Raw genomic sequence first — 57671 nt, 5'->3', positions numbered from 1 at the left:
ATGAAAAAAACCATCGTAAAATAAAAGGGCGGTCCGGACCGCCCTTTTTTATTTTGTGTCCAAATTTTATTATTTAAACATGATTCCCAGGCCGACGGTTGCCACCTGATAATCTCCCACCAGGGCTACCTCGGCATTGATAAATGTCAGAGGAAGGGCCTGAAGGGTTAAACCTGCATTCATCCGGAATGTATTTTCCCCTTCCAAATCAAAGGAAAGTTCCTGGTCTTCATCAATACCCGGAACGGTCCCCGCAGGAATGGTATAGGTTAAATTGATGGTTGTTTGATCATATCCGGCACCAATGTACGGCGTAATTTTGATAAAGGGAATGGGAAGCCGTTTTCCCAGCTCGGCATGGTAATTGATATTTGTAGCTTCCAGAATATCTCCGACTTTTAATACCTGATAAAAAGCGCCGACGGAAACATCCAGAACGGGGACAGGCAGGTTTTTCCGCAGGCCGGCTCCGTACATGGAGAACATGCCGAGTTCCTCACTGATTTCAAATTCAGGAACGTAGCGTGCCTGTACTTCTATCTCAAAAGGAATGCGGACATTTGCCTGGAGTCCGGCAGTGGGGACGAATTCCAGTCCGAGCCCGCCGGGAAATTGAAAGTCTGGAGCTATGGTACTCAAATTGCCGTTGAGGAAATTCATAATGGATGGCTGCAGATAGGTATCCACATCCGTTCCGGACATGCCCTGATCTTCCACAAGGCGGGTCCTGAGGGCCATGTAAACTTCATTGGGTGTCCGGGTGGAAAGCAACACACCTTCTTCCTGGTCACTGGCGATGGTGGGTGTTTCTGTTACCCCACCGTTGTCGTAAATATCGTTAAATGTCAGCGTGATATCTTCCGGTTGGAGATCTGCCGGAATCATTGATAGTCCGGGCATGGTGCTTAGGGGAAAAGTGATAGTGTTTTCCATCATGGAATATTCAAACATCATAGCTGCTTCGGGCACAGCCACCATGTTCACGACCAGTCCCACATCCAAACCGATGGGCAGGGGCAGCGTTCCGGTTTTTGTGGATGCTTTCCGGTACAAACCGCTGTTCATGCCCGCGCCGAATCCCGTTACCAAGGGCTGTACATATCCCTTTGCATTATCTCCCAGCATTTTTTGAAGACTTTCTTCAAGACTTTGCGCCTTCAAAGGTATGACAGGCATAATCAAAGCCAGGATAAGCATCAATCCGATCACAGTTTTTAAACGCATTGTTCACTCCTTATGTTGTTATTATCTTTTCATTTTTACTTAATGTAAGAGAAATAGGGCTTCATAATCAAAATTTTTTTTATTTTCACCTTTATATCGTGCATCAGGACACATACTGTTCAATCAATTTCACCAGATGAAGAAGTTTTGATTGCTCGGGAAGAGGGAGGTTTCCGTTTGCCTTACAGATTTTTTCGGCTTTTTCTATGTAATTCATGATATTGCACAGGTTAGGTGTTTCAGGATCCATAACCTGAAACATCTCTTTCAAAGATTTCAGGGATTCGGCATCTGCGGCACCTTTGGGGTCGTATGTGAAATATTGCCGGGGGGCAATGGATAAATCCCGCAAAAGATGTGAAAAATAAAGGACAAGCCGGTTGATTTTGGGGTAATCGAGTTTTTCGGCAGAATCAAAGAGGGTATGGTAAAAATGGTTCCGACCGGAAGTGGTAAAGATAAAAGGACGTTCACGCTTTTTAAAGGCAATATAGTTCCCGGAGGGGGGAATGGCATGAATGCCCATGCGTCGGGGATAAATTCCCTTGACGGAAGTCTCAAGTTGATTGATTACCGGACCGACACCACATTTTTCAGCTCCGATGAGGAAAAAAGAATCCATGATCTTCTCATGTGTCCCTGTGCCCAGACCGTGTCCCATAAGATCCAGAAAAATGGCTAAATCAATGGCATTCAATACCTCGGGATTTGCTTCGCAAAAGCGTTCCACACCCATGTGTGGAGAGTTGAAAAAGGGGGGTTCTTCCGCGTCAAAACAGGCCACCAGGATACTCCGTCTGTCAGCCTGAGGCGGATCGGCGTGAAAATGACCCGCCGCCCTGAGAATGATACCCACAGCTGCCGCATTGTCATCAGCCCCGGGGTAATAGCCCAGCTCATCTTCGTCAGTCCCCAGATGATCGTAATGGGCTTCGATCATGATATACCGGTTTTTCAATTGTCCCTTTCCGGGGATATAACCTAAAATGTTTGCCCCTTCAATATTGCCCGGCAGGTGAGGGAGAGGCTGAAGATACTCTTCACCATAAAAAGGGAGAATGCCCAGATCCTGCATCTGTTGGATGATGTACTGCTGCGCCCTTTTCCACCCGTCGGTTCCGGTCCGGCGTCCGGCGCAGTATCGGGAAGCAAGGTAATGAATAATCTGAAGGGTGGAATCAGCCATGGATGAATTTTCACGGAATCCTGCGGAATAGCAAGAAAATAATGTTCAACATTTTAAATCTGTCAAAAACCCGTTACATTTCAGACAAACGATGACAATGGAACTGAACATCCTGGGAACAGCTTCCCAACTGCCCACGGCAGAGCGAAACCACGGCGGATATTTGTTGCGCTGGCAGGGACAGAATATCCTCCTGGATCCGGGAGAGGGGATTCAGCGTCAGTGTGTGAAAGGCGGGCTCTCAGTGCCGGCTATTCGGACAATATGTATTTCCCATTTCCATGGGGATCACTGCCTGGGACTCCCGGGAATCATACAGCGGATCTCTCTGGCAAAGGTGACTGAACCGGTGACCATCATCTATCCCAGGACAGGAGAGGACTTTTTAAAGAGACTTCTCACCTGCTCGGATTTTCATCAGACCCTGACCCTTCATCTTCTTCCAATATTCCGGGAAGGTGTCGTTTTTCATGCAGGTAAGCTGCGGATTGAAGCCATAGAACTCAAACACCGGATTCCAACCTACGGGTTTCGGATTGTTCAGCCTGGCGGATTCAGGTTTGACAAAGAAAAACTGAATGCCACAGGCATTGAGGGGAAATCCGTTGGGATTTTGCAGGAAAAAGGTGAACTTCAAACAGACAGGGGAATAATCACCCGGGAAAGTGTTTCAAAACGTGTTCCGGACCGGGTTTTTGCTTATGTGGCGGATACGGCGCCGGGAAATCATTTGAAACCCCTCATGGATCATGCGGATCTGCTGCTGTGTGAAACAACCTTTATGGAAAATGAACGGGATTTTGCCGAAGCCTACGATCATTTAACCACAAGCACTGCAGCAAAGGCAGCCCTTGAAAACAAGGTTGATTTTCTTATCGCGACCCATTTTTCGGAACGCTACCGGGAAACCGGCGTTATTGAAGAAGAACTTCGGGAGGTCTTTCCCCGAAGCTATGCCGCCGAGGATCTGACCCGTTTCAGTCTGGTGCTGAAGACAAAGAAACTGTATGTAAAAAACATAAGGAAAAAGAATGGACAAGCGACCTGAACGTCCCACCTGGGATGAATACTTTCTGGAAATCGCCCGGGTGGTGGCCCGGCGCTCATCGTGTCTGCGCAGGCAGGTGGGAGCCGTCATCGTCCGAAATAAAGATATTATTTCCACCGGTTACAACGGGGCTCCCAGCTTCCAGAAAAACAGTCTGGAATATGGATTTTGTTACCGCGATAAACACCATATCAAATCCGGAACTCACCTGGAACTGTGCCGTGCCGTGGGTTCTCATGCCGAGTCCAATGCTATTGTACTGGCTGCCCGGAACGGACATTCCACAGCAGACAGCACAATATATGTTTATGGTCATGAGTTTATATGCAATATGTGCAAAGCCATGATTGCCAATGCATTCATTCACCGGGTCGTTTTGCAGAAGCCCGATGGGAATGTTGTGGAATTTATTCCCGAACGGGACTGGACCGTCCATCCCGTGGATATGGCCGAAACACCGGAGAAGGTGGCAGAACGATGAAACGGTTTATCTTTTCTCTCACGATCATGCTCCTAAGTTTTATAGTTTGTTTGACGGCAGCCGACGCCCGCTCCTATCTGATTCGCTATAATGATCAGATGAATAAAATTTCCACATTGGAAGCAGACCTTCTGGTCAGTTCGCGGATGCCGGGATTCACCCTGGCTGATCAAAGGGGAAAACTCCGGTACCTGTCCCCCGATGAGGTGGATATCAGCGGCGGTTTAAAAGATGTGATTCCCCCTGAAGCCATTCTGATCAATCTGCACCATGTTCTTATGGATTCTTCCGTTACCGTCCTGCCTGATGTTGAAACGGTTGCCGGCGGGGTGATCCTCAGGATGCATGTTCAGGATCCAGCCGCAGGCCGTTTAGACTGGACGGTTACTATGGATACCATCCGCTGGTATATCCGGGAAATATTTGTCCGGGATCCCAAAGGAAATACCGTGAATATCCTTTTCCGCCAAAGACCGGTCCTGGAAGATCTTTACCTGCCCCAATCCATCGAGGTCCTGATGACGGCTGCAGAAGAAAAGAGACGGGTTCCCAATCCCCGGAGGCAACGTATCGCCCGGCCGGGAGATGAACAGTCCGGAACCATGACAATCCGCCTGAATAAGTATCGTATCAATGATCCGGAGGTCTATGAATTTTTTCATCAGTCCATGAATTAGGCCTGACCTTAATGACTGAATTTTGTATATTTTAAAACTGATGAAAAAACCACCTAAATATTTTGAAACATGGTTGGCCAGAGGGATATCCTTTATCTTCAATCCTCTGTGGTTCAGCATTTTATTTATTGTCTACCTGGTAACGTATAAGGGCTATAACCGGGCCGATACCATGGGAATTATCATTGCCGGTTCCCTGTCTGCATTTATTCTGCCCGTCCTGATTATCGGTTTTATGGTCAAAAAAGGGATGACATCCCACATGGATATCCCCGAACGATCCCAGCGGATTGTTCCGTTTATGATTTTTTCCCTCATTTATCTGGTCACGTTCTTCATTTCTGTCTGGACCGGGCTTCCGGGTGTTTTCAATGCCGTATTGTTTGCCATTTTTATCAATACGATTATTTACGGTATTATCACCCTGTGGTGGAAAATCAGTATTCACTGTGCAGGCATTGCCGGTTACCTGTCTGCAACAACCCTGATTTTCGGTCCCCGGCATGTAATTCTCTGGCTGATCGTTCCCGCATTGTGCTGGTCCCGAATCCGTGTGAAAGCCCATACACCCATGCAAACCCTTGCGGGAGCCGTTCTGGGCGGTGTGCTTACATGGCTTGAAATCTGGCTGGCGGACTATTGGTTTAATATTTTATAATTCATGAGGTGCCTATGAGACGTGTTTTATCACTCATACTTGGAGGAGGACGGGGGACACGGCTGGCTCCCCTCACCAGTGTGCGTTCCAAGCCGGCAGTCCCCATCGGGGGGAAATACCGGTTGATTGACATACCTATCAGCAATTGCCTGAATTCCAATATCCGAAGAATTTACGTCTTGACACAGTTCAACAGCGAATCTCTCCACCGGCATATTAACAGCACCTACAAGTTTGATCCCTTTTCACAAGGGTTTCTGGAGGTTCTGGCGGCATCACAAACCTTTGAAAATGCCCACTGGTATCAAGGGACGGCAGACGCCGTCCGGCACAATATGCACCATTTTGAAAAATGGGAATTCACTGAATACCTGATTCTGGCCGGCGATCATCTGTACCGGATGAATTATGACAAGTTTGTCTACCATCACCGGTCCAGCGCTGCCGATATCACTATCTCCGTCAAAGCCGTTTCACGGGAAGAAGCCAAGGATTTCGGTGTGCTGAAGGTGGATTCAAACGGAAGAATTGTCAGATTTGCCGAAAAACCCAAAGAAGATAAAATCCTGGATGAGATGACCAGCGATACGGGGAATCCGGACAAACCCTACTGGGGATCTATGGGAATCTATGTGTTCAGCAAGAAAATTCTCCGAAAAGCCCTGAGTGATATTCAGAAAGATGATTTCGGCGGTGATATCATCCCCGGAGCCATTGAAAGCGGGTATCATGTCCAGGCCTTTTTTTTTAATGGATACTGGGAGGATATCGGGACCATCCGCTCCTTTTATGACGCCAACATTGCCATGACTTCCCAAACACCTCCCTTCTGTTTTCGGGATCCTTTGATGCCTATCTATACCCATGCCCGCATGCTTCCCGGAAGCCATATCGGGGACTCTTGCATCGTGTCATCCACCGTGGGGGAAGGATCCATGATCCGGGCTACTTCCATCCGTAAATCAGTGATTGGAATCCGGAGCATCATTAATTACGGAACGACGATCGAATCCTCCTATATTATGGGTAATGATTATTTTGAAGAAGACCGTGAAACAAGCATTCCCCTGGGAATCGGCCGCAATTGTGTGATAAAAAATGCCATTATCGATAAAAATGTCCATATCGGAAATGATGTACAAATCCTGAATAAAAATGGGATTGACTACAAGGAAGAAAGTCAGTATTGGATCCGGGATGGCATTGTCGTGGTGAAAAAAGGTGCAGTTCTTGAAGACGGAACCATTATCTGACAGAGATTAGAGGATAAGTATGACAGAGACCCGCAAAGATCCATTGGTAAAACTGGACAAGCGATTTACGCTGAAGGACGATTTTCCCATTCCCACTTATGAAGAGTGGCTGGCGATTGTGGAGCCTTTTCTTAAGGGGGTACCCTTCGAGAAGAAACTGTGCACTCCCACCTATGAAGGCATAACGCTGGAACCCCTGTACATCCGGGCGGATCGGGATGCTATACTCTCCGATATGTATCCCGGAGTGGACCACGGCTTGCGCGGAAACACGCCAGCCGCTTATGTGGGTAAACCCTGGATTGTAAATCAGGAGCTTCCCTTTGTCCTGGCGGAAGAATTCAATAAAGCCCTGCTGAATGATTTGAAGAAAGGTCAAACGGGTGTGACTCTGAAACTGGATACGGCTTCTCTTTTGGGACAGGATGCCGATTACGCAAAGACGGAACATGTCGGGGATGGCGGCCTCTCCATCTCCGGGTTGCGAAGCCTTGAACGGGCTTTAAACGGCGTGGAACTCCCGGCCGTTGATCTGATACTTGACGGTGGTTTTTCTGCTCTCCCTTTTCTGGCGGTTTTTAAAGCCTATCTGGATAAAAAAGGTGTTGATCCCGAATCCCTCAGCGGGGCCGTGGATCAGGATCCCTTTGCATTTCTGGCCAAAAAGGGTTTTCTTCCCGTGGATCTTAAAACCGTTTTTGATGAAATAGCCGAAACAGTAACATGGCTTGACGGCACAATGCCGGGTATGAAAGGATTGGGTATTTCCACTTTGCCGTATCATGAGGCCGGAGCCGGCGCCGTGCAGGAACTGGCCTGGATGCTTTCCTCCCTGGTGGAATGGATGAACCGGTTGGGTGAACGGAATATAAACCCGGAATGTATTGTCCGCCATCTGCGGGTTACATTGGGCGTTGGGCCTTTCTTTTTTATGGAAATTGCCAAATTCAGGGCTGCACGCTTGTTGGTCCGAAGGGTGCTGAAAGAGTATGGGTTGAATGAAGCCGCACATCAAATTACCTGGCATGCCCGGCCATCCAAAACCAATCAGACGCTGTATGATCCCTATGTAAACATCCTCCGGACCACCACGGAGGCTTTTTCCGCCATCCTGGGGGGCGTGGACAGTCTTCATACCAATGCTTTTGACGAAATGGCCGTGAATGAACCTTTGGCCTTTGCCCGCCGTGTTGCACGGAATATTCAGATTATTCTCAGGGAAGAGTGTCATCTGGACCGGCTTATCGACCCGGCCGGCGGATCTTATTTTGTAGAGACTCTGACATGGCAGGTGGCTAAAGAAGCCTGGACATGTTTTCAGAAAACAGAAGAACAGGGCGGCTTGCTGAAAGCCCTGGACTCCGGATGGATTCATGATGAAATTTTATCAGTAAGACAAGCCCGGGAAAAAGATTATCGAAAGCGGAAAAAGGTGTTGGTGGGAATCAATATGTATGCCGACATCAAACAAAAAAAGCTGGATTCTGTACCCGTTGATCAAAAAGCGCTTCAGAAAAAGCGGGCAGAGTATTTGAAAGCCTTTCGTGTATCCCTGGACCAAAAGGAAAATCAGGCTGTGATGAAACACCTTGAAAATCTGTCCCTGGGAAAACAAAAGATGGAAACGGCAGTGCAGGCTGTTTCAGCCGGAGCTACCCTGGGTGAAATCTCACGGAGTCTCCGCCTGTCGGCAGGGCAGGGGCTCACTATATCACCTCTTCTGCCTTACAGAGCCGCCGAGATTTTTGAGCGCTTCCGGGATATGGGCTGGCAGGCGGAGAAGACGCAAAAAGGCAGACCAAAGATTATTCTAGTTAATATGGGACCGCCCAAACAGCACAAGATCCGCTCCGATTTCAGTCGGGGGTTTCTGGAACCCGGCGGGTTTGAGGTCCTGGATACACCGGCTCAACCCTCACCGGCAGAAGCGGCCCTTGCCGCAAACGAAAGCAAGGCCTTTGCCGCCGTGCTGTGTTCCACAGATGAAACCTATCCGGACATTGTTCCGGCCTTTATAAATAAGCTTAGAGATCTTCAATCCGCCATGAAAGTGATCGTTGCCGGCAGACCCCGGGAGAGTATGGAAATGCTGAAAAAAGCAGGCGTTTACCGCTTCCTGTATCTGGGGGCCGATGCCGTGGAATTTTATGAAGATCTTTGGAAATTGGCGGGAGGTGAACATCATGCGTAAACCGGATTTTACAAAAATTCCCTTTGATGTTGACACTCCCCGGATGACCCGTGAAGAATGGGAAAAAGCCTTTGAAAAAGAGACGGGTATGACAGTCCGTGAGGCCGTATGGGAAACCATGGAAAAAATTCCCGTCAAACCCCTTTACGACGGGAAGGATACGGAAGCCTGTGAACATCTGGATTACCTTTCAGGGATTCCTCCCTTTTTAAGGGGCCCCTATTCCACCATGTATGTGGGACGTCCCTGGACTGTCCGGCAGTATGCCGGCTTTTCCACGGCGGAAGAGAGCAATGCCTTTTATCGCCGGAATCTGGCGGCGGGGCAAAAGGGACTTTCCGTGGCCTTTGATCTGGCAACCCACCGGGGATATGATTCGGATCATCCCCGAGTGGTGGGGGATGTGGGAAAGGCAGGCGTGGCCATCGATTCGGTGGAGGATATGAAAATCCTTTTTGACGGAATTCCCCTGGATAAAATGTCCGTCTCCATGACCATGAACGGGGCGGTTCTGCCGGTCATGGCCTTTTACATTGTTGCGGCGGAAGAACAGGGTGTCACACCGGAAGAGTTGAGCGGAACCATCCAGAATGATATCCTCAAAGAGTATATGGTCCGCAATACCTATATCTATCCGCCTGAAGTTTCCATGCGGATCATTGCCGATATTTTCAAATACACGTCGGAAAAGATGCCCAAATTCAACAGCATCAGTGTTTCGGGCTATCACATGCAGGAAGCAGGAGCCACAGCGGATCTTGAAATGGCCTATACGCTGGCTGACGGTTTGGAATATGTTCGGACCGGGATTCGTGCGGGACTGGATATCGATGCATTTGCCCCCCGGATTTCTTTTTTCTGGGCGGAAGGCATGAATTATTTCATGGAAATTGCCAAACTCCGGGCAGCCCGGTTGATCTGGGCCAAACTTATCAAACAGTTCAACCCCAAAAATCCCAAATCCATGTCCCTGCGGACCCATTCCCAGACCTCCGGCTGGAGTTTGACAGAACAGGATCCCTACAACAATGTAGCCCGAACCTGCATCGAGGCCATGGCTGCGGCTTTGGGGCACACCCAGTCCCTGCATACCAATGCCCTGGATGAAGCTATTGCCCTGCCGACGGATTTCTCCGCCCGGATTGCCCGGAACACTCAGCTTTATTTGCAGGATGAAACCTGGATTACAAAGGTAATCGATCCCTGGGCCGGTTCCTATTTTGTGGAGTCTCTGACCCATGAACTCCTGCAGAAAGGTTGGGATCATATTCTGGAAGTGGAAGAATATGGCGGCATGACCAGAGCCATTGAGGCCGGAATTCCCAAGATGCGCATTGAAGAAGCGGCCGCCCGGCGCCAGGCCCGGATTGATTCAGGACGGGAAACCATTGTGGGGTTGAATAAATATCCTCCTGAAGAAAAGGATCCCATTGAGATTCTCGAGGTGGATAATACGGCAGTCCGTCTCTCCCAAATCCGCAGACTCCGGGATATTCGGTCCAAACGGGATGATAAGGCTGTGGGAAAAGCCCTGAAAGCCATTACCGCCTGTACGGAATCCGGCGAAGGCAACCTGCTGGATTTGTGTGTTGATGCGGCAAAAGCCAGGGCAACATTGGGGGAAATTTCATCAGCAATTGAAAAAGTATGTGGAAGGTATCAGGCTGTGACCAGGACAATTTCAGGTGTGTATAGCAGTGAATATGCCGGAGACGAGGAGAATCTGGTTCAAAAGGTCCGTGGCATGACTGACGATTTTGAAAAACAGGAAGGACGCCGACCCCGGATTTTAATAGCAAAGATGGGGCAGGATGGTCATGACAGGGGGGCTAAAGTTGTGGCGACTGCCTATGCCGATATGGGGTTTGATGTGGATATGGGACCCCTTTTTCAAACACCGGAGGAAACAGCACGTCAGGCGGTGGAAAATGATGTCCACGTAGTGGGCATGAGTTCACTGGCGGCGGGACACAAAACACTGCTTCCTCAGCTTGTTGACGCCTTAAAAAAACTGGGACGCGAAGATATTATCGTCATTGTCGGCGGGGTGATTCCGTCCCAGGATTACGATTTTCTCTATCAGCACGGAGCTTCGGCCATTTTTGGTCCCGGAACCCGCATTCCGGAAGCGGGCTTTAGGCTCATGGAAGAAATAAATGAACGATTTGGACACGAATGAGAGCAAAAGATAAAAATCGGAACCGGGACAAAAATCAGGACGAGCGGCCCGAGAACGAGAGGAGTTACCGGCCGGATTGGGCACCGCCGGAAGATCATGAAGCTTTTGCCGTGAAGGTGGTCCGGAGCGGGTATTCTGCCGGAATCAGAAAAGAAACTGTCAAAGGCCCCCGGCGGAAAAACCTTTCAGTGGATGATTATGTCAAGGGTGTTTTAAAAGGGGACAGACCTTTGCTGGCCCGGACCATTACCCTGATTGAAAGCCAGGCCCCCCGGCATCGGGACATGGCTGCCCGTGTCCTTCACCAATTACTGCCTTATGCCGGAAAGTCCCTTCGTATAGGTGTTTCCGGTGTTCCCGGCGCCGGTAAAAGTACATTTATTGAAGCCTTTGGCCTTCAGCTCGTCCAAAACGGTCATCGTGTGGCAGTTTTGGCCGTGGATCCCAGTTCTTCTGTGACAAAAGGGAGTATTTTAGGGGATAAAACCCGGATGGAAAAACTCTCCCGGGATGAAAATGCCTTTATTCGTCCCTCGCCGTCCGGCGGAACTCTCGGAGGAGTGGCTTCCAAAACAAGGGAAAGTATCACCGTTTGTGAAGCGGCCGGTTATGATGTGATTTTGGTTGAAACCGTGGGAGTGGGTCAAAGTGAAATCACGGTCCGGTCCATGGTGGATTTTTTCCTCCTCCTGCAAATTTCAGGTGCCGGGGATGAACTTCAAGGGATTAAAAAAGGGGTCATTGAAATAGCCGATGCCGTGGTGATCAATAAGGCGGATAGTGACAATTTTCAGAAAGCCGAAATGACCCGGAATCAGTTTGAAACAGCCATCCATTACCTGAAGCCGGTTACAAAAGGATGGAATTGTAAAGTGTTAACGTGTTCCGCCCTGACAGGGTATGGCATCCCTGAAATCCGCCGTATGATTTGGGACTTTAAAAAGAAAACGACAGAGAACGGTGTTTTTCAGAACAGACGGAAAGAACAGGCTGTAAACTGGTTCTACAGTATGGTTGAAGAACGGATGCGGGTCTGGTTTTATGATCATCCGGAAATCCGTGAGGATATCAACACTATGAAAGAAAAAATCGAGTCCGGCACCCTCTTACCCACAACCGGGGCAGAGCAGCTTATGAAAGGATTTCTGGAAAATATATCCCCTAAAAAAGAGGAGTAATTGTTTTTTACATTCATTAAGTTTTCAACCGGCCGGGGGCAGCAAGCCGCGATGTAAAGTGCGCATGAGACCCGGATCAGATATGCTTCCGTCACAGGTGGGAGACGGCAGGAGAAGAGAAAAACAGAGGTAAACATGGTAAAAGGAATTTCGCATATCGGGATAGCAGTCCGCTCGCTTGACGAACAAATCCCATATTACAAAGATGTTTTAGGTCTTTCATTATTGGGGACCGAAACCGTAGAAGACCAGGGTGTTAAAGTTGCGATGTTTCAAGTGGGAGATACACGGATTGAACTCCTGGAGCCCCTTTCGGAAGAGAGTCCCGTCGCAAAATTTCTCGAGAAAAAAGGCGAAGGAGTTCACCATATTGCCTATGCTGTGGATGCGTGTGATGAGGCACTCCGGACAGCAGAAGAAAAGGGAATCCGTCTGATAGACAAGAACCCCCGTAAAGGGGCCGGCGGGCACCTGATAGGTTTTCTTCATCCCAAATCCACCTTTGGGGTTTTAACCGAACTCACTCAGGAACACGAGGAATTATAGGGTATCCTTAGATAAAAAGGAGAAAATACATATGTCGATGCGGGAAAATTTAAAAAAACTCCGTGAAATGCGGCAAAAAGCATTGGAAGGAGGAGGGGAAGCCCGGATTGCCAGGCAGCATGAAAAAGGAAAGCTGACCGCCCGTGAACGAATCGAGATTTTACTGGACAAAGATTCCTTTGAGGAATTTGATATGTTCGTGACCCACCGGAGCCGGGATTTCGGACTGGATAAGAAGAAGTATTTGGGCGATGGAGTGATTACTGGGTATGGAACCATCGACGGCAGGCTGGTCTATGTGTTTTCCCAGGATTTTACGGTACTGGGGGGAAGTCTGAGTGAGACCTTTGCCATGAAAATCTGTAAAGTGATGGATATGGCCATGAAAATGGGGGCTCCGGTCATCGGATTGAACGATTCAGGCGGTGCCCGCATTCAGGAAGGGATCATGTCTCTTGCCGGGTATGCAGATATTTTCCAGCGGAATGTGGAAGCTTCCGGCGTGGTTCCCCAGATTTCCGCCATTTTGGGTCCCTGTGCCGGTGGAGCCGTCTATTCCCCGGCGCTGACAGATTTTATCATCATGGCGGAAGAGACATCCTACATGTTTATCACCGGCCCGAAGGTTGTAAAAACCGTAACGAACGAGAGTGTGACAGAAGAGCAACTGGGAGGCGCCATGGTCCATGCCTCCAAATCCGGTGTGGCCCAGTTTTCAGCGGAAAATGAGGAAGAGGCCCTGGGAATTATCCGGAAACTGATCAGCTATCTGCCTCAAAACAATCTGGAAGAAGCCCCAATAGTTTCTACCCATGACCCTATCAACCGGGTGGATGAGGAGCTGGCGGCCATCATACCTGATTTTCCGAATCAGCCGTATGACATGAAAGATATAATCTACCGGATAGTGGATGACGAGGAATTTTTGGAAGTATCCCGGCACTTTGCCCCGAATATTATTACGGGCTTTGCACGGTTTAATGGCCGCTCGGTGGGTATTGTTGCAAATCAGCCCAGTTACCTTGCCGGTGTACTGGACATTAATGCCAGTAAAAAAGCCGCCCGTTTTGTCCGTTTTTGTGATGCCTTTAATATCCCCATTTTGACCCTGGTGGATGTCCCCGGTTTTCTGCCCGGAACTGCCCAGGAATACCGTGGAATCATCAGCGAAGGGGCAAAACTGATTTATGCCTTTGCCGAAGCCACGGTACCGAAGGTGACGATCATTACCCGTAAAGCTTACGGCGGCGCGTATGATGTGATGAGTTCGAAACACCTGCGTGGCGATGTAAATTATGCCTGGCCGACGGCCGAAATCGCCGTCATGGGGGCCGAAGGGGCAGTTCAGATTCTTTACCGGAAAGAACTGAATGACGATCCGGAGGGTAATCGCATGAAACAGCTTGTAGAAGAATACCGGGAAAAATTTTCAAATCCTTTTATCGCTGCAAACCTGGGCTTTGTGGATGATGTGATTGACCCGAAAAATACCCGCTTTCGCATTATCCGGGCTTTTGAAAGCCTGTTGACAAAGAAACTGACAAATCCCCTGAAAAAACATGGAAATATTCCCCTATAGGAGCATACATGTTGAGGTATAAATTAATTGGTCTGTTCCTGGTGCTTTCTACTCCTCTCTTTTCAGCCATGACCGACAAAGGGACGGGTTTTATTTTGAAAATTACCCTTGCAGGTTTTCTGATTGTGATGGTGGCACTTACTGTTGTTTATCTTTTTGTCATGCTGGTAAATAATGTATTAAGGGTAGCCTTTGAGTATCATTATAAACGGAATGAAAGCCTGAAAAAGGAGAAGGAAATCCGGGAATCCTCCGTGGGAAAGGGATCGAAGATTCCCGATGAAACGGCAACGGCGATCATGATGGCCGTTTACCTTTTCAGACGTCAAAGTCTGGAAGAAGAAAAAGCCAAACTCACATTTGAGCGGTGGGCAAAACCCTATTCGCCATGGTCCAGCAAAATTTACGGACTCCGTCAACCCATCGTGACGATCAAAAGTGCAGGAAAATAAATTATGAAAAAGATGAAATTTCTGATCAATGGAAATCCCTATGAACTGATGGTTAAGTCTATGACCGATGATTCGGCAGTTGTGGAATGTAACGGGACCGATTATGAAGTGGAAATCCTGGAATCCCGGCCGGAACAAAAAACACCGCGCCTGGTCCGCAAAAATGTGGCACCCTCCAATTCGGATAAAGTGGAACGGACCCACAAACCCACGGAGCATGTGGGCAGTCAGTATATCAAAGCACCCATTCCGGGGACTATCCTCTCAATTCTTGTGAATCCCGGAGATTCTGTGAAAATCGGTCAGGTCGTGGCAAAAATGGAAGCCATGAAAATGGAAAATAATATCATGGCATCATCAGATGGTGTGGTTAAAACAGTGAACGTCAAGCCGGGAAATTCTGTGCTGGAAGGTGAAGTTTTAATTACCCTGGAGGTTTAATGGATATTGTCTTTGAGTTTATGCGCTATTCAGGATTTGCGAATATAACTATTGGTCACGTAATTATGTTGATTGCCGGCGGTATCTGTATCTATCTTGGTGCGGCAAAAAATTACGAACCTCTTCTTTTGGTCCCTATTGGATTTGGGATTATTGTCGGTAATATCCCTTTTCTGGAAGGTGGTGGATTACAAATTGGGATCTATGAAAAAGGCTCCGTACTGAATTATCTCTATTACGGTGTATTAAAAGGGATTTACCCCCCCCTGATCTTTTTAGGAATTGGAGCCATGACGGATTTTTCCGCCCTTTTGTCCAACCCGAAGCTTGTTATCCTGGGGGCTGCGGCACAGATGGGTATTTTTATGACTTTTTTAGTGGCAAATTTTCTGGGATTTACCATACAGGAAGCCGGCGCCATTGGCATTATCGGAGGTGCCGATGGTCCCACAGCGATCTTTCTTTCTTCCAAACTGGCGCCCCATCTCATGGGTGCTATTGCCATTGCCGCTTATTCTTATATGGCCCTGGTGCCGGTTATTCAACCACCTATCATGAAACTCCTTACATCGGAAAAAGAACGGAAAATCCGCATGAAACCGGCACGACAGGTGAAAAAGGTTGAAAAAATCCTGTTCCCCATCCTGGGTTTTATAGCCACAACTTTTATCTCTCCCGGAGCCTTACCACTTCTGGGGATGCTCTTTTTTGGAAATTTACTGAAAGAAAGCGGTGTCACGGAACGGCTGGCCAATGCGGCACGAGGTCCCATTGTAGATTCGGTAACCATCCTTTTGGGATTGACAGTCGGTGCATCTACACAGGCAACGACTTTTTTGACGAAACAATCGATTATGATTTTTGTTCTGGGGGCAGCATCATTTATGGTGGCGACTGCCAGTGGTGTTTTATTTGCTAAATTCATGAATCTTTTTCTTAAAAAAGAAAATAAAATCAACCCCCTTTGCGGAGCCGCAGGGGTCAGCGCTGTCCCTGATTCAGCCCGGGTGGTTCAGCATGTGGGGATGGAATACGATAAAACAAATTATCTTCTGATGCATGCCATGGGACCCAATGTGGCCGGAGTCATCGGATCGGCGGTAGGCGCCGGAATTCTCCTTGCTGTCCTTGGCTGATAGGTTTTTATGAGAAAATATGCATACGTAGCAGGACTTTTTCTCTTTATTTTTTTTCTGTCTCCCCGGTTCCTGCCGGGACGTTCTCTGGAAAGCTTTACATTGCTTCCCGATTCGGTTTTCTGGAATGGATATCTTTTAAAAAAAACCTCTGATGATGGCTTGTTTTGGTATGCCGTTCTCATAAAGGATGACGATACGCTGGCTGTCTTTAACCGGGGTTTTAACCGGTGTATGACCCGGAGCGCATTCATCCCCCTGCCGGGGAAAAATGATTCCATGCTGGTTGTTGAACAATTCAGCGGAGGTGCCCATTGTTGTTGGTCATATATACTGCTTAACGGTACATCCGATTTGATACATGTTTTTTTCCGGTCGACGGATTATCCTGTCGGATACAGTGTAAATCTTGAGGATTTGAATCAGGATGGAATCCCGGAATGGGTCCAATACCTGCTGACTTTTGATTATTTCCTCGTTTTAAGCCATGCCGTATCGCCGATAATTCCTGTTGTATTCAAATATGAAGAGGACGGACTCTATCCCGCCAATCCTGAATTCAGGGAAGTGCTTCTCAAAGATATTCATGAAAGTCGGCAGATACTGCGGAATTCATTGCCAATCCATACACCCATTGAGTGGAATTCTCCTGATATCGACTTGTTTTCTCATCTTCTGCGGGTTGTCTTAACACTTTTCTATATGGGGGAATATGATCAGGCGACGGCAATATTTGAGAAATACTATACTGCCCGGGACTCACGGATCATTTTCGATCAGATCATGCAAAAATTAGATGCCTGTCAGGTTTTTCAATCCATCTATCAGCGATATCAGGCGGTTGATACATGCTGCCCGGCCGACTCTAGCGATTGAACAGCTTTTGCCAGAATGTCTTCTCCTGATATTGGTTCCGGACTTTGGGATCTTCCCAGCGTTCTTTCCATACACATTCCGGATTTTCTTTCGTCAGATCCAGCGCTTCGTAAACCTTCGAATGAACAAGCTGTCGCCAGTCAAAATAATTGGGGTATTTATAACGACGGTGAGGATGAACCGCATTTGTTAAAAGAATGACAAACAGATCATTATCCGGATCTATCCACATGGAGGTACCGGTGTAACCTGTATGGCCGAAACTATTGGGGCCGGCATATACACCTGCGGAGGATTCTCCCTGGGGACTGTCCCAACCCAGGCAGCGAGAGTTATCGAGCAAGAGGTAGGCTCTCTTTGTAAATAGTTCAACAGTTTTAGGCTTAAAAATTGTAATGTCTTTATAAGTCCCCTTGTTTAAAAACATTTGTGCATACACTGCCATATCCTTCCCCGTTGAGAAAAGTCCTGCATTACCGGAAATTCCTGCTAGTCCGGCAGCAATATCGTCATGGACACGTCCCCGGATATATCCTTCTTCCTGTTCGGAATATTCCGTGGGAACAATCCGGTCCATCCAGTCTGAAGGAGGAAGATAGCAGGTATGATCCATCCCCAAGGGTGTGTAAATATTTTTTTTCACGTATTCGTTCAATGGAAATCCCGATACACGCTTCACCATTTCACCCAGAGTGATGAATCCCAGGCACGAATAAACATAACGGGTCCCGGGAAGGGTATCCAGATCCGTACTCAAAATGGAAGCCATAATGCTTTCCGGAGTTTCTTCGCTGTAATTAAATGATTTATATGCCGGAAGCCCGCTGGTATGCGTCAATAAGTGCCGGATGGAAACCAGTTCTTTCATCAGCGTGGCTGTTTCAGTACTCCCGGTAAATTCCGGTATATATTTTACGATGGGGTCATCCAGTGAAATTTTTTCCTTTTCATATAAATCCATCACGGCCGGTGTTGTTGCCATAACCTTGGTGATGGATGCCAGATCAAAAATGTCATCGGGACGGGTCTTTTCTTTTTTTTCATAGGTATGAAAACCATAGGATTTCTGGTATTGAATACCGTCTTTATTACCCACAACTAATACGGCGCCCGGCCAGGCACTGTCGCTGATTGCCGCTTCGATAATGGTATCAACTTCTTTATAAATATTATCTTCAGCCCCAAATACGAAAAGAGGAATCAATAACAAACTCAGGAACAGCTTTACAAATTGTATTTTGTATATCATTGTCTACTCCTTTTTTTAAAGTTACAAAATTTTTAGGAAGAGGTAATAGTCAGTATAAAATGAGTGAACAATAAGTTTTTAAACAATGTTTAAGAACTGTTATTTCTTTTGATTTGTATCTTGACTTCATATAGGTTTTTCTGTAACATTTCTTTTGAAAAATGCTAATAAGACTGCAGAACATCTGGTGAAAAATTCATGTTCTGTGATTATTATAACAAAATTAATGAGAACCAGAAATTAAAGGGAAAGCAGCAGACAAGTTGATAAGGGCGAAAGTGTGTTTGCGAGATGAAATTTTATCAGTCGTAACTCTATAGAAGATAAGGAGCTTATACATGAAATTGTTGAGAGGTTTACTAGCGCTTACAATGCTGTTCGGTCTTGCCTATGGACGGACATCGGGTAAGATTATGGGGACAGTAACGGACCAGAACGGTAATCCTTTACCGGGAGCCAATGTGATTGTAGAAGGGACTGTTTATGGTGCTGCGGCAAATCAGGATGGATTTTATGTAATCCTTAACGTGCCGCCCGGTGTCTATTCAGTTTCTGCTTCTTATGTGGGATATGCCACGTTGACTCAATCCGGAGCCCGGGTGGAAATTGATTTGACAACTCAGGTGAATTTTGCCTTAAAACCCCAGGCTTTTCAGGGGGAAACGGTGACAGTTGTTGCTGAGCGGAAAGTTATGCGTGTGGATGTGGCTTCCAGTCAGACCAACCTGGGATCCGAGCAGATAGAAGATTTACCGGCCACCAGCGTGGAGGATGTCATTGGTATGCAGGCCGGTGTGAGCGGACTCGAAGTTCGCCGGGGTGGAACCGACGAGCTGGCATATATGATGGATGGTGTGTCCATGAAAGATGACCGGACCGGTCAGCCAGTTTCCGGTGTGCCTTTGAGCTCCGTCCAGGAAATCATGATCCAATCCGGTGGTTTCAATGCGGAATACAGCGACCTCCAGGCCGGTGTGATCAACGTGGTGACGAAAGAAGGTCATGTAGATAAATACTCATTTGACGGGACATTCAAATACAGTCCTGCTGCCCCGAAACATTTCGGTATGTCTATTTACGATCCCAATTCAATATATATGCGTCCCTGGATGGATGATGATGTTGCATGGTGGGGAACGGCACCCGAGACATTTGAAGATTTGAATAAGGATGGATATTGGGATCCTGGTGAACCCTTTAATGACCGGAATGGTGACGGAGAATACTACAATCCCTGGGATGAATATACCCGGAAAATGTATCCGGCCTTTCAGGGATGGAATGCACTCGCCAGTGACCGCCTGGCCAACGATGATCCCAGCGATGATATAACACCTACCGGTGCCCAACAGATTTTTAAATGGCAGCATCGCCGTCAGGGTGATATCACCGAACCGGATTACAATATTGATATGGGACTGGGCGGACCGGTTCCCTTTGTCAGTCAATATCTGGGCAATCTCAGGTTCTATGCCTCTTTCCGGAAGGAAAAAGACATGTACATGGTGCCTTTATCCAGAGATGCTTATGAAGAATGGTCATTATCAACAAAAGTGACTTCAGATATCACAGAGAGAATTAAACTTCAACTGACAGGTTTTCACAAAAAGACCGATGCTTCTTCGGCCAGTGAAACGGGACTTCCTTCCTATTTCTCTTCAACAATTTGGGGAGTTGCCGGTGCTTTTGGCAGCCGTTCTCAGCAACGGTCAAAAATCTTTTATCCTCACTACTATTGTGAGACCCAAATTTGGAGTGATGTTTTCTCTGCAAAGCTGACTCATCAATTGAGCGGAAAATCTTATCATGAGGCTTTGTTTGAATACAGGTCTACCGAATATCTGACTGGTCCTGCTGAGCCCCGGGATTTTACGCCACGGTATAACATTCTGCCGGGAGCAGAAAGTGAAGACCAGTATTTGGTGGATGAAGCACCCTGGGGATTTGATACGGACCTAACAAAAAGTATTGACGGATATATGATGGGTGCCAAAAGCAATGCCCGGGATTCTACCAAAACATGGGCATTCAAAGCCCGGTGGGACTTTATCTCGCAGATCAATCAGAATAACCAGATTAAAACCGGCGTCCAGTTTGAATATTTCAACTATGACATGAACTATGGTGCTATCAACCCAGCCCTGCCAGCCGGACGTCCATGGACGGATTGGAAAAAATCTCCCTGGCAGGTCGGTGCCTATATACAGGATAAGCTTGAATTCGAAGGATGGGTTGCAACGGTTGGTTTGAGGGGCGAATATTTTAATCCAAATACAGACTGGTTTGATTTTGAACCCTTTGACAGAACGATAAAAACGGTTGCATCCAAAGAAGTGACAGATGAAGATAATCTTCCGATGAGACGGGCAAAAGGTCTTTTTACCCTCATGCCCCGTATTGGTATATCCCATCCCATTACCGTTGATTCAAAACTTTACTTTAATTACGGACACATGAGACAACGGTTTTCACCGTCAGAGTTGTTTGGAATTCGTCGTGTCTATGGTGGATCACTTTCCTATTTGGGCGATCCGGAACTCCCCATGGAAAAAACCATTGCTTATGAGCTGGGTTATGATCACTCTCTCTTTGATAAGTACCTGATCCATATTGCAGCGTATTATAAAGATAAATCCGATCAGGCCACCACAGTCCGTTATCAGGGCGTTGGAGGTGTTGTGGATTATTATCAGTATAGTAACTTGTTGTATCAGGATATCCGGGGACTTGAAGTTGAACTCCGAAAACGGATCGGTGATTGGGTTACAGGGTTTGTGAATTATGAATACTCCGTGTATTCATCCGGGAACTTCGGTGTTAAATCCCAGAATGAAAACCCGGCTGTCCAGCGCGACACCGAACGGAATATCAATCTCCAGAAACAGTATAAACCTGTGGCTCTGCCCAGGATCAAATACAATATTTCTTTTAGAACTCCTCACTATTTCGGCCCGGAAATGGGCGGACTGGCACCCCTTGCCAACTGGCAGATTGCTTTCACCGGTACATGGCGGAAGGGTAATTATCATACCTTTGGAAACAACCCCTCCATTATCAACAATGTGCGCTGGGTGGATAGCTGGGGTCTGGATATGCGTGGTTCAAAAACCATTTCTCTGAACCAGTTTAGAATCCAGGTAATTGCCGATATATATAATATCCTGAACAAAAAATCGCTGTCCACTGCCGCTCTGGGTGATTCTTATCTCGTCCCGGGTGTTTATGATATGTATCAGGAGTCCCTGCATTTTAATGAAAGTGTCTATGAAGAGTTAGGACTCAGGCACATATCCGGCGACGATAAGATGGGTTACTACCGCGATCCGAGTGTTCCCTATCAGCCGCTGAAATATACATCCCGTGCTTCCGGACTCACTCAGCCCGACCCCAATGTTTATTACTATGTGGGTGACGTAGCTGATCTTCAGGAACTCTTCCCCGATGAAAATATTTCGGAAAATATTTCTGATACGGAACGGTATGTACAGTATGTGAATAACGAGTGGACTCGTGTTGAAAAGAGTACAGTCCAAAAAGTTCTGGATGACAAAGCCTATATTTTCAATCCTGTGAATGAGTCATTTCTTTTCCTGGCTCCCCGGGATATCTTTCTTGGCATCCGGATTTCTTATGATTTCTAAAAAGAAGAAGGTAATGAAAAGAAAAGGAAATACATGATGAATAGAACTTCAAAAATTTGGACAGGACTCATACTGGTCTTTCTGTTCCTTGGCTTGACGGTGACGGCTGAAGCACAGGTTGAAGCCAGGTGGATTAAGGTGGGTAATCTGCATAATTTTTATCAGGCACACGGATCTGAACCTGAAGAAGCTTACGGATCTGAACAACAATTTGGATTCCGGTGGCCGGCCTGGTTTGATCACCAGGATATGCAGGCTGCCAAAGCAATCTGGATTGGTGTCAAAGACTTTGACGACCCCATCGCAAATCAGGTCTACCCATACAAAGTGGTGCACACAGGTCCACGTCCCGTATCCGGATCGGAAACAAATGAGATTATGCCTGTTGAATTGAAAATGGTTGCCCGCTATAACGCGCCAACTGTTCTGGTTGACGGAGCCGTTGCATCTGATCTCTTTTACGATGATCAGGTGGATGAACTGGATCTGACTCTTCCTGCGGACAGGATGATCTATAATGAATGTAATACGTCAGTCGGTATCTCTTTTACCCGTAAAATTTATGCCTATACTCAACAGTACATGGATAATTTCTTTATCTACGAGTACACATTTACCAATACGGGCATCTGGAACATCAACGGCGATACTTTTGACGATAACAGAACTCTGGAAGGAGTTTATTTTCATTGGCAATTCAGAAATGCCATAGCTGGTGAAGGAACCGTAGAAACCGCTGCGGCCAGTGACTGGTATGGACGCCCGGGTTGGAATACTCCCCGTGATATGCGCTGGGGAATCAACACTATGAACGATGTCCTGGGCACTAAACCGGATAAACCCAATTTTGCCAATGACTACGAATCGGACGATCGATATACATCAACCATTTTAGACACTCAAACTGGTGTGGACAAACTCATTGATCCAAATGCCGGTGTAACTCCGGAAAATATTATGCGGTGTTATGTCAGCTGGCATGGGTATCACAGCGAATTGAGAGATATCTATGATAATATTGGGTCACCAAACTACCGCGGGTATGCACCGGACGGACGTTTGGGCGCCTGGCAGTATATGGGAGCCGTGACCATTCATGCAGATAAATCTCCCTCTGAGCCTATTGATGATATTTACCAGCCGGCCAGTACGCCTTACGTTGAATCAAATGCTGTGGAAACTCAACCCAACGATCAGTTCAGCGCGACCCGGATGCAGAATGAATACCTGAATCTTCTGGATGTAGGCCATCCGATTGCCGGAAGTCATGCCATGCAGGTCGGGTTTGCCAATCCCGATGAATGGCAGAACCCCGCAGGCGGTTATTCACAGACCATGGCTTTTGGTCCCTATCGCCTTGCTCCTGGTGAAAGCGTGAAGATTGTCTGGGCTGAAGCAGCCGGCGGACTCGGTCGTTCTCTCTTCGGACGTGAAGGGGATATCCGGGCTGAAGTCGGCAGGAACTGGTATGATGTGGTCAAGAACGGTAAAACAAAAACACTTACATTTCCTGATGGATCAACGGAAACCGTCAGCACGGTAGACAAAGCTGACGAGTATAAAAATAAATGGGTGTATACCGGCAGGGATTCCATTGTTCAGGCTTTTCGGCGGGCGATAGACCTTTATCGGAATAAGGGACTCGATCTTGGAAATGAATATCCTCCGGCTGCCCCATCATACTTTGAAGTGACTTCCCAGGGGAACCGGATTGCTCTGGGTTGGCAAGCCAGCGAAGACGAAGCAGAGGCCTGGTTTGAAGGCTATAAAATTTACCGGGCCCAGGGGGATCGTTGGGATTCCACCTATATCGAAATTGCGGACCTTAATAAAACCGATGGTAATCTTGCCAACGAATTTTTCGACTATACAGCTGTCCGTGGGCAAAGCTATTACTATTTCATTATCTCCTATGATGACGGAAGCCGGAACACCATTGAACCCGGCGTACCCTTATATAGTAGTCCCCATCTGACCCGTACCAATACAGCTGCTACACTGCAGAAACCACCGTCTGAAGATATGAGTGAAATCCGGGTAGTGCCGAATCCCTATAATATTTCGAATATAAATTACCAATATGCCGGTGAACCGAATAAAATTATGTTTGTGAACCTTCCCAATGAATGTAAAATTAAAATTTTTACGGAAAGGGGAGACCTGATTTATGAAATGGATCATTCTGGAAGCGGTGACCGGCGCTGGGATCTGATTACATCCTCACGGCAGATTGTGGTGAGCGGTGTATATATTGCAACTTTCGAGGATCCCGACGGCAATATGACCTACCGTAAATTTGTAGTGATTCGCTAATAGAGAATATGAGGAGATTAAAAATGAATAAAAATCCCATGATGAAATTGGTTCTGCTCATAAGTATCGCAACACTCGCCTTTATGAGCAGCTGCGATGTCTTGAATGATTTCGAAGATGAAACCTATGAGATGGAACCTTATGATGCGTCAGCCGCTACATCGTACAGGACGACCATTAACAAAGCACTGAGTGGTACTGTTAAATTACATAGTAATCCGGACAACCTGAGCCTTGACTTTCTCCATACCATTCTGACACTTGATGATACATTGGTTTATGTAGATACACTGGCTGCGGATACAGTAATCTATCCTCCAACAGATGCTTACATTTTTACAGCCAATGAACTTCTGACACGTATTGATACACTGCTTGCCTATGATACTACTTTTGTTAATGATACAACATTTACCATTGATACCAGTGAAGTCATTGAAGAAGTCACCACTTACACAAAAACCATTTCCCCGGCCAGCTCCGACACGACTTATTTTGTCCTTGAAGGAGTGAATACCGGAGAGGTTGTTTTTTACTTTAATGACTATATCCGGACACATGTGTATGATTTGGAAGTATCCGAAGAGCCCCTTGAAATTCTGGATAAAACGATTCCACTTGAGCTGTCATCCGGGATCTTTACCATTGCCAACCGGGTGGCTCAGCCTGTTGTTAAATCCAGGTACGTTTATGAACTTCAGTCAGGAAAATCATACCTCGTTGGAATTCAGAAACTGGAACAAACACTGGGGAATTCTTATAACACAGTGATTATTAATAAATAACTCCGGAGGAATAGATACAATGAGAAAATATACAGCATGTGTGCTAGCTCTGCTGTTCTTATGTGCATCATTTGCGACAGGCGCCGAAAAGAAACTGGCTCAAACCGGTTATCAGTTCCTGTCCGTGAATTCAGATGCCCGGGCAGCGGCACTGGCGGGAGCCATGACCACTGTGGAAATGGGTTCCGCGTCTTTGTTCTACAATCCGGCGACTATGGCCAATATGTCTTCAAGAATCGACGCCATGGCAAGTCAAAATACCTGGATTGCCGATATCAAGCACAATACATTCAGCCTGGCTCTGAATCCGTCTCAAAATAAATACGGGGTTATCGGTGTTACGGCTCATGTGGTGGATTACGGCGAAATGCAGGGGACCATGGTCTGGTCCAATGATAAGGGATATGTGGATACCCATATATTTAACCCCTCGGCTATGCTCTTGGGTGTTGGATATGCTAAAGCTCTGTCCGCACAATTCTCTATTGGCGGACAGTTAAAGTATACAGCCCAACAGTTTGGAAAGAGCAATGTGCAAATGACGGACAGTCTGATTACCCAAAAATATAAAACTAATGCTGTAGCTATGGACTTCGGTACCCTGTTCAATACGGGATTCCGGGATGTCAAGTTTGGTATGACGATCCGGAATTTCTCCAACGAGATAAAATACATCGATGAAAGTTTCCAGTTGCCCCTTACCTTCTCTATTGGGATAACAGCGAATCTGATGAATTTTATTCCCGTTGAAATGCCAAATCATAATGTGGATATCTATGTAGACTGGGCTCACCCCAGGTCTTATCCCGAATACCTGAACCTGGGTATTGAATACAGTTTTGTAAGGAAATTCTTCCTTCGCTACGGTTTCGAACAAAATCGGGATGAAAGTGGATCCAGTTTTGGATTTGGCCTGAATGCCTTCGGGATGATTTTTGATTACAGTTATACCCCCATGAAAACATTTGACGATATTCAGAGATTTACCCTGAGAGTATCTCTCTAGAGGAGTATCCTTATGAGCAGGATTTTCAATAAAACAATAGTTTTGCTTACCCTGGCGGGACTTCTGTTACTGCCTGTTTTATCTCATGCAGCCCAGTCAGGAAAAATTGCAGGTCAAGTCACCAATGAAGCCGGTAATCCCCTGCCGGGTGTTAATGTGATTGTTGAGGGGACCATGCTGGGGGCTGCTACGGATGAAAATGGGTATTATTCCATTCTGAATGTTCCTCCGGGAACCTATGAATTATCCGTATCAATGATTGGATATGAAAAGGTCACCATCCGGAATGTTAATGTAAACATGGGACTGACAACTATTATTGATGTGACCTTGAGGACACAGGCGGTGGGCATGTCCGAAGTGGTGGTTGTTGCCGAAATGCCGGTCGTGGTCCGGGATATTTCCAACAGCCAGCTGAATATTAATTCTGAAAAAATTGAGTCCCTACCCATTAATGAAGTAACAGACGTGATCGGACTCCAGGCAGGTGCCCAGGGACTGACAATCCGGGGAGGCAGTTCAAGACAAACATCTTTTATTGTGGATGGAATTGTCATGAACGATGAACGGTCCAATAACCCCTATTCCTCTGTCAGTTTGAGCACTGTAAAGGAAGTACAGGTCCAAACAGGAGGATTCAACGCAGAATACGGAAATATCCGCTCCGGTGTGATTAATATCGTGACCAGTGAAGGAAGCAAATCTTCTTACAATGGTTCTCTTTCTTTTCAATATAAACCGGCAGCTCCGAAACATTTCGGTATTTCTCCCTATGATCCCATGTCCTATCATAACAGACCCTATCTTGATGATGACGTGTGCTGGTATGGAACGGATCCTGATCCGGAAAACGGGTATGAACCGTGGGACCGTTTCACCCGGCGTCAATACCCTTCTTTTAAAGGATGGATTGCCATATCCCAGGAAACATTGTCTGATGATAATCCGGACAATGATCTTTCACCTACAGGCGCCCAGCGTGTGTATCGCTATAACCACAGACGCCAGGGTGACATTAAAAAACCGGATTATGTAGGAGATTTTTCTTTTAGCGGTCCTGTGCCGGTTATTGGCAAAAAGCTGGGTGATTTGCGGTTCAATCTATCCTACCGCGATCTCCAGGAAATGTTCTATATACCTCTTTCAAGAGATGCCTATTCAGAAAATATCGGCCGCTTAAAACTGACTTCCGATATTTCAGACGCTACAAAGTTGACATTAACAGGGATGTATGGAGAAATCCATTCCTCCTCTACTTATAACTGGACAACGACTCCCACTGGAGATGTGGTCCGTTCGTCCTATACCCTGGCAAGTCTGGCTAAAACCAAGGAATCACTCTACGTACCCTATTATTACAGCCCCGCTTCCATTTACCGGACTATTTTCGGAGCCAAACTTAACCATATCATCAATTCTGATTCCTATTATGAAGTAACCCTTCAGATGAATAAGAATATCTATAATACATTTCAGGGAGAACTTCGGGATACTTCCAAAACGGTTGAAGTTTTCCCCGGATATTTTATGGATGAGACCCCTTATGGATATTGGGGTTATGGAACCGGCTCTATTGGGGATAACATCCGTACCGGCGGATGGATGAACCTTGGCCGGGACAATTCAGTGGTTACCACTTATTCTGCCCGGTATGATTATACAAATCAAATTAACCGATCTAATCAGATTCGTACCGGTTTTGAGTTTGTTCTTAATGACTATGATATCAAATCTTTTACGTCTAATCCGGGTATGACCACCTGGAACCGTGAACAAATTTACCAGGTTTACCCCTATCGAATCGGAGCTTATGTTCAGGATAAAATGGAATTTGAAGGATTTATCGCGAATATTGGTTTCAGGCTTGACTATTCCGATGCCAATACCGATAAATACCTTCTCGATTCCTATGACGACTTTTTCAAACAGGGTGAAGGGCATCTCATTGAAGAAGAAGCTCCCCGGGAAGATTCCAAACCGGCCTTTGCCCTGAGTCCGCGCCTTGGTATTTCCCATCCCATTACGGAAAATTCAAAGCTCTATTTCAATTATGGGCACTTTCGCTCTGAACCAGAATCTACCCACCGTTTCCGTCTGCAAAGAGAATATAACGGACTCGTAACATCCATCGGAAATCCCAATCTGAATTTTGAAAAGACAGTTGCTTATGAGATTGGTTATTCACAAAACCTTCTTGATATGTTCCTGGTGAATATTGCGGCATACTATAAAGATGTGACCGATCAGGTGGGCTGGATTACATATCAGAATATTAATAGTTCTGTCCGCTATTCGATAACCGACAATAATAACTATGAAGATATCCGCGGTATCGAGCTCACACTGGATAAACGCTGGGGAACCTGGATTACAGGTTTTGTAAACTATACATACATGGTGCGCTCTTACGGATGGTTCGGTTATCGGCGCTACTATCAGGATCCCAATGCCATGCGGGCCTATCTGAGGGATAACCCCTACCAGGAAAAACCCCATCCCCGACCCTATGCCAGGGCGAATATTGACCTCCATACCCCAGATCAGTTCGGACCGGCAGTGGGGAGAGTTTATCCTGCAGGCGGCTGGGATGCCAGTTTCCTTTTTACCTGGAACGCCGGAAGCCAGTCAACCTGGAATCCAACAGGGGTCGTAGGCCTTACAAACAATGTAAAATGGGTGGATACTTATAACCTGAATCTCAGGTTGACGAAATCCATGAGTTTTGAAAAATTTAAACTACAGCTCTATATGGATGTGACAAATCTTCTGAATACAAAATTCCTCAGCTATAATGGTATTGCCAATACCTATGATTATAATGATTATCGCGAATCTCTCCACTTTGACGACCAGGTTTATAAGGATCTTGGAATCGGCGGTATTCCCGGAGAGGATAATCTCGGTGTTTACCGTGATTGGAATACGGAATTTCAACCCATGAGGTATCTGGAAAATATCACTGATGATATCAATGCGGATAAAACCTGGTATTACATTGGAAATACCAATGCATTGGTTGAAGAATTTCCCGAACTCTTTTCATCCCCTGATGATATATCAAAAACCGACCGTTTTGTACAACGTGTAGAAATTGAAGATCCAAATAATCCGGGAAATATGATTGAAGTATGGCAAAAAATAGATTCCAATAAAGCAAAGAAAGCTTTGGAAGATAAAGCATATATTGATATGCCGAATCTCAGGTTCAACACCTTTGCCAATCCCAGAGCGGTAAAATTTGGAATTAAAATCGTCTTTTAAGAGAGCTGAACTATGAAATATACCTTAAAAACTTTCGCACTTCTTTTTCTGATTGTATGTCTGTCCGGACACGCCCTGAGTCAGGTTTCGGCAACGGACAGGCGGTATGTCAGAATAGGATCCCTGCAAACGCACTTCAATGCATACTTCGGAAAGCGGGCATGGAACAATGTCTACTACGAGGGCATGATCTGGCCGGCAGATTACCTGTACCAGGATAATGATGTTATTCAGAGAGCCTGGATTGGTGTCGATGAATTTACGGATGCAGCCGGTTATGAATGGGAAAAATGGGCTTCATATATTACTCTGGGGAATGTGGATATTTCTCTTTTTCCGGTGCGTTTAAGACAAACGGCTAAATTTCCCTCACCGACTGTGTATGTGGACGGGAACAACCTGACAGCCCCTTATGAAGGGGATGTGGATGCCATAAACCCCAATCAGATTGCTGACAGGGTCGTTGAGAATATTGTAAACACAACTGCCGGCATTACGATGACCATGCGTGTCCATGCTTTCAGCCAGCAGTATCATGATAACTACTTCATCAAAGAGCTGGTTTTTACCAATACGGGATATGTCGGATACGACAGTGTCCGTGTTTTGAATGAAACCATCAAAGGTTTGAGAGTCGGTTGGGGAACACGTTATCAGTGCAGCCGGGAAGCCGGATATGCAATAACAGGTGCTATTACCTGGGGGAAACACTCCTGGGTGAGCCGAAGTCGGTTCAAAGCCGGGGATCCCGGTGCCATGCCCTATACGGATTATCATTCAAATATTTCTACATTAACCGAATCTACTCCTATTGATCAACTGGAATGGATCCGGTGTGGCTATTCCTTTCTGGGCCAGGTGGATGGCTGGGCTTTTGATAATGTGGGCGGTCCTTATGCAAGCCGGGACGGAAGATTGACAGCGCCCCATTTTGTGGGTACCGGCGTACTGCATGTGGATAAATCGGCATCGGATCATAGTGATGACCCGAATCAACCAACCATGCTGGGTTGGCATGCCGGAGATACCTATCCTTCAACCGGTGATGTGAAGCCGGCCGATGAAGATAAAATGGTCATTGCCTACCAATATCTTTCTGGCCAACCTTACGGTGGTACAGGCAAAGGGGGCGGAAATCTTTTCTATGAAGATAACGTCACGTCAATTACGGACAGAGTTGACCCATCAACAGTTCATGGAGACGGCGGCGGAACAAATGTCTGGATTACCTATGGACCATTTGATATTCCACCGGGAGATTCTGTAAAAATCGTTGAAGTGGAAGCAATTAACGGGTTAAGCCGGCCAATGTGCGAACAGATCGGTCGCCGCTGGAAACAGGCTTATATGGATCCCAATGACAAGGGTCCTTTTACCCTCCCAAACGGATCTACAACAGATGACAAAGACGTCTTTAAAAATACGTGGGTCTTTACCGGTCGGGATTCTTTTCTCCTGACTATGAGCAGGGCTTTGAGGAATTATAGCTCAGGATTTCAGATCCCCCAGCCCCCCAGACCTCCGGAAGTGTTTAATGTAGAATCAAAAGGTGACCGGATAGATCTTATCTGGACACCATCGCCCGATGAAGGAGAGTCCAATTTTGCCGGATACCGGATTTACCGGGCTATTAGCAAACCCGATACCATTTTCGATTTGATTGCAGAAGTGCCCGCGGGGACCCAACAGTATTATGACGAAAGTCCTGCAAGAGGATTTTCATACTATTACTATATTACGGCTTACAGCGATGGAAGCCGGAATAATGACGGGATATATAATCCAACCGGACCTCTGGAAAGCACACGGTTTTATACGAAAACCACTGAACCGGCCTACCTGAAACGCCAGGCCGGAGAAAATCTGAAGGATATCCGGGTTGTTCCCAATCCCTTCAATATCCGGGCGGAACAACTTCAATATACAGGAGAAGATGATAAAATCATGTTCCTGAATATTCCGGGAAATTGTATCATCCGGATTTTCTCCGAACGGGGTGATTTGATTGAAACGATTGTTCACGACGACGGAAGCGGTGATGAAACCTGGAAATCCCTGAGTTCTTCCCGCCAGGTTGTTGTCAGCGGTATTTATATTGCCCACTTTGAAGTGACAGAAGATCAGGAGGATCCCGTTACCGGCGATATATTGTATCGAAAAGGCGAAACGGCAACCCGTAAAATTATTATTGTCAGGTAAGCATCATGATAAGTAAACATATTCATCTGAAACACTGCCTTGGAATCATTCTCATGTTCTGCATGATTTCCGGTCTTCATGCTGAAAATAAAAAATTGGGGCAGACCGGATTTCAGTTTTTGAGCGTCACGAATGATGCCCGAAGCAGTGCATTGGGGAATGCAGCCACGACGCTGGAAAATGGCGTGAATTCTCTCTTATTCAACCCGGCCGGAATGGCAAGGTCCGATAAGACGATTGAATTGACAGCCAGTCAGAATCAGTGGATTGATAATATCCAGCACAATACCTATGCCCTCGCATTCCGACCCGGAGACGGACGTATGGGTGTTTTCGGACTGACAGCTCAATCAGTGGATTATGGCGAAGTCCAGGGAACACTCCCTTGGCAAAATGATCAAGGCTATGTGGATACGGAAATCATGTATCCCTCCGCTTTTGCTGCCGGTATCGGTTACGCTGTTGCCCTTTCAGACAAGTTTTCCGTAGGTGGCAGCATCAAGTATTCCGGACAACAACTGGGAAAAAGCATTGTCCCCGATGCAGACAGCCTGAAAGTGAAGAAAAATCTTGCAAATGCCACATCCTTTGATTTTGGAACCCAGTTTAAAACCGGTTTTAAAAGCCTGGCATTCGGCATGACTTTCCAAAATTTTTCCGAAGAAATAAACTTCGAAAGGGAAAACTTTCAACTTCCTCTGACCTTTACCATTGGCATTACCATGGACTTACTGGATTTGATGCCTGAAAAACCCAAAGGGCAGGAACTCTGGTTTTTTGCGGATGTTACCCATCCGCGATCTTATCCCGAACAGGTTAATCTGGGCATTGAATACGCCTTTATGAAAACGCTCTATCTTAGAGGCGGCTATATGATGAACAGTGACGAACGGGATTTTACCGTTGGAGTCGGACTTCAGAAATTCGGTTTTTCCTTTAATTATGCATATACGCCTTTTGGAGTGTTTGATTATGTGCAGCGGATCACCCTTGGCTTTGGATTTTAATCCATGTACGCATGATAAACTATTAATAATTGACATTTGATAAGAATGATACTAATATTACGCGAAGGAGACTAAAGATGAAGAAGGGATTAATACTGGGCTTGCTGACTTTGCTGGTTGCAATGTTTGGTGTGACAGGATGTGAGGATACAGATTATCCGGATAGTGCTTTTGATCCGAATGATCCCGGAAAACCCACTCCCGTGATTACTGAGGTCAATCCGGCCTTGAATTCATTCCAGGCAGTAGGCCTTGTGGAAATATACGGAGAGAATTTTTCCGAAAATATTTCTGAAAATGTGGTCTTCTTTAATGAAGGCATTGGCTTTCCCGAACCGGCTGAAACGGATCTGACGGCCAGCCCCCAAAAAATGGCGGTGTATGCACCGGTGATTATTAAGGATCCTGCCCAGTGGTCCATGGATTCCGTGAAAGTGCGTATTGCAGTCCAGGGAGCCTACCTTTTTGGTAATTATATGGATGAAGATGGAAATTTTATTCCTTATACCCTGGAAAAACCGGCTGTGGAATATGGTGCCTTCTCTGATCAAATACTTCCCCTGGCCGTCGCTGTGGATAAGGATGAGAATGTGTATGTAACCTCAGAAGACGGGAATGTATATAAACTCATGCCGACGAAGCATGATTCCATGATTATCTATGCAGACCGTAGTCATAATAATATGACTGACTTGAAATTTGCACCTAACGGTGACCTTGTGTATGCCAGAAATTATACAAAATTATATTACTTCCCGGCTGGTGGTGGTTCTCGACAAACCGGCATTGCGTTTGGCGGCAGGGTGTATGCTATTGATTGGGATGCCAGTGGAATCCTTTATGCAGCAGGTAATACCAATAATCTTTTTGCTCTTTTAACCGATGGTGCCACTATTGTTGAAAATGATGTTTATGAAGATTATATCGTTCATTCCTTGAAAGTCTTTAACAGTGAAATTTATACGCTGGCTGAATATACCGGTTCTGATACAACGATTGCAGAATATGGTATTTATAAACATGATATTCAGGCAAATGGTGTTGTCAGTGCCAAATCACTCGTTGTAGACTGGAAAGATACGGGATTTGATGATACGACACCTGTCTTTATGGTTCTCGATGAAAATGGTAATGCTTTTGTCAGCGGAGCGGATGATGGCGTTCCTCTGGTTCACGTCAATCTGAGCGACGGTTCCGCAAAAGCAATTTATAACTATCCGAATCCCGCCCTTTCTACAAAGGCTGTACATATGGCATTTGGAAATGATAATAAACTGTATATGGTCAGAAGAAGTGACAGGACAGATGATAATGCACCTACACCGCGGCTGATTCGTGTCAGTCTGGATGTAAATGGAGCGCCTTATTACGGACGTCCATAAGAATAAAGAAAAAAGGTTAACCAAAAAAGGAGAACGAGATGAAAAAAATGTTAGTTGTTGTTGCTGTTTTGCTCGCAGCTACCATGGCTTTCGCGGGATGGGATAGCGGGACGATGTTTCCTGCAGGTCCTGATTCTGTTGTGTCCTACGGACAGGGTATTGCTGTAGACGGAAACGGCCGGATATGGTATTGTTCATACTATGCTATGGACTCTATCTATGTGCCGGCTCCTGCAGACAGTTTTGTAGCCTGCCGGGGAATTAAAGTTTTCAATCCGGATGGAACCCTTGAAACAACCGTGAAAACTTTTGGTCCCCTGGATCCTTCCGAAAGCTACTTTGGCTATGAAGTGGATACTTTCTGGTATTCAATGCGCGGTATGGATACCAATCCTGATGGCGATGTGATTGTCTGTATGTATGATACATATTACATTGTAAGCAAGGATGATTTTACAACAAAAATGATTGTAAAACAGCCATTCGGTGAAAACTCTATTACCAAAGTTGCTACGGATTCAGAAGGTAACTACTTCCTGAATATGGTTGTTGCAGGCGGTAACCCCATCAAAGCTTTTGATCCCGATGGATTCCTGATTGATGACGTGGTTCCCGGTGACCTGACTTCCGGTTACTCCAGGACAATTGAAGTCTCTCCCGATGCGAACGATATCTATTTCTACAGTTTTACCGGATCGGGCGTGATTATTTTCCACAGTGACGACGGGCTTGATGGTGATTACACATCCCAGATTGACACAATTCCGGGATTGCTGGTTGAATCTGCGAATTGGTCTCCCGATGGACTGCTCTGGATGGGTGTGCATCCCTCTAGTGTTGGATTTCCGGCAAACGGACATGTGGCTTGGGATCCGACAACAAAAACAGTCGTTGATTCATTAATTCCTGACACATTACAAACTGCAGGTGGCGCGGCTCTGCCTCGTGGTATTGCATTTGCCGATGAAAATACGGCATACGTTACCTATTTCAACACCTGGGATAACAATGGTATCTATAAGTTTGTGAAGTCAGGAGAAGGTATTTGGGAAACGGAAGGTGTTTTCGGACCGAAATCCTTTACACTGAAAGCCAACTATCCCAACCCCTTCAATCCCGCCACTACAATCAACTTCAACCTCACTGCCGGTGCAAATGTGAACCTCTCCATCTATGATGTGAATGGTAAACTTGTTGAAACTCTGGTGGATGGTTATCGTGAAGCCGGTGACTACACCTCTACATGGAATGGCTCAAATGTCGCTTCCGGTACCTATCTGTACAGACTGACAGTCGACGGCCAGTCCATTACACGGAAAATGACTCTGCTTAAGTAAGCAGATTTATGTCTTGATAAAAAGCCCCGGACACGGGGCTTTTTATTTTTTATGCATTTTTTTATTTCTGTATTGTTGATTTTGAATTACATTTTATGTACGTTCAACAGCTTGAGTTCAGCAATATTGAATTTGAAAAATACTGGGAGTAAATAATGAAGAAATTTTTGATGTCTGTACTCTGGGTTGCCCTCTTTGCCGGATTGGGTGCAATGTATTACTATCAGACAACATTTGATGCCCGCATTCATTCCATGAACGAAAGAGCCGGGAAAATTGAAGAAAAATATCAGAAATTCACAGATCAGCTTGACAATCTTGAAGTTAAGTTTGTAGGAAGAGCTAAACACGTTCGCCAAAATCAGAATGATATAAAAAATATCTACAACAAAATTGAAGATGTTAAAAGAGCTCACAGCCAGGATATATTTTTAATCAATACACGTGTTGATTCCCTGGGTGCCGTTGTCGATAACAACCTGAATAACCTTGAAACACAAGTTGAAGCTTTAAGGAAAGTAACCACCAGTCTGAGAGCAATGGTAAATCAGACCCAGATTACAAACAATCAGAAAATTCAAAAACTTTCCCGTGACCTGGAAGCTCTTCAGAAAAAGGTTGAAGACATAGAAGTTATGGTCCTGCCTAAAGAAGGTGATAAAAAACGTCGCTAAAGATCATTACATAATACTTTGATAGAAAGGGAGCAATGAATTTTCATTGCTCCCTATTTTTTAAGCTCAAAATAAAAAACCCTTTCAGAAAAAGGGTTTTTAAAAAAGCAGTAGCGAAGCAGGGATTCGAACCCCGGACACGCGGATTATGATTCCGCTGCTCTAACCAACTGAGCTACTTCGCCGTCAAAAAGCCTGAAATAATACGAAATAATTTAAAAAAATTGCAAGGACTTTTAACATATTCCTGATGATTAATACCGATCGTACAATTCAAGGATAGGGTAAAACTGAACACGTACTTCGGCAAGACTTTCCAAAAGCGAAACGGGCAGTTCCAGCTCGTAAACTCCTACATAAGGCGCCTGTTTTACATATAACTGAATATTCGAACGGGAGGATGTCATGATGAGGAGGGGTTTGAAATTGTCAAGGATGCTTAATCCATCATAACGGTTTATTTCACGCAGATCCAAATATTGTCCGTCAATAAAAGTATGTATAATTCGTCCCTGCCCGTCTGTTAACTCGATAACCGGGATTGTCCGGTAATGTCCTAACTGAATATCCCGCTGTAACTGAAAAGGAATATCTGAATAATCTGCCTGAAAAGTGAGATAGGAATAATAATAGTCATTTTCTGTGTCAACCTGTTGGAAGGGAAGAATATCTGTCAGTTCTTCAAGCAAATCCGGATGAAGTTGATATGAGACTTCAATACGAATGGTCCCTCTGTGAGGTCTGTATGGAAGCGTGGAGATGTTTGGCTCATTAATTTGAACCAGATAAGGATTCTGCAGTAATTCGTATATGGCCTGACTAGTCGTGTTCAGATTCTCCCGTTCCATATCAAGCCGCAATTTGGCTTCAGTTTGATTGAATCTCAAAACCGTCGTGCCGGCAGGAGGCCGGAGAGTGGTCAAGCCATGTGATTTTGATTCCCGTTCTTTTCCCTTTCCCAACTCTGTGGTTATATTTAACAATTCACGCCGTGCAGCTTCCAGTGTCTCAGTATCAATATATCCCTCATCTGTAGGTGATTCATTATTCACTGTAAAATCCAAATCAAGGGATTCTGTCTGGTACAATTTCGCCAGATGATGTATCAACGCACTTTTTAATGCTCTTTTATCCGACAGATATGCCGTAAAGGAACTTTCACCGGCCGTCTGCCAGCTTTTGATATGGATGGAACTCAAATGAATCAGAATATCTCCTTCTGCCGATGAGTGGTATATGGATCCCATCAGTATGTAACGGTTCGATGGAAATTGAGGATCCTGTTCTCTGAATGTGATGGCTTCCGACATGGTATATTCCGGATGGAGTATCAAACCGGGAAGACGAAACTTTTCCTGAAATATCATCTCAGACAACCCTTTTTCAAGCCAGTCCAGGGATGCATCGTCGGTTTTATTCTCAAAATCCAGAATGTATATATCCTTATCTACAGGAGCGGCTGCACAAAGAGTGAACCCTATGCCGAGAAACATGACAATACGGGACATGACAGGTCTTTTCATAGTACCCCCGCAGGGAATTTAGCGTGTTTATGTTTGCAAATAATCTAAGGCTTTTTTCAGTCTTCTTATAACGATCTCTTTTCCCAGGAGTGACAACAGCTCAAAGAGTCCCGGACTTACGGAAAATCCGGTAACGGCAAGCCGAACGGCATGAATCAATACCGCCGCCTTTTCACCGGCTTCGTCTGTGATAGTACGAAGGGTATTTTCCAGATTTTTCGGATTAAAAGATTCGAGTCCTTCCAGTGCTTTCATGTAGTGGGTCATGAGATTTTGTATTTGTGGGTGAGCCCATCGCTTTTCTACAGCCTCGGGATCGTAAGATACCGGATCTTTCAACATGTAAGATCCGAATGATACAAAGTCAGTGATAAGCTTCATCCGCGTTTTCAATAAATCGATGGCACGGTTCAGATAAACAGTTTTATCTTCAATGTCATCCTGAGATATAAGTCCAGCCTTCAACCATGCCTGGGTCACCAGTGGAAAAAGTTCTGCGGAAGATTTCCTTGAGATGTGCTGGCCGTTGATCCAGATCATTTTTTGCAGATCAAAGATGGCCCCCTTTTTTGATACATCCGTAATTTTGAATTTCCGAATCAGTTCATCCGGTGTATAAAGTGTCTGGTTTCCCGATGTTCCCCATCCCAGATGAATCAAACCGTTTATAAACCCTTCGGGCAGGAATCCCATATTCCGGAATTCCCCCACCGAGGTGGCACCATGCCGTTTACTTAAGCGTTTCCCGTCCGGTGCCAGAATCAGGGGGACGTGGGCAAAACGGGGAACGGGGTATTCCAGGGCAAGGTAGAGGTGTATCTGCTTTGGTGTATTGGAAAGGTGATCTTCACCACGGATGACATGGGTTATCCCCATCAGGGCGTCATCAACCACAACAGCCAGGTGATATACCGGCGTTTTATCAGAGCGCATGATAATGAAATCATCAATTTCCGAGTTTTTGACTTCGATGGATTTGAAAACCATATCCTTGAAGCGTGTAACACCTTCATCCGGAACCTTCAGACGCACTGTAAACGGAAGGTTTTGATCCAGTTTTTGTTGAATCTCCTTCTCTGTCAGATTCCGGCAGACACCACTGTAACGATAAGGCCTGTTTTCCCGGGCGGCCTTTTCTTTCTCTTTCTCAAGGATTTCTTTTGTACAAAAACAGCGATACGCCTTGTGCTCTTTCAATAAAGTGTCCACAGCGTGCCGGTGCGCCTGAATGTTGTCAGACTGGAGTACATAGGGTTCATCCGGCAAAAGCCCCAGCCAGGATAAGGAGTCCAAAATCTGTTCTGTCATCTCCCGGGATGATCGTTCGGTATCCGTATCCTCAATCCGTAAGAGATATGTTCCGCCTGTACTTCGGGCGTATAAATAATTAAAAAGGGCTGTTCTGGCCCCGCCTATGTGCAGATATCCGGTTGGACTGGGAGCAAAACGCACCCGGTTTGCTGTTTGATTCATTCTCGATCCGTGTCTTCCTCAGTAGATTCAGGTAAAATTTCTTCTTCCTCCGGGATGCTTTCTTCTGTATAGGCATCCTCATATTCTTCATAAGGATCATTAAATTCCAGAGAAATTCCTCCGGTCCAGTGGGTAATAAAATTATAAAGAGCACCGGCAGCGGTGACAAAGAGGCTGAAGAAAAATGCATTTGATATAGCCAGACTTAATAATGTAAAAAAAGAAAGAGGTCCCGATAAGGTTGTACCTCCCATACCCATATCACTCATGGATTGATGCATCATCTGAACCAAGACATTTCCCATAAAGATGAAAAGAATCAAAAATAACAGCCCGGATACTAAAAACGTGTTCCTGAATAATGGCCATAAGCCAATGCGCCGAAGCTCAAGTTCCAAAATTACCTCACTTTATTTTCAGTTTAAATAGATTAGAAGCCGGTTGGTGGACAACTCTCCCGGGTTTTTTTAATTCTTCAGGGAGCAAATCATTTAAGGGTATACCTTGACGAACCTGTTCCTCAAGGTTACGCTGGGTTTCTCCCACATCCTGTAACTGATCCAGGGCCTTCAAAATATCCTCATGAAATGCATTAATCGTGAATTCCAGCCGTTTAATCAATTCCTCTGTTAAACGCTTGCCATAAACATCCCCAAAATCCCGGGTCAGGGTGTTTAATTTCTCTTTGATCAGGGTCATTCGTTGTTCCGGATCTGTCAAATTTACAGCCGGTTTTGTCATGTTTCCTTTTAAAGGCTTCAGGGGAGGCATATGTTTTCTCCATATTTATATCTTAATTTAATGTCTTATATGATGTATTTCAAAAGACAATTCAGGACTCGATAATGGCTTTTATTTCAGATCCGGCACGAATGATGTAAATTCTTCCTGTAAATGATATAAAGGTTTTCATGACACAGGCTCTTACATCAGCACATCAAATTTATTTTAAAGGATTTGAATCCCTGGCAGAAAAGGTTTTGACAGGTCAGCGCCTTTCTTTTGAAGAGGGTGTCCGCCTGTTTCGCGATGTTTCGCTCCCTGTGGCTGGTTATCTTGCCAACATTCGACGGGAAAGTGTCTCTAATCATAAAGCCTATTACATCCGGAATCAGGTGATTAATTATTCCAATATCTGTGTAAACCACTGTGCTTTTTGCGCTTTTCACAGGAAACGGAATACGACCGGTGCCTATACCCTTTCACTTGCGGATATTGAAAAAAAAGTTCGGGATCATCTCGGCGAACCGATTAGTGAGATTCATGTGGTGGGTGGACTGCATCCTGATCTGCCCTTTGATTATTACCTGGAAATGATTCGATTATTAAAGGCACACCGGCCGAAAGCCGTGTTAAAAATGTTTGATGTCGTTGAAATTGACTACTTTTCCCAAATTTCCGGCAAAACTGTTGAACGTGTCCTTGAGGATTTAATTGAAGCCGGATTGCAGGCCATGCCGGGAGGGGGTGCGGAACTCTTTGCACCCAGGGTGCGGAAAATTCTCTGTCCTGAAAAAATTTCCGCCGAACGATGGATTGAAGTTACAAAGATAGCTCACAAAATGGGCCTGAAAAGTAATGCTACCATGTTGTACGGCCATGTTGAAACTCCGGAAGAACGGGTGGATCATATGATTCGGATACGGGAATTGCAGGATGAGACCGGGGGAATCCTCAATTTTATCCCCTTGCCATACCAGCCCTTTAATAATGCCCTGAAAGGAAAAAGAACCCATGCGGGGGATGATTTGAAAGTTCAGGCTGTGAGCCGTTTGATGCTGGATAATATCCCCCATGTAAAAGCTTTCTGGATCTATCTGACCCCGCCTGTGGCCCAGACAGCCCTGAATTTTGGTGCCGATGATATTGATGGAACGGTGATTGAAGAACATGTGGCCCATGAAGCCGGTGCCAAGACCCGGTCCGCCATGACCGTCAATGAACTGAAAGCACTGATCCGTTCTGCCGGATATATTCCCGTTGAAAGGGATACCTTTTTTCGGGAAATAAGGAATGACCGATGAAAACGATTCGTTTGGGGGGTATTGATTTTATCAATGCCTATCCTTTAGTCCGTGCACTGCCGCCTGAAAGGGATTCGGATTTGAATGTGAAGCTGATGCTGGCAGAACCGCCACTGCTTTATAAAAAGTTGCTTCAACATGCCCTTGATGTGGCCATGATTCCCACATATTCTTTTTTTGAAAATACTTTGCCTTTCATGTCAGGTCACTATGTCATTGCCAGCGACGGCCCCGTCCGCTCTGTCTGCCTTTATAGTCAAAAAAAGCTGGAAGACGGTGCCTTGATTGCCCTGGATACTAAAAGCCGGACTTCCGTCCGCATGCTTAAAATTCTTTTAAATGACACTGGATATCGGAATATTCGCTATGTGTCCCTGCCTTTTGAAGCCATGCTTTTACGAAAAGATATTGACGCTTTTTTGTTGATTGGTGATGATAATTTTCAGCCGGGTATCCCGGATTTGCCGGTTCACATCGATCTGGGGAAATGGTGGAAAGATACGTTTGGCACTCCTTTTATTTATGCCGTGATCGCTGCTTTTGAAAAAGAAGATTTGATGCCGGTTCACCTTTGGTTACATGAAAATTATTCTATCTGGAAAAGGCAACAGCAGATATGGGTTCATTCATGGAGCCGGCAGTTGAATATTCCTGAATCCGAATTATTGCACTATCTGACAAAAAATATCTGCCATATACTAAACCCCGAACAGGTTCAATCCGGGGTTCAGCTGTTTCAGGAATTGTGTGTTAAATACGGACTTATACGCCGTGCGAATACTTATCAGGTTTTTTTCTGATCAGCTTTCAATGTTTTTTTTTCAAAAAAACGTTTGAACGGTTCAAAAATATCCAGGGGGAGGGGGAATATGGTTGTTGTATTGTTTTCGCTGGAAATTTCAATGAGTGTCTGCAGATACCTGAGCTGGATAGCCGAGGGGTGTTCGTCAATAATTTCCGCTGCATCACTGAGTTTCTGGGCCGCCTGAAATTCCCCTTCGGCCGCAATGATCTTTGCCCGACGTTCACGCTCGGCCTCGGCCTGTTTGGCCATGGAACGCTGCATCTCAACAGGTAAATCAACATGTTTAATTTCCACATTGGCCACTTTAACACCCCAGGGATCGGTCTGGCGGTCTATGATCTCCTGCAGGGAATGATTGATTTTGTCCCGGTCTGACAGCAATTCATCCAGTTCACTCTGTCCCAGAATGGATCGGAGCGTTGTCTGGGAAAGCTGGGATGTGGCAAAATAGTAATCCTCAACCTGTACCACGGCCTTTTCCGGATTCAGAACTCTGAAATAGATAACGGCGTTTACTTTGACGGATACATTATCTTTTGTGATGATATCCTGCTCGGGTACATCCATAACCACAGTTCTCAAAGAGACTTTTACCAGTTTATCCACAAAAGGGATAACAATAATCAGTCCGGGCCCCTTGGTTTTAATTAAACGTCCTAAACGGAATATAACACCCCGTTCATACTCTTTCAGAACATGAACCGCCGATGAAAGAAACAAAATAACAATAATCGCAACCGTTAACATGGGAAAGAAGGATGGAGAAAACATAGTATGCCTCCTTTAGACTTTTTTTACTTTTAAAATCATGTTATTAACTTCGAGAACTTCGATTGATGTCCCTTTCGAAATTGTCTCATCCGCTACGGCTTTCCAGATTTCACCGTTCACAAAAACAGTTCCTCCTAATGGAGATATTTCTGTTTCGGCTGTACCTTTCAGGCTAATGAGACCTTCAAAACCGGTTATGGGGCGGTTTTTCATAGCTTTCACAACCAAGCGTACCACCACGATGATAAACAAGGCTGTTAAGATGACAACCGGATAAATAATTCCCTTTGATATCTGAATCAGAGGATCAGGGGAATCAATCAGCATAGTTGATCCGATGAGCATTGCCGCAAGTCCTCCTATGGTTAATAATCCGAAACTGACAATATTCACTTCCAGAATCAACAGGATTATCCCGAAAAGAATCAGGGCAATCCCCGCATAATTCACCGGAAGCATCTGAAATGAAAAAAAGGCAATCAATAAAAAGAGGACACCCAACACACCGGGAAAGACTGATCCGGGATGGGTTATCTCAAAAAAGAGCCCGTAAAAACCCAGCATGAGAAAAATATAAGCAATATTGGGATTGCTGAAGGCATCCAGGAGGCGGTCTGTCCAGGACATTTCACGCTGTATTACTTTTTGATCAGGCAGATTCTCGGGGAGTGTGACCGTTTTTTCATTGACCTGAAAGCTTTTTCCCCGGAGAATATTCAGAAGGGATTTGAGATTTGCGGCTACAGTATCCACAACATGTAATGCCACTGCTTCATTAGCCGTTATTGACACGGATTTTCTGACAGCATCTTCTGCCCACTCTGCATTACGGCCTGTCTTTTCCGCCAGGGAACGGATGTAAGATACGGCATCATTCTCAGTCTTTTTACCCATAATATTCAGGCTGTCCCGGGCTTGTCCGCCGAATATGCCACCCCCGCCGCCTGCCGGAACCGGGTGGGCTGCACCAATATTGGTCCCGGGCGCCATAGCTGCATAATGAGACGCCAGGGTTATAAAAACACCGGCTGAAGCGGCTTGTGCTCCTGAAGGGGCAATATATACGATAAACGGGATGGGTGAATTTAACTCCGTTTTTATAATATCCTTCATGGCCGTCATGAGTCCACCCGGCGTATCCATTTCAAGAATAAAACAGAGAGCCGAATCCTTAACGGCCAATTCCAGGCTGTTTTCGATATATCGGGATGAAGCCGGATTGATAATGCCGTCTAAATGGACATTGTATATGACGCCCCCGTACAGAAGGAACGGAATGCATAACAACGCAAATGATGTGGAGATTTTTTTCATGTTATAACCATTGATGGTGCCTGTACCAATTGTAGGTATCTCTGAGTCCAATCTCCAGAGGATATTTGATGGTGTATTCCAGGAAACTCAGTATTTTTTCGCTTTTACAACACCAGGCAGGTTGTTTTAATTCCCTGTATTTACTCATATTTACCAGGGGTGCTTTTCCCCTTATGGTGCCGGCTAAACCGGAAATATAGGCGGTACTTCCCATCATGAATCGGGTAATGGGTACGGGAATAGCCCGTTTTTCCATCACCGTTTCCAATTGGGTGAGCAGATCGTTCAAATTATGAATATCTGTGCCGTCGTTGACATAGAAGATCTCGTCATGGTTCAGACGGGGATTCAGGATAAGTCCGGTGATCATGGAGCACAAATCGCTGACGTGAATCATAGAAAGCTCCTGAATGCCTTTATGAACAACAGGTTTGATCCTGTGGTGTATCATTTGAAATACTTTTAAAAAACCTCGATCTCCCGGGCCATATACGGCAGGCGGACGGATGACCACTTTTTGAAAATCCCCGGAGGAAAAGAGAAGGCGGCTTTCCCCCATGAGCTTGGATTTCCCGTAATCACTGACCGGATTTGCCAGCTGGTATTCCGAAAGGGGGTGTCCCGGTTTGGATGGACCTGCAGCTGCAAGAGAGCTGATAAATATGAATTGTCGGATTTTGGGGATGCGGGAGGTAGCCTCTGCCAGAATCCTGGTAGGTTCACTGTTGTGCCTGATATACCTGTAAAGACTTGTCTCACTGACGGATCCGGCCAGATGAATGACTGCATCACATATTTTCAGACTGTTTTCCCACGATTTGGGCTCCCGAATATCCCCCCGGACCAGGGTAAGGTTGGGATGGGACTTGCCTGTATAATTCCGGTGATGCATTAAAAGAATCACTTCATAACCCTGATCCAGTAAAAGCCCGGTCAGATGCCGGCCGATAAACCCGGTTCCTCCTGTTAAGAAAATTCGACTCATTCCACAATCTTCCTTTCATAAATCCTGTATGTTTTATATCGTTCAGCACCCAGGCTCGCAATAATATGGTTCATGACTGTATTGCTTTCGAGAATCCAGGACATTTCCGCCCATTTTACCCCGTCTTTTAATGCCTGTTCGTATAGCATGTGATACATCAGACTGTCAATACCAAAATGTCTGAACTCTTCCAGTACACCCATGATAAATACGCGATACGATTCAAATTTGTTTTTATGGCGGATCATCATCCGGATGGTCCGTGGTGATAAAAGCCGGCCGTTCAAATGAATCAGCTGCTCGTTAACGTTTGGCAGGCAAATAGCTGTTCCAACAGCCTGTCCGTTGATTTCAGCAATCCATAAATAATCGGGATTGGCAATTTTCAACAGGTCATGAATGGTTTTTTTGGCTTCTTCCGGAGTCAGTGGAACGGCACCCCAGTTTTTATCCCATGCCTGATTGTAAATGGATATAATCTTTTCCGCTTCTTTCTGGACGTGTTTGGTATCGATCTTCCTGACAACCAGTCCCGGCATCGTCCGGGCCAGTAATGCCACATCCTGAATTTTTTTCGGCGGTTTTTCCTCAAGATTGGCTTTCCAGGCATACAAATCCTGGATCTTTGTAAAACCCGATCCCTCAAATAAACGAATATAATATTTTGGGTTATAGGTCATTTCAAATACGGGCGGCTTGTTAAATCCCTGAATCAGTAATCCTACATTGTGATTAACTGAAAAGTTTTCAGGTCCCCATATCCTGTCGCACCCCTTTTCTTTTAACCACAGTTCTGCCGCATTGAAAAGGGCTGCTGCTCCCCGGAGGCTGTTGATGCATTCAAAAAAACCAATAAAACCGGTCCTGTCATGATGAAACTGATTATGGCGCGTATTGGTGTGTGCAGATATCCTCCCGATGACCTGGCGCATCCGGTAAGCCAAAAACAACTGGGCTTCAGAATGCCTGAAATAGGGATTTTTCTTTTTGTTGAAGAACTTTTTCTGCTCGGAAATGACCGGCGGAACCCAATTCGGATCCTTCTTGTAAATTTTCCAGGGAAACATGATGAATTTACGCAATTGCCGTTTTGTTTTTACAGGAACAATAGTAATGCCCTGATGATCAAGTTGAGCTTTCATGTGCATTTCCTTATGAAAATTATTGTGTCATTGTATCGTGCAACATAATAAATTTATCTGTGAATGTATGTAAAATAAACAACTAAGGAGTTATTTCACATGAAAAGAACGGCTGTTTTTATATTTTTTCTTGTCATTTTGACAGGATTATTGAGTTGCAGTTCAAACAGGACCCGGCAAACCCAAACCGGCCTGGATATTTTAACTCAAGAGGGATGCACCCTGCTGAAGGGCAAAAATGTAGGTATAGTCACGAACCATACTGCGTATAACAGGAAGGGGGAACATTTATCAGATATCATCCATGCCCTGGAAGATGTAAACCTGACGGCGATTTTTGCACCGGAACATGGTTTTCGGGGGACTGCAGAAGCCGGAGAACACATTACCGAGGGGATTGATTCCCAAACGGGTGCGCGCATATACAGCATTTACGGATCCACCCGAAAACCAACGCCCGACATGTTGCAGGATGTGGACATTCTGGTCTTTGATATTCAGGATGTGGGTGCGCGGTTTTATACCTATATCTCAACGATGGGAAATATCATGGAAGCCGGGGCGGAAAACGGCATTCCTGTGATTATTCTTGATCGACCCAACCCCCTGGGAGGATGGGTGGAGGGCCCTCTTCTGGATATACAATGGAAATCCTTTGTGGGAATGTACCCCATTCCGATTCGTCATGGACTCACAGTGGGTGAGCTGGCTCAAATGATTAAAGGGGAAGGCTGGATCCATGAAGCCGAAGCCCTTGATTTGACGGTTATTGCCATGAAAAACTGGCAGCCGAAAATGTTCTGGCAGGAAACCGGACTGACATGGATCGACCCCTCACCCAATATCGGTGGAATGAATCAGGCCACATTGTATCCGGGGCTCTGTCTGCTTGAAGCCACCAATGTGTCTGAAGGGAGGGGGACAGATCATGCCTTTGAATGGATCGGTGCTGATTTTATTCAGGGTGAGGAACTGGCCGAAGCACTCAAGGCTTTGAACATTGAAGGACTGAACATCGAACCGGTTTCATTCACTCCTGTCGATCTGCCGGGTAAGGCCACAAATCCGAAATTTGAAAATGTGGAAATTGAAGGAATATGCCTTACGGTCACCGACTATGAAGCCTTTGAATCGGTAACTTTTGGCATAACCTTGCTGAGAACTCTGAATAAACTCTATCCGGAGGCATTTGAAATATCCCGACCCGAATGGGCAAACCGCCTTTGGGGACAGGAATCTCTAAACCAGGCTATGAAAGGCGAACTTTCCTTTGAAAACCTCATGATGCGTGTCCGCCAGGATGTGGAAGACTTTCTTCCCCTGAAAGAAAAGTATTCGCTTTATCGTTAAAGCTGCAGTTGATTTTATGAGTGAATAAAACTATTTTCATAGAAAAGCATGGAGTCTTTGATGAAATCAACTTTCTCCCTTCTTCTGACGATGCTTCTGCTCATTTCCTCCAGCCTGTCTGCCGGGGACGGGTACCGGGATATCCCCTGGGGAAGCTCGAAAAATGCAACACGGAAGGTTGCCCTGGAATACTTTGGTGATAATTATTACGAAACAGAATCAAAACTCATTTTTACCGACTCTTTTCAGGGAAATGATGCCATTTATACCTTTGTGTTTTCACAGGATTCACTGCATACGGTAGCCATTCAATCAGAGTTGCCTTACCTCCTGACCGATGAGAAGACCTTTTCTGATATGTTCGATAAATCCGAAAAGGAAGTGGAAAAATTGATCCGGCGCGTCAGTGCAAAATATGGACAACCCGTACTTCAGGAAAAGGTAGGGACGGATTTATTTCTCCGTTGGGAATTGGACGATACGGAAATTGAGCTGTTTGTTGAACGGAGTTATAAATATAAAATGATTATGACTTATCGATGGATTTCCTATTTTGAGAAAAAACTGGAAAAACGTCAACAAAAGTATCTGAACGAACTCTAATACCATTCGTAACATAAACTATTACATCATGAAATCATGAAGGGGTTAATTTTTGCCTGACGGAATTGGACTGATATCCGGTGGACTCGATTCACTGTTGGCTATGCGACTGATGATGGAGCAGAATCTGGAACTGCTGGGAATTGTCATTGATACAGGATTTTCTTCTATGTTTGAGGAAGAAGGAAAATCAAATGCTTATGCGGAGAAACCTTCTATCACAGAGATTGCCCGGCACATGGGATTCCCCCTGGAAATTATCCCGGTGCATGAGGAATACTGGGATATGGTAAAAAATCCCCGACACGGCTATGGAAAACACATTAATCCCTGCCTGGATTGCAGGATTCTCATGTTAAAAACGGCAGCCCGGGTGATGCATGAAAAAAAAGCAGCCTTCGTTTTTACCGGTGAAGTCATCGGTCAGCGTTCCAAAAGCCAGTTGTCCCACCAACTGAAAATTTCTGAACGTGAAAGCGGACTGGAAGGACGTCTGTTAAGACCTTTGTCGGCAAAATGTCTTCCGCCTACCATTCCTGAAAAAGAGGGATTGGTAAATCGGGATTTACTGGAGGATATCAGGGGAAGAAGCCGTAAACGTCAGCTTGAACTGGCTGCCAGGTGGGGCCTTGAAGATCTGTCGGTTGCAGGGGGAGCAAACTGTTTCCTGATTGACGGCGGATATGCAACACGGATGAAAGATCTTTTCCGGTATAAGGGAAAAGAAAATGTAACTGAATCCGACAGGAAATTGTTACGGGTGGGACGGCATTTCAGGCTTTCCGAATCCCTGAAATTGATCATATCAAGAAATGAGAACGAACATAAACGGCTTTTGGAGATTGCTTCCGGATTGCCTATGCTGGAATGTGTTGATGTAATCGGGGCGGTGGGTGTCTTGTCCGGGACCTTCACAAACGCGGATGTGCAGAGAGGGGGTGAACTGCTGGGCCGTTATAGTAAAGGCCGAAACAGTAAATCTGTCCGGGTGGCACTGACACAAGACGGAAAAACCCTTCAAACCTTTCATGTTTCTCCCGAAAAGGACCGGCAGGTTCTGGATAATTTGTTGATTTAATCCGATATTGGAATATTTATGATTAACTTGTAAAATTGCCCGTTGAAACAACAGGGGAGCACTATGGCCATCAGTGACAAACACACGGAAATGCAAAATCTGGCGAGTATGAATATTGATGAAATGGATACCGGTGAAATTCTTTATCTCATAAACAAAGAGGATAAATCTGTTCCCCTCGCTGTGGAAAAGGCAATTCCTGCAATCGGGGAATTTGCGGATAAAGTCGTTGAAAGTTTTCGAAAAAAGGGAAAGTTGTTCTATATCGGTGCCGGAACAAGCGGCCGCCTGGGTGTTTTGGATGCGTCAGAAATTCCCCCTACCTATTCAGCTCCCAATTCCCTGGTTCAGGGAATTATGTGTGGCGGACTCGCGGCGCTGGTCACAGCTGTTGAAGGGGCTGAAGATGAATATGACGAGGGTGTTAAAATTGTGGACGAGCGGGGGCTGACAGAAAAGGACTGTCTTCTGGGAATCACAACAAGCGGTATGGCCTCCTATGTCCATGGCGCCCTGAAACGTGCGAAGGAAATCGGAGTTACAACCGGACTCCTGGTTTGTAATGAATTTGATAAACCGGATTATGTGGATGTGCTTATAAAAACTATTGTGGGACCGGAAGTGATTACCGGTTCAACCCGTATGAAAGCAGGGACTGCCACAAAATTAATCCTGAATATGATTTCGACATCGGCGATGGTTCTCATGCATAAAACCTATGGGAATCTCATGGTGGATCTGATGACAACCAATAAAAAATTGTGGGACCGTGGGGCACGCATTGTGAGGCATTGTACCGGTATTGATTATGACAAAGCCATGGATCTTTTAACCAAAGCCGGTGGGCGGGTGAAAGCAACCCTGGTGATGGCTTCTTTGAATGTATCTTACGAAGAAGCCGAAAAACGTCTTGTAAAACATGACGGATCCCTTCGGAAAACACTGGATGAAGAAGGAATTACACTTAATTTATAGGGTTTTAAGTGGAGTTCCGGGTATTCATCACTCCCCCAATTGTGTATATTTACAATATGTAACAAGCGACGGATTATCACATGAACTATAACGGAAAAAAGATACTGATTACAGGCGGTGCAGGATTCATTGGATCAAATCTCGTGAAAACAATCACCTCCCGGTGGCCTGATGCCGAAATCTGTGTTTTGGATGCTTTTGTGAATGGCCATTTCAAAAATCTGATCGGTTATCAGGGGGAATTAATTGCCGGGGATCTGACCGATGAGAATATTTTAAGGCAATTAAAAGACAGGCACTTTGATGTAATTTTTCATCAGGGAGCCATAACCGATACAACAGTGAGTGACCAGAAAAAAATGATAGAGGTGAATACAAACTCCTTTTCATTTCTTCTGGATCTTGCCTCCCGCAATCAGGCCTCCCTCGTCTATGCCTCAAGCGCTGCAGTTTATGGCAATTCCCCCTCACCCAACAGGGTGGGAAAAGGAGAAATTCCCGAAAATGTCTATGGCTATTCAAAATATCTGATGGATGAAATGACCCGCCTCTACCTTAAAAAGAATCCGGAACTTCAGCACAGTGTCACAGGACTTCGTTATTTCAATGTGTACGGCCCAGGGGAATATTATAAGGGCAAAATGGCTTCCATGATTTTACAACTTGCCCTGAAAATGCGAAGAAACATACCCCCCCGTCTTTTTAAATTCGGTGATCAACGACGGGATTTTGTATTTGTGGACGACATTGTCCAGGCAAATCTGAAAGCGGCTTCTGCAGGTTTTAGCGGGATTTTCAATGTCGGTTCTGGAGTTTCCAGGACCTTTAATGAAATTGTTGCAATTCTGAACGAAGCACTGGGAACAGATCACTATATAGAATATTTTGATAATCCATACACGTTTTACCAGAATAATACCTGTGCCGATATCCGTGAAACTCGTGATAAACTAGGCTACACTCCTGATTATACACTGGAAAAAGGGATACAAAAAACAGTAGAATGGATGCAATCTGCAATGAAGGATGCTGATCCCATAAGCTAATGGCTGAAATCAGCGAAAATCGACTGATCTGGATTTTAAATGATCAGAAAGACCTGATTGCCTTTCTCAGGGATGATTTATCAACAGAGACAATCAAGATTAAAAGTTTTTCTCCTGATCATTTACGTGATATAAAAAAAGAAATGCTCCATTTTCCGCCAGATTTAATGATCATTTGTCATCATAAACTGACGGATATTCTCCCTTTGGCAAACCGGGAGAAAATACCTCTGATAATGCTGGTTCCGGAACATGAATCATCCGTCTTGGAAGCCTATAACCATTTTCCGGTTGTCAAAATTCTTGAAATGTCCCAACCATATCAGTCAATACGTCCCGTTGTTTCAGAGTTTTTTAACGACTTAAGAAATCATGCAAAGAGCAAGATTTTATTTATTCTTCCGGACGAAACAGAACGAAAATTATTCAGAAATATCAGCAGGATTTACAAATACGGGGCTACATTTGCAGAAACTTATGCAGGGGCTGAAGAGCTTCTGAAGACTAAACCCTTTGATCTTGTGGTTGTCAATGCGGACTGTCAGGATGAAGATTCAGCATTGCTTTTAAGCAACATTCGGAGCAAAGATGCCAATTTGCCTGTTTTGGCCCTGTCTGCCGGCAATAGACGGGTTATGTTTCACAAGCTGTATGACATGGGTGTGAATGATTTTCTCCACATCCCTTTTGACATCGATGAACTCACGCTAAAAATCTCAGGTCTGCTTAGAACTGTCCTTTCTATGAAAGCGATTAAAAAGTTATCCGAGGTGGATTACCTGACTCAGTTGCTCAACCGGCGGAGTTTCTACGATCAGATCATGCCTTATATCAACCTTTCACGGCGTCAGAATCTGCCCTTTTCCATCATTATGACAGATATTGATCATTTTAAGCGGATTAATGATACTTTCGGTCATGATACGGGCGATAAGATTTTAATTGAAAGTGCAAAAATTATGCGGAATAATCTTCGTAATTATGATATCCTGGCCCGATTTGGCGGTGAGGAGTTTGTCATTTTCATATCCAATGTGAATGAGATCAATGCGATGTATGTGGCTGAAAAGCTTCGAAAGGGTTTCAAAGAGGGGTTGAACGACTGTTTGGATAAACCGGTGACTATGAGTTTGGGTGTTTCAACATGGTCCGGCGGAGAAGTGGACATTGATAAGTTGATCCAGCAGGCTGATAAAGCCCTTTATGTTTCAAAAAACAGCGGCAGGAACCGTGTAACTCATTTCAGGAATCTTCTCTGATTGATATGCAATCTCTTTTAGAAAAACTCAATATCGGGGTCCCTCTGTTTCTTGCCCCCATGGCCGGTGTTACGGATATGCCTTTTCGTCAAATCTGCCGGGATTTCGGGGCTGAAGTGACGTATTCCGAATTTGTCAGCTCGGAGGGTGTCATCCGGAATAATCGGAAAACCCTTCGTTATATGACATTCCAAGCGAGTGAACGGCCTGTCGGCATTCAAATTTTCGGCCACGATCCACAGGTTCTGGCCAATGCGGCAGTTTTTATTGAAAAAAATTTTAAACCGGACTTGATCGATCTGAATTTTGGATGTCCCGTTCCCAAAGTGGTCAAAAAGGGGGGCGGCAGTGCTGTGTTAAAAGATTTGGAACGGCTTCGGGATATTACCTCGGCGGTCTCATCGGCAGTAACTGTGCCCGTGACGGTTAAAATCCGTTCCGGATGGGATGATAAACATCTGATTATTCCACAAATCGCTCCGGTTTTGGAAGAGAGTGGCATTCAACTCATAACCCTTCATCCCCGGACAACTCTCATGCGATATAAGGGCCGGGCGGATTGGTCTTTGATCCGGCTTCTGAAACAAAATACCCGGTTGCCGGTTATCGGAAACGGGGATATTCGTACTGCCGATGATGCCCTGAGAATGATGGATGAAACCGGATGCGACGGCGTGATGGTCGGCAGGGGAGCCTTGGGGAATCCCTGGCTGCTCAGACAAATTAAAGCTGCTCTAAGCGGGAAACCGGTCCCTGAAAATCCTTCCCCTACGGAGAAAATTGACCTTATGAAAAAACATTTCAGGGATGTGGTGAGCTTTTACGGACCTGATCAGGGCTATAAGATTTTTAAGTCCCATCTTTCATGGTATACCACGGGCCTTCCCCATGGCTCCGGTTTCAGGCAAAAAGCAAATATGTGCCGATCTGCAAATGAAATGAAGGTCGTTATAGAATCTTTTCATACTCTGTTGAAAGAGCTCTCTGAAGGCTAATTTGCTTGAAAGAACCCCCAGTTTTCTCTAACTTTCACTTTCTGAGAGAGAGTATGAAAGCAAATGCCGGAAATAAATAAAAAAGCTCACCTATTTACCATGTTTTTGGAAAAAACCACCCATGCCATCAACTGAAAAAAAACGCAAATCACCGGATAGTTCTGATCAAATAAAACTGTTGGCTATCGATGGGAATGTCCCCTTTCCCAATATCATTTTTCCTGTCGTTGTCCGGGAAGAACGTCATCTTCAACTGATTCAGGATGCTGTCACGTCAGACAGGATCGTGGGGGTTTTTGCCCGGAAAAATCCGGATGATTTACTGGATGAATCCAATGATCTTTTTAAAGTCGGTGTTGCATGCCTGATCTTGAAAATGTTTCAAAGCTCTGACGGCTCCATGAGGGTACTTTTCCGGGGACTCCATCGCATCAGTCTGGATAAAATTGTTAAAGAAGAACCCTATCCTGTTGCCCGGGTTCATTCCCTTGTGGAAACAACCGGTAATTCGCTGAAGACCGAAGCCCTCACCCGGATGATTGCAGACCTTTTTCAGCAAATACTTGCTCTTTCACCGGTGCTTCCGGAAGAAATTCAGGAAATTGTTTTTTCTATTGAGGATCCGTCCAAACTCAGTGATTTGGTCACTTCCGCTCTGAATCTGAAAGTCTCTGAAAAACAACAAATACTGGAAGAAAACCGCATCACCGAGCGTTTGACCATTCTGGTCAGACTGTTGAAAAAAGAGCTGAAACTGATAGAGCTGAACGCTAAAATTCATGACCGGGTCAGTTCTTCTCTGAATCAGACTCAGCGTGAGTACTATCTCCGTGAGCAAATGAAAGCCATTCAGAATGAATTGGGCGAAGATGAAGAATCCAATCCGGAATTGTCTGAAATCCGGCATAAGATGAATTCTCTGCCTCTCTCAAAGGAGGCCCGGGAAGCCGCAGAAAAAGAATTGGACCGGCTGAAACTTATGCATCCCTCCTCATCGGAATATTCCGTCGGGAGGAATTACCTGGATTGGTTGCTGGGACTTCCCTGGGGAGCAAAGACAGATGCCATGCTGGAACTGAAAAAAGCGGCAGCCATTCTGGATGCAGACCATTACGGCCTTGAAGATGTTAAAAACCGCATACTTGAATTTCTGGCTGTTCTCTCCTTAAATAAAGAGGCAAAAAGTCCCATCCTTTGTTTTGTAGGACCTCCCGGGGTTGGTAAAACCTCTCTGGGGCAATCCATTGCTAAGGCTATGGGGCGGAAATTCATCCGTTTCTCTCTGGGGGGGATGCACGATGAGGCTGAGATCCGCGGTCACCGAAAAACATATATTGGTGCCATGCCCGGGCGGATTATCCAGTATATCCGAAAAATCGGTGTAAAAAACCCTCTCATCATGCTGGATGAGGTGGATAAGGTGGGACAGGATTTCAGGGGGGATCCGTCCAGTGCACTGCTGGAAGTCCTGGATCCGGAACAGAATTTTGATTTCAGGGATAATTACCTGGAAGTCAGCTTCGATCTGTCCAACGTTTTTTTTATAGCAACTGCAAATCAGGAATTTACCATTCCTGATGCTCTGCTGGACAGAATGGAAATAATCCATCTTCCCGGCTATATTACGCCGGAAAAAATCCAGATTGCTAAACGGTTTCTGGTTCCAAGGCAGGTAAAAAGCGCCGGTCTGACAGGTTCTCAGATTCGTTTTACAGCTAAAGCTATAGAAAATATTATAGAAAATTATACGATGGAAGCGGGAGTCCGTAAACTGGAGCAGTACATCAGTCAGATATGCCGGAAAGTCGCCAGAAAAATTGCCGAAGAACCTGGTTCTTCGCGGGTAAACATATCCACCAGGAATCTGGAAACATATCTGGGGCCTCCCCGGGTTTTTAAGGAAGAAGTCCCTCACCGGGATATGACAGGAGTTGCCGTGGGGCTCGCATACACAGAATCCGGCGGGGATGTGTTACCGGTGGAAGCCACCCTGATGAAGGGAACAGGCAGTCAGAAGATGACGGGACAATTAGGGGATGTCATGAAAGAATCGGTCAGTACGGCGATTTCATTTCTCCGGGCCAATGCCGATGTGTATGGCATCAAAACAAACCGATTCCTGGATTATGACATACATCTCCACTTTCCTGCAGCGGCAATTCCCAAAGACGGTCCCTCAGCCGGTGTTACGATTACTACGGCTGTCTTGTCTGTTCTTCTTCGAAAAAAAATCCGTCATGATATCGCGATGACTGGTGAAATCTCTCTTCGGGGAAGAATTCTTCCGGTAGGAGGGGTCCGGGAAAAAGTGACGGCTGCCCGGCGGGCAGGCATCAAACAGGTGATTCTACCGGCTGCCAATAAGGGCGATGTTGTACGTGTTCCGGAAGAAGTGAAAAACGGTATGACCTTTTATTATGTAACCCGTTATGAAGAAATTGAGTCCCTGGTTTTTCACGGAGAGATCAGAAAAGCGAAAAATAAAAAGTCAAAATAACAAAAAGAGAGGTAAGCATGAAACAACGAAAAAGAGTTTTGATTATGGGCGCAGCCGGACGGGATTTTCACAACTTCAATACCTATTACCGGGATAATGAGATGTATGAAGTGGTGGCCTTCACAGCGACTCAGATTCCCGATATCGACGGCAGGAAATATCCTGCGGAACTGGCGGGACACCTGTATCCCGACGGGATTCCCATTTATGATGAAGCCGATCTGGAAGATCTGATTTATAAACATAAAATTGATATTGTTAATTTTGCCTACAGTGATATATCTCATGAAAATGTTATGCACAAAGCATCCCGGGTGAATGCAGCCGGAGCGGATTTTGTCCTCCTGGGAGGCAATAAAACAATGGTTGAATCCACAAAACCGGTGATTGCCATTACAGCTATCCGAACCGGCTGTGGCAAGTCCCAAACAACCCGCCGGGTCATTAAAGCCCTGCATGAAATGGGGAAAAAAGTGGTTTCCATCCGCCATCCCATGCCCTATGGAGATCTGATCAAACAGTCCGTTCAGCGTTTTGCAGAATTGGAAGATCTTGAAAAACATGATTGCACGATTGAAGAGATGGAAGAGTATGAACCTCATATTGCCATGGGTAGTGTAATTTATGCCGGTGTGGATTATGAAAAAATCCTGAGGGAAGCGGAAAAAGAAGCGGATGTGATCCTCTGGGATGGCGGCAATAATGATACGTCTTTTTATAAGGCGGATCTGACAATTACCGTGGTGGATCCTCACAGACCGGGACATGAAACCACCTACTATCCGGGAGAAACAAATCTCCGTCTGGCGGATATTGTGGTAATCAATAAAATTGAAACCGCCAATCCTGAAGATGTGGAAACTGTCCGTCAGGCCGTTCGGGAGATTAATCCCCATGCCCGTATCGTAGATGCAACATCTCCCATTTTTGTGGAAGACGGTAATCTGATTAAAGGGAAACGGGCTTTGGTTGTAGAGGATGGCCCGACATTGACTCATGGTGAAATGCAGTATGGTGCCGGCATGGTGGCAGCTGAAAAGTACGGGGCTTCTGAAGCGGTGGATCCCCGTCCCTTTACAGTGGGAACCATTACCAAGACTTTTGAAAAATACCCGGACATCGGTATTCTTCTTCCGGCGATGGGATATGGTGAACAACAGATGAAGGATCTGGAAAAAACCATCGCCAAAACAGAATGCGATGTGGTAATCATCGGGACTCCCATTGATTTGCGCCGGGTTATCAAAATCAAACAGCCGTCCGTTCGGGTGACGTATGAGCTGCAGGAGATCGGCGAACCCACATTGAAAGAACTTCTCAAGGATTTTATCCGTTGATGCGGTCCAATAAAACAGCAGTCATTGCCCTTGGGGGAAACGCCATTTCCCCCGGGGGTAAAAGCAATATTCATGAGGAGTTTGCCAATACCCGAAAATCCATGGATTTAATGTTGACCTTTATTCGGAACGGATACCGGCTTGTCATTTCCCATGGAAACGGCCCCCAGGTGGGGAATGCCCTTCAGCGTGTGGAACTTTCCCGGGGCATTGTTCCGGAAACACCTCTGGGTGTATTGGTGGCCGACACTCAGGGAAGCATCGGCTATATGATTGAACAATCCCTGCAAAATAAGCTTCACGATGCCGGTATAAAAAAGGAAGTGGTCACGATTATAACTCAGGTTCTTATTGATAAAAACGACCCGGCGTGTACACATCCTACGAAATTTATCGGGCAGTTTTTCACAGAGAAAGAAATTCAGCCTCTGATAAAGAAACACGGCTGGAAAGTCCGGTATGTGGACGGAAAAGGCTGGCGACGCGTGGTGCCGTCACCCCAACCGGTAAAGGTTATCAATTCCCGCCTTATCCG

The 57671-nt window shown here is 45.5% G+C and carries 48 protein-coding genes and 1 tRNA gene (1 of these 49 running past the window's edge); 37 read left to right on the top strand and 12 right to left on the bottom strand.

Features of this window, described 5'->3' with window-relative positions; genetic code table 11:
* Positions 1–4: the 3' end of a cysteine--tRNA ligase gene (cysS, locus tag J7K63_09140; GenBank protein MCD6235185.1), read on the top strand. 1412 nt of this gene lie to the left of the window's left edge; only the last 4 of its 1416 coding nucleotides appear in the window; its start codon lies off the left edge, out of view; it ends in the stop codon at positions 2–4.
* Positions 5–69: 65 nt separating this feature from the next.
* Here cysS and J7K63_09135 read toward each other — a convergent pair whose 3' ends face one another.
* Positions 70–1224, bottom strand: a complete 1155-nt coding sequence (locus J7K63_09135; GenBank protein MCD6235184.1) for a hypothetical protein — start codon at positions 1222–1224, stop codon at positions 70–72.
* 103 nt (positions 1225–1327) lie between these two features.
* Entirely contained in the window at positions 1328–2410 is a 1083-nt protein-coding gene (locus tag J7K63_09130) for a M28 family peptidase (GenBank protein MCD6235183.1), read from the bottom strand.
* A gap of 91 nt (positions 2411–2501) precedes the next feature.
* Here J7K63_09130 and J7K63_09125 point away from each other — a divergent pair, with 91 nt between their 5' ends.
* The 14 genes from J7K63_09125 (at position 2502) to J7K63_09060 (ending at position 17105) form a co-directional block, all read left to right on the top strand.
* Positions 2502–3458, top strand: a complete 957-nt coding sequence (locus J7K63_09125; GenBank protein MCD6235182.1) for an MBL fold metallo-hydrolase — start codon at positions 2502–2504, stop codon at positions 3456–3458.
* Positions 3442–3939, top strand: coding sequence for a dCMP deaminase family protein (locus J7K63_09120; protein ID MCD6235181.1), 498 nt, complete (start codon positions 3442–3444; stop codon positions 3937–3939). Before J7K63_09125 ends, J7K63_09120 begins: the two co-directional genes overlap by 17 nt.
* On the top strand, positions 3936–4616 hold the full coding sequence (locus J7K63_09115) for a hypothetical protein (GenBank protein ID MCD6235180.1): 681 nt from the start codon (positions 3936–3938) through the stop codon (positions 4614–4616). The genes J7K63_09120 and J7K63_09115 overlap by 4 nt, the downstream gene beginning before the upstream one ends.
* 40 nt (positions 4617–4656) lie before the next feature.
* Entirely contained in the window at positions 4657–5274 is a 618-nt protein-coding gene (locus J7K63_09110; GenBank protein ID MCD6235179.1) for a hypothetical protein, read from the top strand.
* A gap of 14 nt (positions 5275–5288) precedes the next feature.
* The gene (locus J7K63_09105; protein ID MCD6235178.1) at positions 5289–6527 is read left to right on the top strand and encodes a glucose-1-phosphate adenylyltransferase; all 1239 of its coding nucleotides are present in this window, start codon (positions 5289–5291) and stop codon (positions 6525–6527) included.
* A 19-nt stretch (positions 6528–6546) separates the two neighbouring features.
* The gene (locus tag J7K63_09100) at positions 6547–8718 is read left to right on the top strand and encodes an acyl-CoA mutase large subunit family protein (protein MCD6235177.1); all 2172 of its coding nucleotides are present in this window, start codon (positions 6547–6549) and stop codon (positions 8716–8718) included.
* Complete coding sequence (scpA, locus tag J7K63_09095; protein MCD6235176.1) at positions 8711–10897, top strand: methylmalonyl-CoA mutase; 2187 nt, start codon at positions 8711–8713, stop codon at positions 10895–10897. Before J7K63_09100 ends, scpA begins: the two co-directional genes overlap by 8 nt.
* On the top strand, positions 10894–12075 hold the full coding sequence (meaB, locus tag J7K63_09090; protein ID MCD6235175.1) for a methylmalonyl Co-A mutase-associated GTPase MeaB: 1182 nt from the start codon (positions 10894–10896) through the stop codon (positions 12073–12075). The genes scpA and meaB overlap by 4 nt, the downstream gene beginning before the upstream one ends.
* Before the next feature lie 135 nt (positions 12076–12210).
* Positions 12211–12621 carry a methylmalonyl-CoA epimerase gene (gene mce, locus J7K63_09085; GenBank protein MCD6235174.1) on the top strand — a complete coding sequence of 137 codons (411 nt, stop codon included), beginning with the start codon at positions 12211–12213 and terminating at the stop codon, positions 12619–12621.
* 31 nt (positions 12622–12652) lie between these two features.
* The gene (locus tag J7K63_09080) at positions 12653–14200 is read left to right on the top strand and encodes an acyl-CoA carboxylase subunit beta (GenBank protein MCD6235173.1); all 1548 of its coding nucleotides are present in this window, start codon (positions 12653–12655) and stop codon (positions 14198–14200) included.
* Positions 14201–14208: 8 nt separating this feature from the next.
* Entirely contained in the window at positions 14209–14652 is a 444-nt protein-coding gene (locus J7K63_09075; protein MCD6235172.1) for an OadG family protein, read from the top strand.
* Positions 14653–14655: 3 nt separating this feature from the next.
* A complete protein-coding gene (locus J7K63_09070; protein ID MCD6235171.1) occupies positions 14656–15093 on the top strand; it encodes an acetyl-CoA carboxylase biotin carboxyl carrier protein subunit in 438 nt (145 codons plus the stop codon).
* Positions 15093–16229, top strand: coding sequence for a sodium ion-translocating decarboxylase subunit beta (locus J7K63_09065; GenBank protein MCD6235170.1), 1137 nt, complete (start codon positions 15093–15095; stop codon positions 16227–16229). Before J7K63_09070 ends, J7K63_09065 begins: the two co-directional genes overlap by 1 nt.
* Positions 16230–16238: 9 nt before the next feature.
* A complete protein-coding gene (locus J7K63_09060; protein ID MCD6235169.1) occupies positions 16239–17105 on the top strand; it encodes a hypothetical protein in 867 nt (288 codons plus the stop codon).
* Here the strand turns inward: J7K63_09060 and J7K63_09055 are convergent.
* A complete protein-coding gene (locus tag J7K63_09055; protein MCD6235168.1) occupies positions 17095–18354 on the bottom strand; it encodes a serine hydrolase in 1260 nt (419 codons plus the stop codon). The two genes, J7K63_09060 and J7K63_09055, sit on opposite strands and share 11 nt — an antisense overlap.
* Before the next feature lie 338 nt (positions 18355–18692).
* On the opposite strand from J7K63_09055, the gene J7K63_09050 reads away from it, so the two are divergent.
* The 10 genes from J7K63_09050 to J7K63_09005 all read left to right on the top strand — a co-directional run bounded on the left by J7K63_09050 (position 18693) and on the right by J7K63_09005 (position 35959).
* Complete coding sequence (locus J7K63_09050; GenBank protein MCD6235167.1) at positions 18693–21995, top strand: TonB-dependent receptor; 3303 nt, start codon at positions 18693–18695, stop codon at positions 21993–21995.
* 33 nt (positions 21996–22028) lie between these two features.
* Positions 22029–24308: a hypothetical protein gene (locus J7K63_09045; GenBank protein MCD6235166.1), complete on the top strand. Its 2280-nt coding sequence runs from the start codon at positions 22029–22031 to the stop codon at positions 24306–24308.
* Positions 24309–24331: 23 nt separating this feature from the next.
* Positions 24332–25093, top strand: coding sequence for a hypothetical protein (locus J7K63_09040; protein ID MCD6235165.1), 762 nt, complete (start codon positions 24332–24334; stop codon positions 25091–25093).
* Positions 25094–25112: 19 nt separating this feature from the next.
* Positions 25113–26099: a PorV/PorQ family protein gene (locus tag J7K63_09035; GenBank protein ID MCD6235164.1), complete on the top strand. Its 987-nt coding sequence runs from the start codon at positions 25113–25115 to the stop codon at positions 26097–26099.
* A gap of 12 nt (positions 26100–26111) precedes the next feature.
* Entirely contained in the window at positions 26112–29360 is a 3249-nt protein-coding gene (locus J7K63_09030) for a TonB-dependent receptor (GenBank protein MCD6235163.1), read from the top strand.
* A 12-nt stretch (positions 29361–29372) separates the two neighbouring features.
* A complete protein-coding gene (locus J7K63_09025) occupies positions 29373–31559 on the top strand; it encodes a fibronectin (protein MCD6235162.1) in 2187 nt (728 codons plus the stop codon).
* Between the two features lie 5 nt (positions 31560–31564).
* Positions 31565–32566 carry a PorV/PorQ family protein gene (locus J7K63_09020; protein ID MCD6235161.1) on the top strand — a complete coding sequence of 334 codons (1002 nt, stop codon included), beginning with the start codon at positions 31565–31567 and terminating at the stop codon, positions 32564–32566.
* Between the two features lie 77 nt (positions 32567–32643).
* Complete coding sequence (locus tag J7K63_09015) at positions 32644–33948, top strand: hypothetical protein (protein ID MCD6235160.1); 1305 nt, start codon at positions 32644–32646, stop codon at positions 33946–33948.
* Between the two features lie 38 nt (positions 33949–33986).
* Entirely contained in the window at positions 33987–35285 is a 1299-nt protein-coding gene (locus J7K63_09010) for a T9SS type A sorting domain-containing protein (protein MCD6235159.1), read from the top strand.
* A gap of 155 nt (positions 35286–35440) precedes the next feature.
* Positions 35441–35959: a hypothetical protein gene (locus J7K63_09005; GenBank protein MCD6235158.1), complete on the top strand. Its 519-nt coding sequence runs from the start codon at positions 35441–35443 to the stop codon at positions 35957–35959.
* Between the two features lie 111 nt (positions 35960–36070).
* Here J7K63_09005 and J7K63_09000 read toward each other — a convergent pair.
* The 5 genes from J7K63_09000 to J7K63_08980 all read right to left on the bottom strand — a co-directional run bounded on the left by J7K63_09000 (position 36071) and on the right by J7K63_08980 (position 39696).
* Positions 36071–36144 (bottom strand) — tRNA-Met (locus J7K63_09000).
* Positions 36145–36213: 69 nt separating this feature from the next.
* Complete coding sequence (locus J7K63_08995; protein ID MCD6235157.1) at positions 36214–37482, bottom strand: hypothetical protein; 1269 nt, start codon at positions 37480–37482, stop codon at positions 36214–36216.
* Between the two features lie 27 nt (positions 37483–37509).
* Entirely contained in the window at positions 37510–38955 is a 1446-nt protein-coding gene (locus tag J7K63_08990; protein ID MCD6235156.1) for a glutamate--tRNA ligase, read from the bottom strand.
* Positions 38952–39248, bottom strand: a complete 297-nt coding sequence (locus J7K63_08985; GenBank protein MCD6235155.1) for a hypothetical protein — start codon at positions 39246–39248, stop codon at positions 38952–38954. Before J7K63_08985 ends, J7K63_08990 begins: the two co-directional genes overlap by 4 nt.
* A gap of 112 nt (positions 39249–39360) precedes the next feature.
* Entirely contained in the window at positions 39361–39696 is a 336-nt protein-coding gene (locus tag J7K63_08980; GenBank protein MCD6235154.1) for a hypothetical protein, read from the bottom strand.
* 170 nt (positions 39697–39866) lie between these two features.
* Here J7K63_08980 and mqnE point away from each other — a divergent pair, with 170 nt between their 5' ends.
* Both mqnE and J7K63_08970 read left to right on the top strand, forming a co-directional pair.
* The gene (gene mqnE / locus J7K63_08975; GenBank protein ID MCD6235153.1) at positions 39867–40979 is read left to right on the top strand and encodes an aminofutalosine synthase MqnE; all 1113 of its coding nucleotides are present in this window, start codon (positions 39867–39869) and stop codon (positions 40977–40979) included.
* Entirely contained in the window at positions 40976–41779 is an 804-nt protein-coding gene (locus J7K63_08970) for a hypothetical protein (GenBank protein MCD6235152.1), read from the top strand. Before mqnE ends, J7K63_08970 begins: the two co-directional genes overlap by 4 nt.
* On the opposite strand, the gene J7K63_08965 is transcribed toward J7K63_08970, so the two are convergent.
* From J7K63_08965 to J7K63_08950, 4 genes are read right to left on the bottom strand one after another with little or no spacing between them, the layout of a single operon-like run.
* A complete protein-coding gene (locus tag J7K63_08965; protein ID MCD6235151.1) occupies positions 41764–42555 on the bottom strand; it encodes a slipin family protein in 792 nt (263 codons plus the stop codon). The two genes, J7K63_08970 and J7K63_08965, sit on opposite strands and share 16 nt — an antisense overlap.
* A gap of 12 nt (positions 42556–42567) precedes the next feature.
* Positions 42568–43869 carry a nodulation protein NfeD gene (locus tag J7K63_08960; GenBank protein MCD6235150.1) on the bottom strand — a complete coding sequence of 434 codons (1302 nt, stop codon included), beginning with the start codon at positions 43867–43869 and terminating at the stop codon, positions 42568–42570.
* Between the two features lies 1 nt (position 43870).
* Complete coding sequence (locus tag J7K63_08955) at positions 43871–44854, bottom strand: NAD(P)-dependent oxidoreductase (protein ID MCD6235149.1); 984 nt, start codon at positions 44852–44854, stop codon at positions 43871–43873.
* Positions 44851–45996: a GNAT family N-acetyltransferase gene (locus tag J7K63_08950; protein ID MCD6235148.1), complete on the bottom strand. Its 1146-nt coding sequence runs from the start codon at positions 45994–45996 to the stop codon at positions 44851–44853. The genes J7K63_08955 and J7K63_08950 overlap by 4 nt, the downstream gene beginning before the upstream one ends.
* 99 nt (positions 45997–46095) lie before the next feature.
* Here J7K63_08950 and J7K63_08945 point away from each other — a divergent pair, with 99 nt between their 5' ends.
* The 10 genes from J7K63_08945 to J7K63_08900 form a co-directional block, all read left to right on the top strand.
* Positions 46096–47346, top strand: coding sequence for a DUF1343 domain-containing protein (locus tag J7K63_08945; GenBank protein ID MCD6235147.1), 1251 nt, complete (start codon positions 46096–46098; stop codon positions 47344–47346).
* A gap of 60 nt (positions 47347–47406) precedes the next feature.
* On the top strand, positions 47407–47949 hold the full coding sequence (locus J7K63_08940) for a hypothetical protein (protein MCD6235146.1): 543 nt from the start codon (positions 47407–47409) through the stop codon (positions 47947–47949).
* Positions 47950–48001: 52 nt separating this feature from the next.
* Entirely contained in the window at positions 48002–49027 is a 1026-nt protein-coding gene (locus J7K63_08935; GenBank protein ID MCD6235145.1) for a hypothetical protein, read from the top strand.
* A 63-nt stretch (positions 49028–49090) separates the two neighbouring features.
* A complete protein-coding gene (gene murQ / locus J7K63_08930; GenBank protein ID MCD6235144.1) occupies positions 49091–50002 on the top strand; it encodes an N-acetylmuramic acid 6-phosphate etherase in 912 nt (303 codons plus the stop codon).
* 80 nt (positions 50003–50082) lie between these two features.
* Positions 50083–51048 carry an ADP-glyceromanno-heptose 6-epimerase gene (rfaD, locus tag J7K63_08925; GenBank protein ID MCD6235143.1) on the top strand — a complete coding sequence of 322 codons (966 nt, stop codon included), beginning with the start codon at positions 50083–50085 and terminating at the stop codon, positions 51046–51048.
* Positions 51048–52307 (top strand): diguanylate cyclase, encoded by a 1260-nt coding sequence (locus J7K63_08920; GenBank protein ID MCD6235142.1) that lies wholly within the window; start codon positions 51048–51050, stop codon positions 52305–52307. Before rfaD ends, J7K63_08920 begins: the two co-directional genes overlap by 1 nt.
* A gap of 5 nt (positions 52308–52312) precedes the next feature.
* Positions 52313–53302, top strand: coding sequence for a tRNA dihydrouridine synthase DusB (gene dusB, locus J7K63_08915; protein MCD6235141.1), 990 nt, complete (start codon positions 52313–52315; stop codon positions 53300–53302).
* A gap of 121 nt (positions 53303–53423) precedes the next feature.
* The gene (gene lon / locus J7K63_08910) at positions 53424–55799 is read left to right on the top strand and encodes an endopeptidase La (protein MCD6235140.1); all 2376 of its coding nucleotides are present in this window, start codon (positions 53424–53426) and stop codon (positions 55797–55799) included.
* 17 nt (positions 55800–55816) lie between these two features.
* Positions 55817–57136, top strand: coding sequence for a GTPase (locus J7K63_08905; GenBank protein MCD6235139.1), 1320 nt, complete (start codon positions 55817–55819; stop codon positions 57134–57136).
* Positions 57136–57671 (top strand): carbamate kinase (locus tag J7K63_08900; GenBank protein MCD6235138.1); only part of this gene is annotated, 536 nt, incomplete at its 3' end. The genes J7K63_08905 and J7K63_08900, both read left to right, overlap by 1 nt.

Source organism: Candidatus Neomarinimicrobiota bacterium, assembly GCA_021157965.1.
Classification (GTDB): Bacteria; Fidelibacterota; Fidelibacteria; order Fidelibacterales; family Fidelibacteraceae; genus Fidelibacter.
The sequence above is the reverse complement of the archived record's forward strand: the minus strand, read 5'-3'. Positions and strand labels throughout refer to the sequence as shown.

What these genes read in the sequence shown, in the direction of transcription:
- J7K63_09135 (MCD6235184.1), bottom strand. Translation starts at nt 1,224, where the DNA reads ATGCGTTTAAAAACTGTGATCGGATTGATGCTTATCCTGGCTTTGATT.
- J7K63_09130 (MCD6235183.1), bottom strand. Translation starts at nt 2,410, where the DNA reads ATGGCTGATTCCACCCTTCAGATTATTCATTACCTTGCTTCCCGATAC.
- J7K63_09125 (MCD6235182.1), top strand. Translation starts at nt 2,502, where the DNA reads ATGACAATGGAACTGAACATCCTGGGAACAGCTTCCCAACTGCCCACG.
- J7K63_09120 (MCD6235181.1), top strand. Translation starts at nt 3,442, where the DNA reads ATGGACAAGCGACCTGAACGTCCCACCTGGGATGAATACTTTCTGGAA.
- J7K63_09115 (MCD6235180.1), top strand. Translation starts at nt 3,936, where the DNA reads ATGAAACGGTTTATCTTTTCTCTCACGATCATGCTCCTAAGTTTTATA.
- J7K63_09110 (MCD6235179.1), top strand. Translation starts at nt 4,657, where the DNA reads ATGAAAAAACCACCTAAATATTTTGAAACATGGTTGGCCAGAGGGATA.
- J7K63_09105 (MCD6235178.1), top strand. Translation starts at nt 5,289, where the DNA reads ATGAGACGTGTTTTATCACTCATACTTGGAGGAGGACGGGGGACACGG.
- J7K63_09100 (MCD6235177.1), top strand. Translation starts at nt 6,547, where the DNA reads ATGACAGAGACCCGCAAAGATCCATTGGTAAAACTGGACAAGCGATTT.
- scpA (MCD6235176.1), top strand. Translation starts at nt 8,711, where the DNA reads ATGCGTAAACCGGATTTTACAAAAATTCCCTTTGATGTTGACACTCCC.
- meaB (MCD6235175.1), top strand. Translation starts at nt 10,894, where the DNA reads ATGAGAGCAAAAGATAAAAATCGGAACCGGGACAAAAATCAGGACGAG.
- mce (MCD6235174.1), top strand. Translation starts at nt 12,211, where the DNA reads ATGGTAAAAGGAATTTCGCATATCGGGATAGCAGTCCGCTCGCTTGAC.
- J7K63_09080 (MCD6235173.1), top strand. Translation starts at nt 12,653, where the DNA reads ATGTCGATGCGGGAAAATTTAAAAAAACTCCGTGAAATGCGGCAAAAA.
- J7K63_09075 (MCD6235172.1), top strand. Translation starts at nt 14,209, where the DNA reads ATGTTGAGGTATAAATTAATTGGTCTGTTCCTGGTGCTTTCTACTCCT.
- J7K63_09070 (MCD6235171.1), top strand. Translation starts at nt 14,656, where the DNA reads ATGAAAAAGATGAAATTTCTGATCAATGGAAATCCCTATGAACTGATG.
- J7K63_09065 (MCD6235170.1), top strand. Translation starts at nt 15,093, where the DNA reads ATGGATATTGTCTTTGAGTTTATGCGCTATTCAGGATTTGCGAATATA.
- J7K63_09060 (MCD6235169.1), top strand. Translation starts at nt 16,239, where the DNA reads ATGAGAAAATATGCATACGTAGCAGGACTTTTTCTCTTTATTTTTTTT.
- J7K63_09055 (MCD6235168.1), bottom strand. Translation starts at nt 18,354, where the DNA reads ATGATATACAAAATACAATTTGTAAAGCTGTTCCTGAGTTTGTTATTG.
- J7K63_09050 (MCD6235167.1), top strand. Translation starts at nt 18,693, where the DNA reads ATGAAATTGTTGAGAGGTTTACTAGCGCTTACAATGCTGTTCGGTCTT.
- J7K63_09045 (MCD6235166.1), top strand. Translation starts at nt 22,029, where the DNA reads ATGATGAATAGAACTTCAAAAATTTGGACAGGACTCATACTGGTCTTT.
- J7K63_09040 (MCD6235165.1), top strand. Translation starts at nt 24,332, where the DNA reads ATGAATAAAAATCCCATGATGAAATTGGTTCTGCTCATAAGTATCGCA.
- J7K63_09035 (MCD6235164.1), top strand. Translation starts at nt 25,113, where the DNA reads ATGAGAAAATATACAGCATGTGTGCTAGCTCTGCTGTTCTTATGTGCA.
- J7K63_09030 (MCD6235163.1), top strand. Translation starts at nt 26,112, where the DNA reads ATGAGCAGGATTTTCAATAAAACAATAGTTTTGCTTACCCTGGCGGGA.
- J7K63_09025 (MCD6235162.1), top strand. Translation starts at nt 29,373, where the DNA reads ATGAAATATACCTTAAAAACTTTCGCACTTCTTTTTCTGATTGTATGT.
- J7K63_09020 (MCD6235161.1), top strand. Translation starts at nt 31,565, where the DNA reads ATGATAAGTAAACATATTCATCTGAAACACTGCCTTGGAATCATTCTC.
- J7K63_09015 (MCD6235160.1), top strand. Translation starts at nt 32,644, where the DNA reads ATGAAGAAGGGATTAATACTGGGCTTGCTGACTTTGCTGGTTGCAATG.
- J7K63_09010 (MCD6235159.1), top strand. Translation starts at nt 33,987, where the DNA reads ATGAAAAAAATGTTAGTTGTTGTTGCTGTTTTGCTCGCAGCTACCATG.
- J7K63_09005 (MCD6235158.1), top strand. Translation starts at nt 35,441, where the DNA reads ATGAAGAAATTTTTGATGTCTGTACTCTGGGTTGCCCTCTTTGCCGGA.
- J7K63_08995 (MCD6235157.1), bottom strand. Translation starts at nt 37,482, where the DNA reads ATGAAAAGACCTGTCATGTCCCGTATTGTCATGTTTCTCGGCATAGGG.
- J7K63_08990 (MCD6235156.1), bottom strand. Translation starts at nt 38,955, where the DNA reads ATGAATCAAACAGCAAACCGGGTGCGTTTTGCTCCCAGTCCAACCGGA.
- J7K63_08980 (MCD6235154.1), bottom strand. Translation starts at nt 39,696, where the DNA reads ATGACAAAACCGGCTGTAAATTTGACAGATCCGGAACAACGAATGACC.
- mqnE (MCD6235153.1), top strand. Translation starts at nt 39,867, where the DNA reads ATGACACAGGCTCTTACATCAGCACATCAAATTTATTTTAAAGGATTT.
- J7K63_08970 (MCD6235152.1), top strand. Translation starts at nt 40,976, where the DNA reads ATGAAAACGATTCGTTTGGGGGGTATTGATTTTATCAATGCCTATCCT.
- J7K63_08965 (MCD6235151.1), bottom strand. Translation starts at nt 42,555, where the DNA reads ATGTTTTCTCCATCCTTCTTTCCCATGTTAACGGTTGCGATTATTGTT.
- J7K63_08960 (MCD6235150.1), bottom strand. Translation starts at nt 43,869, where the DNA reads ATGAAAAAAATCTCCACATCATTTGCGTTGTTATGCATTCCGTTCCTT.
- J7K63_08955 (MCD6235149.1), bottom strand. Translation starts at nt 44,854, where the DNA reads ATGAGTCGAATTTTCTTAACAGGAGGAACCGGGTTTATCGGCCGGCAT.
- J7K63_08950 (MCD6235148.1), bottom strand. Translation starts at nt 45,996, where the DNA reads ATGAAAGCTCAACTTGATCATCAGGGCATTACTATTGTTCCTGTAAAA.
- J7K63_08945 (MCD6235147.1), top strand. Translation starts at nt 46,096, where the DNA reads ATGAAAAGAACGGCTGTTTTTATATTTTTTCTTGTCATTTTGACAGGA.
- J7K63_08940 (MCD6235146.1), top strand. Translation starts at nt 47,407, where the DNA reads ATGAAATCAACTTTCTCCCTTCTTCTGACGATGCTTCTGCTCATTTCC.
- murQ (MCD6235144.1), top strand. Translation starts at nt 49,091, where the DNA reads ATGGCCATCAGTGACAAACACACGGAAATGCAAAATCTGGCGAGTATG.
- rfaD (MCD6235143.1), top strand. Translation starts at nt 50,083, where the DNA reads ATGAACTATAACGGAAAAAAGATACTGATTACAGGCGGTGCAGGATTC.
- J7K63_08920 (MCD6235142.1), top strand. Translation starts at nt 51,048, where the DNA reads ATGGCTGAAATCAGCGAAAATCGACTGATCTGGATTTTAAATGATCAG.
- dusB (MCD6235141.1), top strand. Translation starts at nt 52,313, where the DNA reads ATGCAATCTCTTTTAGAAAAACTCAATATCGGGGTCCCTCTGTTTCTT.
- lon (MCD6235140.1), top strand. Translation starts at nt 53,424, where the DNA reads ATGCCATCAACTGAAAAAAAACGCAAATCACCGGATAGTTCTGATCAA.
- J7K63_08905 (MCD6235139.1), top strand. Translation starts at nt 55,817, where the DNA reads ATGAAACAACGAAAAAGAGTTTTGATTATGGGCGCAGCCGGACGGGAT.